Raw genomic sequence first — 57,671 nt, 5'->3', positions numbered from 1 at the left:
GACGGCCGGACGGCTGGACCGCCTGCACTCCCGCATCGACGCCGCCCGCGCCGCCCTGGACGCGCAACTGCTGCGCCGCGCCTCCGTGGCCCAGGAACTGGCCACCGCGGGCGTCCTCGACCCCGCCGCCTCGATGGTGCTGTACGAGGCCGCGCACGGGGCCCGGCAGGCCGAGGAGGAACAGCGGGAGGTTGCCGAGAGCGAGCTGAGCCAGGCACTGCGGGCGGTGTTCGCGGAGTCGGCGCAGGTGGAGGCCGTACGGGCGGCGCCCGGGGGAGAGGCGGCGGCGCGTGAGCTGACGGAGGCGGTGCGCCGGGTCCCGATGGCCCGCCGCTTCCACAACGACGCCGTCGGCGCGGCCCGCCGGCTGCGCCAGCACCGCAAAGTCCGCTGGTTCCGGCTCGCCGGTCACGCGCCGTTCCCGATGTCCTTCGAGATGGACGACGAGCCACCGACGGCCCTGCTGGAACGGGTGGCCTGACCAGGGCGTTCCGGCCCACCGCCCCCGTTCCGCAGGCGAAAACGATCCACCGGCTTCCCATTGGCCCTTGCTGTGGCCCGTCCGGTTCACGTTTCCTCGGTGCAGCAGAAAACCGCTTTTCCCTTCAGTGAGGTCGAAACCCGTGTCCATCACCGAGAACCAGGCTCCCGCCACCGGCACCGCCCGCGTCAAGCGCGGTATGGCCGAGCAGCTCAAGGGCGGCGTCATCATGGACGTCGTCACGCCGGAGCAGGCGAAGATCGCCGAGGACGCGGGCGCCGTCGCCGTCATGGCGCTGGAGCGGGTCCCGGCCGACATCCGCAAGGACGGCGGCGTGGCCCGGATGTCCGACCCGGACATGATCGAGGGCATCATCGACGCGGTCTCCATCCCGGTGATGGCCAAGTCCCGCATCGGCCACTTCGTCGAGGCCCAGGTCCTGCAGTCCCTCGGCGTGGACTACATCGACGAGTCCGAGGTCCTCACCCCGGCCGACGAGGTCAACCACTCCGACAAGTGGGCCTTCACCACCCCCTTCGTCTGCGGTGCCACCAACCTGGGCGAGGCCCTGCGCCGCATCGCCGAGGGCGCCGCGATGATCCGCTCCAAGGGCGAGGCGGGCACCGGCAACGTCGTCGAGGCCGTGCGCCACCTGCGCCAGATCAAGAACGAGATCGCCAAGCTGCGCGGCTTCGACAACAACGAGCTGTACGCCGCCGCCAAGGAGCTGCGCGCCCCGTACGAGCTGGTCGCCGAGGTCGCCGAGCTGGGCAAGCTCCCGGTCGTGCTGTTCTCCGCCGGTGGCGTGGCCACCCCGGCCGACGCCGCGCTGATGCGTCAGCTCGGTGCCGAGGGCGTCTTCGTCGGCTCCGGCATCTTCAAGTCCGGCGACCCGGCCAAGCGCGCCGCCGCCATCGTGAAGGCCACCACCTTCTACGACGACCCGAAGATCATCGCGGACGCGTCCCGCAACCTCGGCGAGGCCATGGTCGGCATCAACTGCGACACCCTCCCCGAGACCGAGCGCTACGCCAACCGCGGCTGGTAACCACATGAGCACTCCTGTCATCGGTGTCCTGGCCCTCCAGGGCGACGTACGGGAGCACCTCATCGCCCTGGCCGCGGCGGACGCCGTGGCCAGGCCGGTGCGGCGGCCCGAGGAGCTCGCCGAGGTCGACGGCCTGGTCATACCCGGCGGCGAGTCCACCACCATCTCCAAGCTGGCCGTCCTCTTCGGAGTGATGGAGCCGCTGCGCGCGCGGGTCCGCGAGGGCCTGCCCGTCTACGGCACCTGCGCGGGCATGATCATGCTCGCCGACAAGATCCTCGACCCGCGTTCGGGCCAGGAGACCGTCGGCGGCATCGACATGATCGTGCGCCGCAACGCCTTCGGGCGGCAGAACGAGTCCTTCGAGGCCGCGGTGGCCGTCGCCGGCGTCCCGGGTGACCCCGTCGAGGGCGTCTTCATCCGCGCGCCCTGGGTCGAGTCCGTCGGCGCGTCGGTAGAGGTGCTCGCCGAGCACGACGGCCACATCGTGGCGGTCCGCCAGGGCAACGCGCTGGCCACCTCGTTCCACCCCGAACTCACCGGCGACCACCGTGTTCACTCGCTGTTCGTCGACATGGTGCGCGCCGACGGGACGGCCGAGTCCTTGTAGGATCTCTGGCGTTCGTTATGTGGATGGTTACGCGAAGGAGACAGGCAGATGTCCGGCCACTCTAAATGGGCTACGACGAAGCACAAGAAGGCCGTGATCGACGCCAAGCGCGGCAAGCTCTTCGCGAAGCTGATCAAGAACATCGAGGTCGCGGCCCGCATGGGCGGCGTCGACATCGAGGGCAACCCGACCCTTTACGACGCCATCCAGAAGGCCAAGAAGCAGTCCGTCCCGAACAAGAACATCGACTCCGCGGTCAAGCGCGGCGGCGGTCTCGAGGCCGGCGGCGCCGACTACGAGACGATCATGTACGAGGGCTACGGCCCGAACGGTGTCGCGGTGCTCATCGAGTGCCTCACCGACAACCGCAACCGTGCCGCCTCCGACGTCCGCGTCGCCATGACCCGCAACGGCGGCAACATGGCCGACCCGGGCTCCGTGTCGTACATGTTCAGCCGCAAGGGCGTCATCATCGTCCCCAAGGGCGAGCTGAGCGAGGACGACGTCCTCGGTGCCGTCCTGGACGCGGGTGCCGAGGAGGTCAACGACCTCGGTGAGACCTTCGAGGTCATCAGCGAGGCCACCGACCTGGTCGGGGTCCGTACCGCCCTCCAGGAGGCCGGGATCGACTACGACTCCGCCGAGTCCAGCTTCGTGCCCTCCGTCCAGGTCGAACTGGACGAGGACGGCGCCCGGAAGATCTTCAAGCTGATCGACGCGCTGGAGGACAGCGACGACGTGCAGAACGTCTTCGCCAACTTCGACGTCAGCGACGAGGTCATGGAGAAGGTCGACGCGTAACCCCGCCGCGGGCCGAGCGGATTCCGGCGGGCCGGTGGGACGCATCCCACCGGCCCGCCGCCGTTGTCAGTGGCACCGACTAGCCTGGCCCCGTCAATGGATCAACGGCGGCGGACCGCAGCCGTGGATCGGGGAACCACGCCGACGGTCAGCCAGGTCCGCGAGAGCGGCGGCGGTTCAGCCGTGGAGGAGGGGTGCAGGGTGCGTGTACTCGGGGTGGACCCCGGACTGACCCGGTGCGGGGTCGGTGTGGTCGAAGGCGTCGCCGGGCGCCCGCTGACCATGGTCGGCGTCGGAGTCGTCCGGACGCCCGCGGACGCCGAGCTCAGCCTCCGCCTCCTGGCCGTCGAGCGGGGTATCGAGGCCTGGCTGGACGAGTACCGGCCCGATTTCGTCGCCGTGGAGCGCGTCTTCAGCCAGCACAACGTCCGTACGGTGATGGGCACCGCCCAGGCCAGCGCGGTCGCCATGCTGTGCGCCGCCCGTCGCGGCATCCCGGTCGCCCTGCACACCCCCAGCGAGGTCAAGGCCGCCGTCACCGGCAGCGGCCGCGCCGACAAGGCACAGGTCGGAGCCATGGTCACCCGGCTCCTGCGGCTGGACGCCCCGCCCAAGCCGGCCGACGCCGCCGACGCCCTCGCGCTCGCCATCTGCCACATCTGGCGCGCCCCCGCCCAGAATCGACTCCAGCAGGCCGTGGCCCTGCACGCAGCCAAAGCACCGAAAGGCCGTACGACATGATCGCCTTCGTCAGCGGCACAGTGGCCGCACTCGCTCCGGACGCCGCGGTCGTCGAGGTCGGCGGAGTCGGGATGGCCGTGCAGTGCACGCCGAACACGCTGTCCACCCTGCGCCTCGGACAGCCCGCCAAGCTGCACACCTCCCTGGTCGTCCGCGAGGACTCGCTCACCCTGTACGGCTTCGGTGACGACGACGAGCGGCAGGTCTTCGTGCTGCTCCAGACCGCGAGCGGCGTCGGACCGCGCCTCGCCCAGGCGATGCTCGCCGTGCACGCGCCCGACGCCCTGCGCAGAGCCGTGGCCACGGGCGACGAGAAGGCCCTCACCGCCGTGCCCGGCATCGGCAAGAAGGGCGCCCAGAAGCTGCTGCTGGAGCTGAAGGACCGCCTCGGCGAGCCGGTCGGCGCCCCCGTGGTCGGCGCCCCGGTCACCCAGGGCTGGCGCGACCAGTTGCACGCCGCCCTGATCGGCCTCGGCTACGCCACCCGGGAGGCCGACGAGGCGGTGACCGCCGTGGCCCCGCAGGCCGAGGCCGCCGGCGGCACCCCGCAGGTCGGCCAGCTGCTGAAGGCCGCGCTCCAGACCCTCAACCGCGCCCGCTGACCCGGCGCGGGCGCCGGCTCTCCCGGCCCGCGCCCGCCCCGCACCCCGGGCCGGCCCGACCGACCCCGCCGACCCGCCCCGCGCCCGCCGACCCACACCCCTTGAGGCACATCGATGAACTGGGACGACACGACCGACACCCCCGCCGAGGAGCGGCTCGTGGGCTCCGTCGCCGACCGCGAGGACCAGGCCGTGGAAGCCGCCCTGCGCCCCAAGGACCTCGGCGAGTTCATCGGCCAGGAGAAGGTCCGCGAGCAGCTCGACCTCGTGCTGCGCGCCGCCCGCGCGCGTGGCGCCACCGCCGACCACGTCCTGCTCTCCGGCGCCCCCGGTCTCGGCAAGACCACTCTGTCGATGATCATCGCGGCCGAGATGGGCGCCCCGATCCGCATCACCTCCGGGCCCGCCATCCAGCACGCCGGTGACCTCGCCGCGATCCTGTCCTCCCTGCAAGAGGGCGAGGTCCTCTTCCTCGACGAGATCCACCGCATGTCCCGGCCCGCCGAGGAGATGCTGTACATGGCGATGGAGGACTTCCGGGTCGACGTCATCGTCGGCAAGGGCCCCGGCGCCACCGCCATCCCCCTGGAGCTGCCGCCCTTCACCCTGGTCGGCGCCACCACCCGGGCCGGTCTGCTGCCGCCCCCGCTGCGCGACCGCTTCGGCTTCACCGCGCACATGGAGTTCTACGAGCCCGCCGAGCTCCAGCGCGTCGTGCACCGCTCCGCGCATCTGCTCGACGTCGAGATCGACACCGCGGGCGCCGCCGAGATCGCGGGCCGCTCCCGCGGCACCCCCCGGATCGCCAACCGCCTGCTGCGCCGGGTGCGCGACTACGCCCAGGTCAAGGCCGACGGCGTGATCACCAAGGAGATCTCCGCGGCGGCCCTCGCCGTCTACGAGGTCGACGCGCGCGGCCTCGACCGGCTCGACCGTGCCGTCCTGGAAGCCCTGCTGAAGCTGTTCGGCGGCGGCCCGGTCGGCCTGTCCACGCTCGCCGTCGCCGTGGGGGAGGAGCGCGAGACCGTCGAGGAGGTCGCCGAACCCTTCCTCGTAAGAGAGGGACTGCTCGCCCGCACCCCCCGCGGCCGGGTCGCGACCCCTGCCGCGTGGGCGCATCTCGGCCTCACTCCGCCCCGCGCCGCGGGCACGGGAAACGGACAACAAGACCTGTTCGGGGCGTGACGGCAGGGGTTCGACGCACGATCGACGCGGAATCGGTGGCGCCTCGCCGACCGATTGGCAGGGGATTGGCCACGTCAGGAACCCAGGTGCCATGCTGAGCGTTGTTCCATGCACGCGGACTCGCTTAGACTCCGCCGATGCCGCTCCAGTCGGACGGCATGCATACCCCCATCCATCAGGCCGCACACCATCGCGGTCGTGCGAAGGAAGTTCCGACCCGTGAGTCTCGTGACCCTCCTCCCGTTCATCGTGCTCATCGGGGCCATGATCCTGATGACCCGGTCGGCCAAGAAGAAGCAGCAGGCCGCCGTCGACATGCGGAACCAGATGCAGCCCGGTTCCGGTGTGCGCACCATCGGGGGCATGTACGCGACGGTCAAGGAGGTCAACGAGGACACCGTCCTCCTCGACGCCGGACCCGGCGTCGACCTCCTGTTCGCGAAGAACGCCATCGGTGCCGTCCTGACGGACGACGAGTACAACCGCATCGTCCACGGCGTCGAGCACGACCTGAAGTCCGACATCGTCCCGGACGACGCCTCCTCCCTCACCGAGACCGACGACGCCGCCGGCTCCGCCGCCGCCTCCGACGAGTCGTCCGTCGACCTCGGCAAGAAGGACGCGGACGAGAAGCCGTCCGACGACGAGGCCGTCGAGGCCAAGGCAGAAGAGCCGAAGAAGACCGACGGCGACTCCGACGCGAAGTAACCCTGTCCCGGGGCGTGCGGGCCATGCCCGGCCGCCCCGGCACACGTGTCTCTCGCAGGGGATCCCGACACCATGTCATGGCCGCCAGCCGACCCGGCGCGAGGCGGCCCGAGAGGGAGTACGAGAAGGTGGCAGCACCTAAAAAGGGCCGTAAGGCGAGCGCCCAGAGCAAGCCGGGGCGCTCGCTGGCCCTGATCCTGATCGCCATCGTGGCGCTGACCGGCGGCATGTTCGCGACCGGTCACACGACCCCGCGACTCGGTATCGATCTCGCCGGTGGCACCAGCATCACGCTCGAGGCGCGGAGCGGCCAAGAGTCCGCGATCAACAAGACCAACATGAACACCGCGGTCGACATCATGAACCGCCGTGTCAACGGTCTGGGTGTGTCCGAGGCGGAGGTGCAGACCCAGGGCGACCGCAACATCATCGTCAACATCCCCAAGGGCACCAACTCCAAGCAGGCCCGGGATCAGGTCGGCACCACGGCCAAGCTCTACTTCCGCCCCGTGCTCCAGAGCGCGCCCTCCGGCGGCGCGCCCGCCCCGAGCCCGAGCCCGAGCGGCAGTGCGTCGCCCAAGCCCAGCGGCAGCGCCAGCGCCTCCCCGAGCGCGTCGGCCTCCCCCAGCGGCGACGCCGACGGCGACGAGGCCACCCCGTCGGCCTCCGCCACCACGCAGGGCCGTGCCGTCGGCGAGGCCCTGAAGGCCGACCCCTCGCCCTCCGCGAGCACCGCGCCCGCCGCCACGCCGAGCGCCTCCGCCCCGGCGGACGCCGCCACCGACGACAGCAAGCTCCAGGCCCAGTTCGCGGCCCTGGACTGCAGCGACGTCAAGCAGCGCGACGCGGCCGGCAAGAACGCCAAGGCCGGCGCGGCGACCGTCGCCTGCGGCCAGGACGGCGAGCAGTGGATGAAGTTCGTGCTCGGCCCGGTCGCCGTGGACGGCACCGACGTCGACAAGGCGCAGGCCCTCCTCGACACCCAGAGCGGTGCCGGCTGGAAGGTCACGATGGACTTCACCGGCGCAGGCGGCAAGAAGTTCGCGCAGATCACCGGTGACCTCGCCACCAAGCAGTCCCCGCAGAACGAGTTCGCCATCGTCCTGGACGACAAGGTCATCTCGCACCCCTACGTCCGCCAGGCCATCAGCGGCGGCAACGCGGAGATCTCCGGCAACTTCACGCAGCAGGAGGCGCAGGACCTCTCCAACATGCTGTCGTACGGTGCGCTCCCCCTGACCTTCAAGGAAGCCAGCGTCACCACCGTCACGGCCGCGCTGGGCACCGAGCAGCTGCACGCCGGTCTGCTGGCCGGCGCCATCGGCCTCGCCCTGGTCGTGATCTACCTGGTCCTGTACTACCGGGGCCTGTCCCTGATCGCCGTCGCCTCCCTGCTGGTGTCCGCCGCGCTCACCTACGTGATCATGTCGCTGCTCGGCCCGGCCATCGGCTTCGCGCTGAACCTGCCCGCGGTCTGTGGTGCCATCGTCGCGATCGGTATCACAGCGGACTCGTTCATCGTGTACTTCGAACGCATCCGGGACGAGATCCGCGAGGGCCGCTCGCTGCGCCCCGCCGTCGAGCGCGCCTGGCCGCGGGCCCGGCGCACCATCCTGGTCTCCGACTTCGTGTCGTTCCTGGCCGCTGCGGTGCTGTTCATCGTCACCGTCGGCAAGGTCCAGGGCTTCGCGTTCACGCTCGGTCTGACGACCGTGCTCGACGTCGTCGTGGTCTTCTTCTTCACCAAGCCGCTGATGACGATCCTCGCCCGCACCAAGTTCTTCGGCGGCGGCCACAAGTGGTCCGGTCTCGACCCGAAGAGCCTGGGCGCCCAGCCGCCGCTGCGCCGCACCCGCCGTCCCGTCGCCCCCGTCGACCCGAAGGAGGCGTGAGATGTCGAAGCTCGGCAACCTCGGCGCCCGACTGCACCGCGGTGAGGTCAGCTACGACTTCATCGGCCACCGCAAGCTGTGGTACGGCATCTCGATCCTGATCACCATCACGGCCATCCTCGGCCTGACGGTGCGCGGCCTGAACATGGGCATCGACTTCCAGGGCGGCGCCGTCTTCACCACTCCGAAGACCAGCGTCTCGGTCGCCGAGGCCGAGGACTTCGCCGAGGAGGCGTCCGGCCACACGGCGGTCGTGCAGAAGCTCGGCAACGGCACCCTGCGCATCCAGATCGCCGGCATGGACACCCAGCAGTCCGACCAGATCAAGGACAAGCTGGCGGAGGACTTCAAGGTCGACAGCGAGAAGATCGCCGCCGACCTCGTCGGCCCGAGCTGGGGCGACCAGATCGCCAACAAGGCCTGGCAGGGCCTGGCGATCTTCATGGTCCTCGTCGTGATCTATCTGGCGATCGCGTTCGAATGGCGTATGGCCATCGCCGCGCTCATCGCCCTGATCCACGACATCACCATCACCGTCGGCATCTACGCCCTGGTGGGCTTCGAGGTCACGCCGGGCACGGTGATCGGTCTGCTCACGATCCTCGGTTACTCGCTCTACGACACGGTCGTCGTCTTCGACAGCCTCAAGGAGCAGACGAAGGACATCACCAAGCAGACCCGCTTCACCTACAGCGACATCGCCAACCAGTCGATCAACGGCACCCTGGTGCGTTCCATCAACACCACGGTGGTCGCGCTGCTGCCGGTCGCGGGCCTGCTGTTCATCGGTGGCGGTGTCCTCGGGGCGGGCACGCTCAACGACATCTCGCTGTCGCTGTTCGTCGGCCTCGCCGCCGGTGCGTACTCCTCGATCTTCATCGCCACGCCGCTCGTCGCCGACCTCAAGGAGCTCGAGCCGCAGATGAAGGCGCTGCGCAAGCGCGTCCTCGCCAAGCGCGCCCAGGGCGAACAGGGCGACCCGTTGCCCGCCACCGCCGAGGGGGCGTACGAGGACGAGGACGAGGCCGCCCCCGCGGTCGTCGGCCCGCGTGCCCAGGCCGCCCGCGGCCGCGGCACCCGGGGCCGTCCCTCCGGGAAGCGCCGATGACCGAGATCCGGGAGCTGCTCCTCAGCCGTATCCGTGAGGTGGCCGACTACCCGGAGCCGGGCGTGATGTTCAAGGACATCACCCCGCTGCTCGCGGACCCGGCGGCCTTCACGGCGCTGACCGACGCGTTCGCGGAGATCGCCCGGCGCACCGGGGCCACCAAGGTCGTCGGCCTGGAGGCCCGCGGCTTCATCCTCGGTGCCCCGGTCGCCGTACGCGCGGGCGTCGGCTTCATCCCCGTGCGCAAGGCGGGCAAGCTCCCCGGAGCGACCCTCAGCCAGGCGTACGACCTGGAGTACGGCTCGGCCGAGATCGAGGTGCACGCCGAGGACCTGTCGGCCGTCGACCGGGTCCTGGTCGTCGACGACGTCCTGGCCACCGGGGGGACGGCGGAGGCGTCGATCCAGCTGATCCAGCGCGCGGGCGCCGAGGTCGCCGGGGTCGCCGTACTGATGGAGCTCGGTTTCCTCGCGGGCCGCACCCGACTGGAGACGGCCCTCGCCGGGGCGCCCCTGGAGGCGCTGCTCACCATCTGAGCGGAACTGCGCAGTATCGGTGCACGGGCGTCCGCGGCTTCGGCCGCGGGCGCCCGTTCCCTTACGAAACAGCAGGTCACACAGGGATACGGCGGGCCCGGAGGAATCCGGAGCCCGCCCTCGCTGTTTGTCGGTGTACAGGCGACCGCCGGGCCTGAAGGCGATCCTGCGGCCCAGCATCGCTACCATGGGGGCTCCGGAGCCTGACCGGGGGACCCGGAAAGCGCACGAGGAGCCCTCTTGCCAGACGAGGCCCAGCACCTGACCGCCGCCAAGCCCGAGCGCGCCTCGGAGCCCGCGGCCCCGCCCGCGTCGCACGCGAAGGACGACAACGGCGGGACGGTCGAGCACGCCCAGTCCGCGCCGGTCGAACGGCCGGCCGAGGCAGCGCGCCCCAAACCGGTTCCCGCCGAGCGCCCCGCGCCCACGCCCCCGATCCGCCCCGCGGCCGCCCAGCCGCAGGCCCGCTCCGGCTCCTCCAACCGGGTCCGCGCCCGCCTCGCCCGGCTCGGCGTCCAGCGCGCCAACCCCTACAACCCGGTCCTGGAACCGCTGCTGCGGATAGTCCGCAGCAACGACCCCAAGATCGAGACGTCGACGCTGCGCCAGATCGAGAAGGCGTATCAGGTCGCCGAGCGCTGGCACCGGGGCCAGAAGCGCAAGAGCGGCGACCCGTACATCACGCACCCGCTCGCCGTGACCACGATCCTCGCCGAGCTGGGCATGGATCCGGCCACCCTCATGGCGGGCCTGCTGCACGACACCGTCGAGGACACCGAGTACGGCCTGGAGGACCTGCGCCGCGACTTCGGCGACGTCGTCACCCTGCTCGTCGACGGCGTCACCAAGCTGGACAAGGTCAAGTTCGGCGAGGCCGCACAGGCCGAGACCGTGCGCAAGATGGTCGTGGCGATGGCCAAGGACCCCCGCGTACTGGTCATCAAGCTCGCCGACCGCCTGCACAACATGCGCACCATGCGCTACCTCAAGCGCGAGAAGCAGGAGAAGAAGGCGCGCGAGACCCTGGAGATCTACGCGCCCCTCGCCCACCGCCTGGGCATGAACACCATCAAATGGGAGCTGGAGGACCTCGCGTTCGCGATCCTCTACCCCAAGATGTACGACGAGATCGTCCGGCTGGTGGCCGAAAGGGCACCCAAGCGTGACGAGTACCTGGCCATAGTGACCGACGAGGTCCAGCAGGACCTGCGCGCGGCCCGCATCAAGGCCACCGTCACCGGCCGGCCCAAGCACTACTACAGCGTCTACCAGAAGATGATCGTCCGCGGCCGTGACTTCGCGGAGATCTACGACCTGGTCGGCATCCGCGTCCTCGTGGACACCGTCCGCGACTGCTACGCGGCCCTCGGCACCGTGCACGCGCGCTGGAACCCGGTCCCCGGCCGGTTCAAGGACTACATCGCGATGCCGAAGTTCAACATGTACCAGTCGCTGCACACGACGGTCATCGGCCCCAACGGCAAGCCCGTCGAGCTCCAGATCCGCACGTTCGACATGCACCGCCGCGCCGAGTACGGCATCGCCGCGCACTGGAAGTACAAGCAGGAGGCCGTCGCGGGCGCCTCCAAGGTCCGCACCGACGCGCCCAAGTCGTCCGGCAAGGACAAGGACGCCATCAACGACATGGCGTGGCTGCGGCAGCTGCTGGACTGGCAGAAGGAGACCGAGGACCCGGGCGAGTTCCTGGAGTCCCTGCGCTTCGACCTCTCCCGCAACGAGGTCTTCGTCTTCACCCCCAAGGGCGACGTCATAGCGCTCCCCGCGGGCGCCACCCCGGTCGACTTCGCCTACGCCGTCCACACCGAGGTCGGCCACCGCACGATAGGAGCACGGGTCAACGGCCGCCTGGTCCCGCTGGAGTCCACCCTGGACAACGGCGACCTGGTGGAGGTCTTCACCTCCAAGGCCGCGGGCGCCGGCCCCTCCCGCGACTGGCTGGGCTTCGTCAAGTCGCCCCGGGCGCGCAACAAGATCCGCGCCTGGTTCTCCAAGGAGCGCCGCGACGAGGCCATCGAGCATGGCAAGGACGCCATCGTCCGCGCGATGCGCAAGCAGAACCTGCCGATCCAGCGCATCCTCACCGGCGACTCCCTCGTCACCCTCGCGCACGAGATGCGCTACTCGGACATCTCCGCGCTGTACGCGGCGATCGGCGAGGGCCACGTCTCCGCGCAGCACATCGTGCAGAAGCTCGTCCAGGCCTTCGGCGGGGAGGAGGCGGCCACCGAGGAGATCGACGAGAGCGTGCCGCCCGCCCGCGGGCGCAGCCGCAAGCGCCGCTCCAGCGCCGACCCAGGCGTGGTCGTCAAGGGCGTCGACGACGTGTGGGTCAAGCTGGCCCGCTGCTGTACGCCCGTGCCCGGCGACCCGATCATCGGCTTCGTCACCCGCGGTAGTGGCGTATCGGTTCACCGCACCGACTGCGTCAACGTGGAGTCACTGTCCCGCGAGCCCGAGCGCATCCTCGAGGTGGAGTGGGCGCCGACGCAGTCCTCGGTGTTCCTGGTCGCCATCCAGGTCGAGGCCCTGGACCGGTCCCGGCTGCTGTCGGACGTCACCCGGGTTCTCTCCGACCAGCACGTCAACATCCTCTCCGCGGCCGTCCAGACGTCCCGCGACCGGGTGGCCACCTCCCGCTTCACCTTCGAGATGGGCGACCCCAAGCACCTCGGCCACGTCCTGAAGGCGGTACGCGGCGTGGAGGGCGTCTACGACGTCTACCGGGTGACCTCGGCCCGCAGCCGGTCGTAACGCCTCCACGGCAACGCCTCCACGGCACGGGAAAGGGGCTCCCCGCGGGGAGCCCCTTCCACGTGGTCCATCCGGAGGGCGGCGTCAGCCGCCGAACTCCTGAAGACCCTTCAGAGCCTGGTCCAGCAGCGCCTGGCGGCCCTCCAGCTCACGCTCCAGCTTGTCGGCCTTGGCGTTGTTGCCCTGGGCACGCGCCTGGTCGATCTGACCGCGCAGCTTGTCCACGGCGGCCTGGAGCTGCCCGGTCAGACCCGCGGCACGCGCGCGTGCCTCCGGGTTCGTCCGGCGCCACTCGGCCTCCTCGGCCTCCTGGATCGCCCGCTCGACCGCGTGCATCCGGCCCTCGACCTTCGGCCGGGCGTCACGCGGGACATGACCGATGGCCTCCCAGCGCTCGTTGACCGACCGGAACGCGGCACGCGCCGCCTTCAGGTCCGTCACGGGGAGGATCTTCTCGGCCTCCTCGGCCAGCTCCTCCTTGAGCTTGAGGTTCTCCGACTGCTCCGCGTCCCGCTCGGCGAACACCGAGCCCCGCGCCGCGAAGAACACGTCCTGGGCGCCGCGGAAGCGGTTCCACAGGTCGTCCTCGTGCTCGCGCTGCGCCCGGCCAGCCGCCTTCCACTCGGTCATCAGATCGCGGTACCGCGCGGCCGTCGGACCCCAGTCCGTGGAGTTCGACAGGGCCTCGGCCTCCGCGACCAGCCGCTCCTTGGTCCGGCGGGCCTCCTCGCGCTGCGCGTCCAGCTGCGCGAAGTGCCCCTTGCGCCGCTTGGAGAACGCGGAGCGCGCGTGCGAGAAGCGGTGCCACAGCTCGTCGTCCGACTTGCGGTCGAGACGCGGCAGCCCCTTCCAGGTGTCCACCAGCGCGCGCAGCCGCTCTCCGGCCGCCCGCCACTGGTCGGACTGCGCCAGCTCCTCGGCCTCGACGACCAGCGCCTCCTTGGCGTGGCGGGCCTCGTCCGTCTGCTTGGCCCGCTGCGCCTTGCGCTCCTCGCGACGCGACTCGACCGTGCCCCCGAGCTTGTCCAGCCGGACCCGCAGCGCGTCCAGATCGCCGACCGCGTGGTGCGCCTCCACCTGCTCGCGCAAATGGTCGATGGCGGTCTGGGCGTCCTTCGCCGACAGGTCGGTGGTCTTCACCCGCTTCTCGAGGAGGCCGATCTCGACAACCAAGCCCTCGTACTTGCGCTCGAAGTAGGCCAGCGCCTCCTCAGGAGTGCCGGCCTGCCAGGAACCGACGACCTGCTCGCCCTCGGCCGTACGCACGTACACGGTCCCCGTCTCGTCGACGCGGCCCCACGGGTCGCTGCTCACAGCGCCTCCTCCACATGATGCCTGCGAGGGGCCTCGAGCCCCCGGGCATCGTCCACAGTTTCGTCACGGCCAACATAGGCGACCGGCGGGGCGCCTGTCCGCATCCCGCGCGACCGAAGTTCCGCAGTTGGCGGTCAGGATCTGGCGACCGTCGCCTTGTCGATCACCACGGTCGCGTTCGGTGCGCCGTCCCCGGCGCCCGTGTTCTCGCCCGCCGCGGCGATCTTCTTCAGCACCGTCATGCCCGACTCGGAAACGGTACCGAACGGGGTGTAGCTGGGCGGCAGCTGGCTGTCCTGGTAGACGAGGAAGAACTGGCTTCCGCCGCTGTGCGCCTGCCCGGTGTTCGCCATCGCAACCGTGCCCGCCGGGTAGACCCCGCCCTTGAGGCTCTTGTCCTTCAGGTTCTCGTCCGGGATGGTGTAGCCCGGACCGCCGCTGCCGCTGCCCGTCGGGTCGCCGCACTGGAGCACGAAGATGCCGTTGGTGGTGAGCCGGTGGCACTTGGTGTGGTCGAAGTAGCCCTTGCCGGCCAGGAAGTCGAACGAGTTCACGGTGTGCGGGGCCGCCGACGCGTTCAGCGCGATGTCTATGTCACCGCACGTCGTGGCGAGCTTCATCGTGTACTTCGCCGACTTGTCGACGGCGACCGCCGGCTCCTTCTTCCACGTCTGCGTCTTGACCGCGCCCTCGGCGGGCTTCTCGCAGGGGTCCTTCGGCGCGCTCGGCGTCGGCTCCGCGCTCGCGCTCGCGTTGGCCTTGTCGTCCTTGTCGTCCTTCAGCACCCCGGTCGTGTACAGCGCGAGGCTGCCCACCAGGACCACGCCGAGCACCGATGCGACGACCGCGTTGCGGACCTTCGCCTTGCGCCGTGCGTCGGTGCGCCGCTGCTGCTGCCGCAAGAACTTCTCCCGGGCGAGCTGGCGCCGCCGCTGTTCCTGGGTGACCACGGGGTTGTCTCCTCGTACGTCCGTCTGTGTTGCCCCGTACCGTATATGGGTTCGCTGAGGAATCGGCAGCGCCGGTAGTCTCTGACCTCAGGCGTAGCCCAATCGCAAGCCACCCGAACCGACACAACGAAGGACGATCGTGCTCATTGCCGGGTTCCCCGCCGGGGCCTGGGGGACGAACTGCTACCTCGTCGCCCCCGCCGCCGGTGAGGAGTGCGTGATCATCGACCCGGGCCATCAGGCGGCCCCCGGAGTCGAGGAAGCACTGAAGAAGCATCGGCTCAAGCCCGTCGCCGTCGTCCTCACCCACGGCCACATCGACCATGTGGCCTCGGTCGTCCCGGTCTGCGGAGCGCACGACGTACCGGCCTGGATCCACCCCGAGGACCGGTACATGATGAGCGACCCGGAGAAGGCGCTCGGCCGCTCCATCGGCATGCCGCTGATGGGCGAGTTGACCGTGGGGGAGCCGGACGACGTCAAGGAGCTCACCGACGGCGCCAGGCTGGAGCTGGCCGGCATGGAGCTGACCGTGGCGCACGCGCCCGGCCATACCAAGGGGTCGGTGACCTTCGGCATGCCCGAGGCGGCGGACATCCCGCCGATCCTGTTCTCGGGCGATCTGCTGTTCGCCGGCTCCATCGGACGCACCGACCTGCCCGGCGGTGACATGGCCGAGATGCTCGACTCGCTGGCCCGCGTGTGCCTGCCGCTCGAGGACTCGACCGTGGTGCTGTCCGGCCACGGCCCCCAGACGACCATCGGCCGGGAGCGCGCCACCAACCCGTATCTGCGGCAGGTGGCGGCCGGCCAGGGAGCGACCGAGGCTCCCCGACGAGGAATGTGACGAGAGACTTTCCGTGAGCACCTTCAAGGCCCCCAAGGGCACGTACGACCTGATCCCGCCGGACAGCGCCAAGTACCTCGCCGTCCGCGAGGCCATCGCCGCCCCCCTGCGCAACTCCGGCTACGGCTACATCGAGACGCCCGGCTTCGAGAACGTCGAGCTGTTCGCGCGCGGTGTCGGCGAGTCCACCGACATCGTCACCAAGGAGATGTACGCCTTCGAGACCAAGGGCGGCGACCGGCTCGCCCTGCGTCCCGAGGGCACCGCGTCCGTGCTGCGCGCCGCCCTGGAGGCCAGCCTGCACAAGGCGGGCAACCTCCCGGTCAAGCTCTGGTACTCCGGCTCGTACTACCGCTACGAGCGCCCCCAGAAGGGCCGTTACCGCCACTTCTCCCAGGTCGGCGCCGAGGCGATCGGAGCCGAGGACCCGGCCCTGGACGCCGAGCTGATCATCCTGGCCGACCAGGCGTACCGCTCGCTGGGCCTCAGCAACTTCCGCATCCTGCTCAACAGCCTCGGCGACAAGGAGTGCCGTCCCGTCTACCGGGCCGCCCTCCAGGACTTCCTGCGCGGTCTCGACCTCGACGAGGACACCCTGCGCCGCGCGGACATCAACCCGCTGCGCGTCCTCGACGACAAGCGCCCGGACGTCCAGAAGCAGCTCACCGACGCGCCCCTGCTGCGCGACTACCTGTGCGACGCCTGCAAGGCCTACCACGAGGAGGTCCGCGAGCTGATCACGGCCGCCGGGGTCGCCTTCGAGGACGACGCCAAGCTGGTGCGCGGCCTGGACTACTACACCCGTACGACCTTCGAGTTCGTCCACGACGGCCTGGGCTCCCAGTCCGCGGTGGGCGGCGGCGGCCGCTACGACGGTCTGTCCGAGATGATCGGCGGCCCCGCGCTGCCCTCCGTCGGCTGGGCCCTCGGCGTCGACCGCACGGTCCTCGCACTGGAGGCCGAGGGCGTCGAGCTCGAACTGCCCGCATCCACCAGCGTGTTCGCCGTCCCGCTCGGCGAGGAGGCCCGCCGGGTGCTGTTCGCCAAGGTCACCGAGCTGCGCAGGGCCGGGATCGCGGCGGACTTCTCCTACGGCGCCAAGGGCCTGAAAGGCGCCATGAAGAACGCCAACCGCTCGGGCGCCCGCTACACGGTCGTGGCCGGTGAGCGCGACCTCGCCGAGGGCGTCGTCCAGCTCAAGGACATGGAGTCCGGCGAGCAGTCGGCGGTCGGCGTGAACGAGATCGTCGCCGAACTCGCGGCGCGGCTCGGCTGAGCACGCGCGCGTGACGTGAGAAGGGCGCCCGGGGCCGGACGGCACCGGGCGCCCTTTCGCATGCCTGTCCGGACACGCACCCGCGAGGTGCGCCGGGTGTCCGGACACCAGTCCAGAGCCGAACGCTCCCGGCTGAACGGACGTACTTCCTTATGCGGAGCGAACGGTGCGCACACAGGCGAGTGCGGCACAATGACCCTGCCCGAAGATGTTCCACCTCTCCAGTGACGGAATCGGCGTGATGAGCAAGACGACACTCCAGGACGTCTCGACGGAGCCCGAGCCCCGGTCCGCCGTCGTGGAGCCACGCACGGCCGGCGGCAGCCGCGCCTTCGCCCTGCTGCTCGTGATCACGGGCGCGCTGGGCCTGCTGGCCGCCTGGGTCATCACGATCGACAAGTTCAAGCTGCTGGAGGCGAAGGCCGAGGGCAAGACCTTCACGCCCGGGTGCAGTCTCAACCCGGTGGTCTCCTGCGGCAGCGTGATGGAGAGCGACCAGGCCTCCGTCTTCGGCTTCCCCAACCCGATGCTCGGCCTCGTCGCCTACGGCATCGTGATCGGCGTCGGCGTCAGCCTGCTGGCCCGCGCCCGTTTCCCGCGCTGGTACTGGCTCACCTTCAACGCCGGAACCCTCTTCGGCGTCGGCTTCTGCGCCTGGCTGATGTTCCAGTCGCTGTACCGGATCAACGCCCTGTGCCTGTGGTGCTGCCTGGCCTGGGTCGCCACGATCCTCATGTTCTGGTACGTGACCTCGTTCAACATCCGCAACGGCTTCCTGCCCGCCCCGAACTGGCTCAAGAGCTTCTTCGGCGAGTTCACCTGGGTCATGCCCGTGCTGCACATCGGCATCATCGGCATGCTGATCCTGACCCGCTGGTGGGACTTCTGGACCAGCTGACAGCCCGGAGGGGATTGTCAGTGCGGTGATTTAGGGTTTCTCCCGTGGAGCCCGATCTGTTCACCGCCGCAGCCGAAGAACGCCAGGAGAAGGACCCGACGAGCAGTCCCCTGGCGGTCCGTATGCGCCCGCGCGGCCTCGACGAGGTCGTGGGCCAGCAGCACCTGCTCAAGCCGGGCTCCCCCTTGCGCAGACTCGTCGGCGAGGGCGCCGGGGGACCGGCAGGACCCTCCTCGGTGATCCTCTGGGGCCCGCCCGGCACCGGCAAGACCACCCTCGCCTACGTCGTCTCCAAGGCCACCGACAAGCGCTTCGTGGAGCTCTCCGCGATCACCGCGGGCGTCAAGGAGGTCCGCGCGGTCATCGACGGCGCCCGCCGCGCCACCGGTGGCTACGGCAAGGAGACCGTCCTCTTCCTCGACGAGATCCACCGCTTCAGCAAGGCCCAGCAGGACTCCCTCCTCCCGGCCGTGGAGAACCGCTGGGTGACCCTGATCGCGGCGACCACCGAGAACCCGTACTTCTCGGTGATCTCGCCCCTGCTGTCCCGCTCCCTGCTGCTCACCCTGGAACCCCTCACCGACGACGACGTCCGGGACCTGCTCAAGCGCGCCCTGACCGACGAGCGCGGTCTCAGGGACACGGTCGGCCTTCCCGACGAGGCCGCCGACCATCTGCTGCGCATCGCCGGGGGCGACGCGCGCCGGGCCCTGACCGCCCTGGAGGCCGCCGCCGGGGCCGCCCTGGACAAGGGCGAGGGGGAAATCTCCCTCACCACCCTGGAGGAGACCGTCGACCGCGCGGCCGTGAAGTACGACCGCGACGGCGACCAGCACTACGACGTGGCCAGCGCCCTGATCAAGTCGATCCGCGGCTCCGACGTCGACGCCGCCCTGCACTATCTGGCCCGGATGATCGAGGCCGGCGAGGACCCCCGCTTCATCGCCCGCCGCCTGATGATCTCCGCCAGCGAGGACATCGGCCTGGCCGACCCGAACGCACTGCCCATAGCCGTGGCGGCCGCCCAGGCCGTCGCGATGATCGGCTTCCCCGAAGCCGCCCTCACCCTCAGCCACGCCACGATCGCACTCGCCCTCGCGCCGAAGTCCAACGCCGCGACGACCGCGATCGGCGCCGCCCTGGACGACGTACGCAAGGGACTGGCCGGTCCCGTGCCGGCGCATCTGCGCGACGGGCACTACAAGGGCGCGGCGAAGCTGGGCCACGCGCAGGGGTATGTGTACCCGCACGACCTGCCCGAGGGCATCGCGGGCCAGCAGTACGCGCCGGACGCCCTGAAGGACCGCGAGTACTACACCCCGACCAGACACGGCGGCGAGGCCCGGTACGCGGACGCGGTGGAGTGGACCCGTCAGCACCTCGGTCGCAGGCGGTCGTGACCAGCCTGTAGACTGCTCCGAAGTGCCGAGTCCCGCGCAGTCAGAGCGGGACGACCGGCCGGAACCCCTCAGGGGTTCCAGGAGCGTCGCGCACCGTCGATCGGTGTCGCGGGCAGCCCACCACCACCCGGAGTCCCGGGAGCGGCCGGTGGGCCACTCGCGTGCTGCACGTATGTGCCCAGACCAGGGGAGCGGCTGCCCACCAGGCCCGGCAACGGACCGGCGGGTTTCCCCGGCTGCGGATGCGACCTCCCACAACTCTGACGAGCCGAACTAGGAAATGAGAAACAGTGGCGAACCAGTCCCGCCCCAAGGTCAAGAAGTCGCGTGCCCTCGGCATCGCGCTGACCCCCAAGGCCGTCAAGTACTTCGAGGCCCGTCCCTACCCGCCGGGTGAGCACGGCCGCGGCCGCAAGCAGAACTCGGACTACAAGGTCCGTCTGCTCGAGAAGCAGCGTCTGCGCGCGCAGTACGACGTGTCCGAGCGTCAGCTCGTCCGCGCCTACGAGCGTGCCTCCAAGGTCCAGGGCAAGACCGGTGAGGCCCTGATCATCGAGCTCGAGCGCCGTCTCGACGCGCTGGTCCTGCGTTCGGGCATCGCCCGCACGATCTACCAGGCCCGCCAGATGGTCGTCCACGGCCACATCGAGGTCAACGGCCAGAAGGTCGACAAGCCGTCCTTCCGCGTCCGTCCCGACGACGTCGTGATGGTCCGCGAGCGCAGCCGTGAGAAGACCCTCTTCTCCATCGCCCGTGAGGGCGGCTTCGCCCCCGAGGGTGAGACCCCGCGCTACCTCCAGGTGAACCTCAAGGCCCTGGCGTTCCGCCTGGACCGTGAGCCGAACCGCAAGGAGATCCCGGTGATCTGCGACGAGCAGCTCGTCGTCGAGTACTACGCCCGCTGATCCCAGCAGGCGCGGTACCACCACTCGCGGTACTCAGCCCGTCGCCTCCCCGCCCCTACGGGTGGGGGAGGCGGCGGGCTTCCGCGTGTCCGCGGCGCCCCGGGTCCGCCGTACCGGCCCGGCGCTCCCCGTCTCCTCAGGTGCCTCGGGCGGGCGGGGACCGGAGCGGCCGAGGGCCCGTGCCACCGCCGCGCGCCGGCCGAGCCGCCCGCCGAGCCGCACGCACTCCTCGTAGCGGGTGTCGCCCAGTTCCTCGCGGGCCGCGGCCTCGCACAGCTCGTGCGGCCGGTTGTAGTGGGCCGAGCCGAACAGCGGCAGCCCGACCGAGGGCCACATCCCCGCCGCCGCGCCCTGGAGCACCGCCGCCTCGGCCGGGTCGCCCTCGGCCACGGTCACCAGCGCCAGCAGTTCCACCACCAGCACCGAGCAGAGCAGGTCGTTGAAGCCGTCCGCGGCGGCCAGGCAGTCCGTGAGCAGCGACCTCGCGCGCCCCGGATCGCCGTCGCCCCAGGCCGCGTACGCCAGCACGAACAGCGCGTAGGAACGGGCCCAGCGCTCCCCGTGGTCCTCGCACACCCTGCGCACGTCCTCGCTCAGCCGCACCGCGCCGGACAGGTCGCCCCGGAAGGCGAGGGTCATGGCCAGCTCCACCTGGCCCATCAGTACGTTGCTGTTGAGCTCGCCGATCTCCTGGTAGCGCTCCAGCGCCGAGCGCAGCAGCGTCTCCGCGCGGGCCGTGTCGTCGGTGACCAGGGCCAGACAGCCGGTGCGGTGCTCGGCGTAGGCCGCCGCCGTCGCGCTGCCGAGCCGTTCGGCCTCCTCCCGGCACTCGTGCAGTGCCGCCAGCGCGGCCACCGCGTCGCCCTGGAGCACGGCGACATAGCCGAGCACCCACAGGGCCTTGAGCCGGGACTGCTCCTGGGCGGGCTCCTCGGGGGAGGGCAGTTGGACGCTGCGCTCCAGCCAGCGCCGGCCCTCTGGCAGCCGGCCGCAGCCGACCCAGCAGAACCAGAGCGCGCCCGCCAGGTACTGGCCCAGATGTGCCTCGTCCGGGTCGGAGAGGCTGTGCTCCAGGGCGAGCCGCAGATTCGGCAGTTCCGCCTCGACGCGGGCGGCGACCTCGTCCTGCCGGGGCGAGAACCAGTCGAGTTCGCACAGGGTGGCGAAGCCCAGGTACCAGTCGCGGTGTCTGCGCCGCAGCCGCTCGGCGTCGCCCGTCGCCTCCAGCCATGCGGTGCCGTAGGCGCGCACGGTGTCGAGCATGCGGTAGCGCGGCCCCGCCGGGGTGTCCTCGCGGGCCACCACGGACTGGGAGAGCAGCGCGCCGAGCACGTCGAGGGCGTCGGCGGCGGGCAGTCCGTCGCCGCTGCACACGTACTCCACGGCCTCCAGGTCGAACTGTCCGGCGAACACCGACAGCCGCGACCACAGCAGCCGCTCCTCGGGGGTGCACAGCTCGTGGCTCCAGCCGATCGCGGTGCGCAGCGTCTGGTGGCGGGGCAGGGCGTCGCGGCCGCCGCCGGTGAGCAGCCGGAACCGGTCGTCGAGCCGGTCCAGCATCTGGGCGGGGGAGAGGGCGCGCAGCCGGCCCGCGGCCAGTTCGACGGCGAGGGGGATGCCGTCCAGGCGCCGGCACAGTTCGCGTACCCGCCGGTCCGTGGCGCTCAGGCCGAGCCCTTGGGCGGCGGCGCGTTCCACCAGCAGTTCCACCGCGTCGTCCGTGCCCAGCGGGGTGAGCGGGAACAGCCGTTCGCCGGCCAGGGCGAGCGGGCGGCGTCCGACGGCCAGCACCCTCAGTCCCGGCAGTCGCCGCAGCAGTTCGCCCACGAGTTCGGCGGAGGACTCCACCAGATGCTCGAACCCGTCGAGGACCAGCAGGAGTTCGCGTCCCGCGAGCTGTTCCAGCAGGGTCTCGCGTGGCTGCCGGGTGGTCTGGTCGGTCAGCCGGAGGGCCTCCATCAGCGTGTACGCGATGAAGTCCGGGTCGCGTAACGCGGCCAGCTCCACCCGCCACACCCCGTGCGGGAGGCGGCGCCGCGCGGCCGCGTGGGCGGCGAGCCGTGACTTGCCGACCCCGCCGCCCCCGGTCACGGTCACCAGACGGGAGGCGTCCAGCGCGGCCGCCAGCCCGCCCAGCTCGGCCGTGCGGCCCACGAACGCGTCCAGCTCCGCGGGCAGATTGCCCCGGCCCGGCTCCCCGGCGCCCTGTTCCCCTCGCATAGGACACGGAGCGTACTGAACCGTAATCACTCCGTACAATCGCGCAGCGGTATTCCGCTTCGGCCCGGGCTCTAATCCGGTACGGTGCGCCATCCATGGCGCGATAGGCTCGGTGCACTGCTTTTTCAGGGTTCCGAAGTTCAGAGCACGTTTCAGGGAGCGGGTGCGCAAGGTGTCCGGTGGAGAGGTGGCCGGGATCCTGGTGGCCGTCTTCTGGGCGATCCTGGTGTCCTTCCTCGCGGTGGCACTCGCGAGGCTGGCCCAGACGCTCAGGGCGACCACCAAGTTGGTCGCGGACGTGACGGACCAGGCCGTACCGCTGCTGGCCGACGCCTCGGCGGCGGTGCGTTCCGCGCAGACCCAGATCGACCGGGTGGACGCGATCGCCTCCGACGTCCAGGAGGTCACGTCGAACGCCTCCGCGCTCTCCACGACCGTCGCCTCCACCTTCGGCGGCCCCCTGGTCAAGATCGCCGCGTTCGGGTACGGCGTGCGCCGGGCCCTGGGCGGCCGGGGTGACGAAGTGCCCGCGCAGGCGCCCCGGCGTACCGTGATCGTGGGCCGTACGGTCGGGGGCACCCGGCGGGAAAAGCGAGAAACCCGCAGGAAGAGGAGCTGACACCGACCGATGTTCCGCCGCAGCTTCTGGTTCACCACGGGCGTCGCCGCCGGTGTGTGGGCCACCACCAAGGTCAACCGCAAGCTCAAGCAGCTGACCCCCGAGCATCTCGCCGTCACCGCCACCAACAAGGCGATCGAGACCGGTCAGCGACTGAAGGACCGTGCGGTGGGCTTCGCCCTGGACGTCCGCGACAACATGGCCCAGCGGGAGGCCGAGCTCGAGGAGGCACTCGGCATCGACGAGCGCCCCGGACTTCCCGCGCCCCGGCGGCACTCCGCCATCGAGAACCGCAGCAACCCGAAGTACATCGAGTCCACGGTGTACCGGAACAGCACGAACAACCGGAATGAGGACCACTGATGGAGTCGGCTGAGATCCGCCGCCGCTGGCTGAGCTTCTTCGAGGAGCGCGGGCACACCGTCGTCCCTTCGGCGTCGCTCATCGCGGACGACCCGACTCTGCTCCTGGTCCCCGCCGGCATGGTGCCCTTCAAGCCCTACTTCCTGGGTGAGGTCAAGCCCCCGTTCGACCGTGCCACCAGCGTGCAGAAGTGCGTGCGCACACCGGACATCGAAGAGGTCGGCAAGACCACCCGGCACGGCACGTTCTTCCAGATGTGCGGCAACTTCTCCTTCGGCGACTACTTCAAGGAAGGCGCCATCAAGTACGCCTGGGAGCTGCTCACCAGCCCCCAGGACAAGGGCGGTTACGGCCTGGAGCCGGAGAAGCTCTGGATCACCGTCTACAAGGACGACGACGAGGCCGAGCGCATCTGGCACGAGGTCGTCGGGGTGCCCAAGGAGCGCATCCAGCGTCTGGGCATGAAGGACAACTACTGGTCCATGGGCGTGCCCGGCCCGTGCGGCCCCTGTTCCGAGATCAACTACGACCGCGGCCCCGAGTTCGGCGTCGAGGGCGGCCCCGCCGTCAACGACGAGCGGTACGTGGAGATCTGGAACCTCGTCTTCATGCAGTACGAGCGCGGCGAGGGCATCGGCAAGGACAACTTCGAGATCCTCGGCGAGCTGCCCAGCAAGAACATCGACACGGGCCTCGGCCTGGAACGCCTCGCCATGATTCTGCAGGGCGTGCAGAACATGTACGAGATCGACACCTCCATGGCCGTCATCGGCAAGGCCACCGAGCTGACCGGTGTCCGCTACGGCGCCGCCCACGCCTCGGACGTGTCCCTGCGCGTGGTCACCGACCACATGCGCACCGCCACGATGCTCATCGGCGACGGCGTCACCCCGGGCAACGAGGGCCGTGGCTACGTGCTGCGCCGCATCATGCGCCGCGCCATCCGCAACATGCGGCTGCTCGGCGCCACCGGTCCGGTCGTCAAGGACCTGATCGACACCGTGATCGGCATGATGGGCCAGCAGTACCCGGAGCTGATCACCGACCGCGAGCGCATCGAGAAGGTCGCCCTCGCGGAGGAGAACGCCTTCCTCAAGACGCTGAAGGCCGGCACCAACATCCTCGACACCGCCGTCACCGAGACCAAGGCCGCCGGCAGCGCGGTCCTCGCCGGTGACAAGGCCTTCCTGCTCCACGACACCTGGGGCTTCCCGATCGACCTCACCCTGGAGATGGCCGCCGAGCAGGGGCTGTCCGTGGACGAGGACGGCTTCCGTCGCCTGATGAAGGAGCAGCGGGAGCGCGCCAAGGCCGACGCCCAGGCCAAGAAGACCGGCCACGCCGGCACCGGTGCGTACCGGGAGATCGCCGACAAGGTCGGCGAGACCGAGTTCATCGGCTACGGCGACACCGAGGGCGAGTCGACGATCGTCGGCATCCTCGTCGACGGGGCCTCCTCCCCGGCCGCCACCGAGGGCGACGAGGTCGAGATCGTCCTGGACCGCACCCCGTTCTACGCCGAGGGCGGCGGCCAGATCGGTGACACCGGCCGGATCAAGGTCGACTCCGGTGCCGTCATCGAGATCCGCGACTGCCAGAAGCCGGTGCCCGGGGTGTACGTCCACAAGGGCGTCGTCCAGTTCGGCGAGGTCACCGTCGGTGCCAAGGCCCACGCCTCCATCGACTCCCGTCGCCGTACGGCCATCGCCCGTGCCCACTCGGCGACCCACCTCACCCACCAGGCCCTGCGCGACGCCCTCGGCCCGACGGCCGCCCAGGCCGGTTCGGAGAACCAGCCCGGCCGTTTCCGCTTCGACTTCGGTTCGCCGTCCGCCGTTCCCACGGCCGTGATGACCGACGTCGAGCAGAAGATCAACGAGGTGCTCGCCCGCGACCTGGACGTGCACGCCGAGGTCATGGGCATCGACGAGGCCAGGAAGCAGGGCGCCATCGCCGAGTTCGGCGAGAAGTACGGCGAGCGCGTCCGCGTGGTCACCATCGGCGACTTCTCCAAGGAGCTGTGCGGCGGCACCCACGTCCACAACACCAGCCAGCTCGGCCTGGTCAAGCTGCTCGGCGAGTCGTCGATCGGCTCCGGTGTCCGCCGTATCGAGGCCCTCGTCGGCGTGGACGCCTACAACTTCCTCGCCCGTGAGCACACGGTCGTCGCCCAGCTCCAGGAGCTGATCAAGGGCCGTCCGGAGGAGCTGCCGGAGAAGGTCTCCGCGATGCTCGGCAAGCTGAAGGACGCCGAGAAGGAGATCGAGAAGTTCCGCGCGGAGAAGGTGCTCCAGGCCGCCGCGGGTCTCGCCGGTTCCGCCAAGGACGTCCACGGCGTCGCCCTGGTCACCGGTCAGGTCCCGGACGGCACCACGCCGGACGACCTGCGCAAGCTGGTCCTGGACGTGCGTGGCCGCATCCAGGGCGGCCGGGCTGTGGTGGTGGCCCTGTTCACCGTCAGCAACGGCAAGCCGCTGACCGTCATCGCCACCAACGAGGCCGCCCGTGAGCGCGGTCTGAAGGCCGGTGAGCTGGTGCGTACCGCCGCCAAGACCCTCGGCGGCGGCGGTGGCGGCAAGCCGGACGTCGCCCAGGGCGGCGGCCAGAACCCGGCCGCCGTCGGCGAGGCCGTGGACGCCGTCGAGCGCCTGGTCGCGGAGACGGCCAAGTAATGCGCAGAGGACGTCGGCTCGCCATCGACGTCGGGGACGCCCGTATCGGGGTCGCCTCGTGCGACCCCGACGGGATCCTCGCCACCCCGGTGGAGACCGTCCCCGGCCGGGACATCCCCGCGGCGCAGCGCCGGCTGAGGCAACTGGCCGAGGAGTACGAGCCGATCGAGGTCGTCGTCGGTCTCCCTCGCTCCCTCAAGGGGGGCGAGGGCCCCGCCGCCCTGAAGGTCCGCGGCTTCGCCCAGGAATTCGCACGCATGATCGCGCCGATTCCGGTGAGGCTCGTGGACGAGCGGATGACAACCGTCACAGCCAGTCAGGGGCTGCGCGCCTCGGGCGTGAAGTCCAAGAAGGGCCGTTCCGTCATCGACCAGGCAGCCGCCGTGATCATCCTCCAGCAGGCGCTGGAATCCGAACGGGTGTCAGGTAAAGCTCCGGGCGAGGGCGTCGAAGTGGTCATCTGATCGCGATACGGTAACGTTCCGCGCGATGTGGCGGCGTTCGAACAGCCACCGCACAAGAAGAGGCGGAACGGAACCGGGCTCCCCACGGCCCATCGGCTCCACCTCGCGGCTCTAGGGGATCGATGACTGAGTATGGCCGGGGCCAAGGCTCCGAACCGTGGCATCCGCAGGACCCGTTGTACGGGGACGGCGGATGGGAAGGACAGCAGGCCCAGCAGGGTCATCAGTCTGCCTACGGCGGCCAGCAGCAGCACCCGCAGCAGCAGTACGACCAGTGGGGCAACCCGGTCGACCCCTACGGCCGGCCCCAGCAGCAGTACCCCCAGCACTACGGTCAGCAGCCCCAGCAGCAGTACGACAACAGCGGCTGGGGCACGGGCAGCCACCCGCAGGCCCCCTATCCGGGTGACCCCGTCGACCCCTACGGGCAGCAGGCCCAGGCCTACGGTGACCAGCGGCCCGACTTCTACCAGACCCCCGACGCGTACCCGCCGCCCGAGCCGCCCTCCCGCCGCCGTCCCGAACCCGAGCCCGAGCCCGAGTGGGATCCGGGCCCCGACCAGGGCGAGAGCGACTTCTTCGCGGGTGGGAACGACGACGAGGACGACTTCGACGACGACCCGGGCGACCGGCGCGGCCGCGGAGACCGCCGGGGCCGCGGTGGCAAAGACGCCAAGGGTGGCAAGGGCGCCAGGAACAAGAAGAGCCGCAGCGGCTGCGCCTGCCTGGTCGTCGCCCTGGTCTTCGCCGGCGGCGTCGCCGGCGTCGGCTACTTCGGCTACCAGTTCTACCAGGATCGTTTCGGCTCGGCCCCGGACTTCGCGGGCGGCGGCAACGGCGAGCAGGTCACCGTCACCATCCCCAAGGGCGCGACGGGCGCCGTCATCGGTCAGGAGCTGAAGCGGGCCGGTGTGGTCAAGAGCGTCGACGCCTTCGTCGCCGCCCAGCAGCAGAACCCCGACGGCAAGAGCATCCAGGACGGCGTCTACACGCTCCAGCAGGAGATGTCGGCCGAAAGCGCTGTCGAACTGATGCTCAGTGACGAGAGCCGCAGCAACCTGATCATCGCCGAGGGCTGGCGCAACGCCAAGGTCTACGAGGTCATCGACACGCGCCTGGAGCTCGACAAGGGCACCACGGCCAAGATCGCCAAGGAGGACTGGGCGAGCCTCGGCCTGCCCGAGTGGGCGCAGAACCACGAGAACGTCAAGGACCCGCTCGAAGGTTTCCTCTACCCCTCCAGCTACGCGGTCGCCAAGGGCCAGAAGCCCAAGGACGTCCTGAAACAGATGGTGGCCCGGGCCACCGAGACGTACGAGGACATGGGCGTCGAGAAGAAGGCCGAGAGCCTCGGACTCGAGGACCCCTGGCAGCTGATCACCGTCGCGAGCCTGGTCCAGGCCGAGGGCACCAGCCACGACGACTTCCGCAAGATGGCCGAGGTCGTCTACAACCGCAGGAAGTCCGGCAACCCGCAGACGTACGGGAAGCTGGAGTTCGACTCCACGTACAACTACATCAAGAACCAGAGCAAGATCGACCTCACGCTCGAAGAGCTGCGGAACTACGACAACCCGTACAACACGTACTACTACCGGGGCCTGCCGCCCGGACCCATCAGCAACCCGGGCGAGGACGCGCTCAAGGGCGCGCTGAAGCCGACGGACGACGGCTGGTACTACTTCATCTCGCTCGACGGCAAGACCAGTAAGTTCACCAAGACGAACGCCGAGCACCAGAGGCTCGTCGAAGAGTTCAACGCCTCCAGGAACAGCTGATGACCGCCGCCGCGCCTCGCAGGGCAGCCGTGCTCGGCTCCCCGATCGACCACTCCCTCTCCCCGGTGCTGCACCGCGCCGCGTACGAGGAACTGGGGCTCACGCACTGGTCGTACGACCGGTTCGAGGTGGACGAGGCGGCGCTGCCCGGCTTCGTCGAGGGGCTCGGCCCGGAGTGGGCCGGGCTGTCGCTGACCATGCCGCTCAAGCGGGCGGTCATGCCGCTGCTGGACTCCGTCAGCGAGACCGCCGCCTCCGTGGACGCCGTGAACACCGTGGTGTTCGGCGCGGACGGCACCCGCCGCGGGGACAACACCGACATCCCCGGCATCGTGGCCGCCCTGCGCGAGCACGGCATCGACAAGGTCGACGCGGCCGCGATCCTCGGCGCGGGCGCCACCGCCTCCTCCGCGCTGGCCGCCCTCGCCCGCGTCTGCACCGGAGAGATCTCGGTCTACGTCCGCAGCGAGGCCCGGGCCGCCGAGATGCGGCAGTGGGCCGAGCGACTGGACGTCGAGGTACGCATCGCCGACTGGGCGGACGCCGAGCAGGCGCTGCGCGCGCCCCTGGTCGTCGCGACCACCCCCGCCGGTGCCACCGACGCCCTCGCCCCCCACCTCCCCGAGCGCCCCGCCGCCCTCTTCGACGTGCTCTACGACCCCTGGCCCACCCAGCTCGCCGCCCGCTGGTCGGCGTACGGCGGCGCCGTCGTGAGCGGCCTGGACCTACTGGTCCACCAGGCCGTCCTCCAGGTCGAGCAGATGACGGGCCGCGCCCCGGCGCCGCTGGACGCCATGCGCAGGGCGGGTGAGCGGGCGCTCACCGAACGGCGCTAAGATCCGGTCGGTCCCGCAGGGGGCGGGGCCGGAAGGGGGACAGCATCTGATGGATTCCGGTGTGCAGCTCGCGTCCGGGAAGAGCGAGATCTTCGAGGCGCTGCTGAAGTTCATGCCCGAGTGGGTGCAGATCACCGTGCTGGCGCTGGTCGTGCTGATCGTCGTCATCGCGTGGGGCGTCTCGCTCAAGGGGAAGATCGACCAGCGCCGGGCCCGGCGCTCCGGGGTGCCTGTCATGGCGCCGTCGCAGGGCAGCGGGGCCGACCATCTGGGCCCGTACGCGCCGCAGGCCGCTCCGGCTCAGCCGAGCGGCGCCGACTTCCTGGGCCCGTACGCGCCGCAGGCGCAGACCCAGGCTCAGGCCCAGGGGACCGGTGCTCCGGCGCAGCCCAGCGGGGCCGACTTCCTCGGGGCCTACGCGCCCGCTCAGCCGCGCCGGGACGGCTCGGTCTGACGAAGTCCTGTCAGGTTCTGTGTCAGGTCCCGTCCGTCTGATGGACCGAAGGCCGGGACCGGGGCACGGACGTGGGAGGATCGGTGATGGCGGGCCCAGGGCCGCGCACCTGGTCTCGCCGTCGCCGTACGCGCCGAGACGCGTACGCAGGCAGTGACCGGGGCGCGAGCATTGAGGAGCACCGTTGAGCAGGTTGCGCTGGCTGACCGCGGGGGAGTCGCACGGCCCCGCACTCGTGGCGACGCTGGAGGGCCTTCCGGCCGGCGTGCCGATCACCACGGAGATGGTGGCGGACCACCTGGCCCGGCGCCGGCTCGGTTACGGACGCGGTGCCCGGATGAAGTTCGAGCAGGACGAGGTCACCTTCCTCGGTGGCGTCCGGCACGGTCTCAGCCTCGGTTCTCCCATCGCGGTCATGGTGGGCAACACCGAGTGGCCCAAGTGGGAGCAGGTCATGTCGGCCGACCCGGTGGACCCGGCCGAGCTCGCCCAGATGGCCCGCAACGCGCCGCTCACCCGTCCCCGCCCCGGCCACGCCGACCTCGCGGGGATGCAGAAGTACGGCTTCGACGAGGCCCGTCCGATCCTGGAGCGCGCCTCCGCCCGTGAGACCGCGGCCCGGGTCGCGCTCGGCGCGGTCGCCCGCTCCTACCTGAAGGAGACGGCCGGCATCGAGATCGTCTCGCACGTCGTGGAGCTGTGCTCCGTGAAGGCCCCGCAGGGCGTGTACCCGACCCCGGCCGACGTCGAGAGGCTGGACGCCGACCCGCTGCGCTGCCTCGACGCCGACGCCTCCAAGGCGATGGTGGCCGAGGTCGACCAGGCCCACAAGGACGGCGACACCCTGGGCGGTGTCGTCGAGGTGCTGGCGTACGGCGTTCCCGTGGGCCTCGGTTCGCATGTGCACTGGGACCGCAAGCTGGACGCCCGGCTGGCGGGCGCCCTGATGGGCATCCAGGCGATCAAGGGCGTCGAGATCGGTGACGGCTTCGAACTGGCGCGGGTGCCCGGCTCCCAGGCCCACGACGAGATCGTGAACACGCCCGAGGGCATCAAGCGGGCCTCCGGCCGGGCCGGCGGCACCGAGGGCGGCCTGTCCACCGGCGAGCTGCTGCGGGTGCGTGCCGCGATGAAGCCCATCGCGACCGTGCCGCGCGCGCTCCAGACGGTGGACGTCAGCACGGGCGAGGCCGCCCAGGCGCACCACCAGCGCTCCGACGTCTCCGCGGTCCCGGCCGCCGGCATCGTCGCGGAGGCGATGGTCGCGCTGGTGCTGGCCGACGCGGTGGCGGAGAAGTTCGGCGGCGACAGCGTCGTGGAGACCCGGCGCAACGTGACGTCGTACCTCGACAACCTGCACATCCGATGAGCGGACCGCTGGTCGTCCTGGTCGGCCCGATGGGCGTGGGCAAGTCCACCGTCGGGCAGCTGCTGGCCGAGCGGCTCGGCGTGGCCTACCGGGACACCGACGCGGACATCGTCGCCGCCGAGGGCCGGGAGATCTCCGACATCTTCGTCGAGGAGGGCGAGCCCGCCTTCCGCGCCCTGGAGAAGCAGGCGGTCGCCGACGCCCTGGCCGAGCACGGGGGCGTCCTCGCGCTGGGCGGCGGCGCCGTGCTCGACGCGGACACCCGCGCGCTGCTGGCCGGCCGCCCCGTCGTCTACCTCTCCATGGACGTCGAGGAGGCGGTCCGGCGCACCGGACTGAACGTGGCCCGGCCGCTGCTCACGGTGAACCCGCGCAAGCAGTGGCGGGAACTGATGGAGGCCCGGCGGCACCTGTACGAGGAGGTCGCCACGGCGGTCGTCGCGACCGACGGCCGTACGCCCGAGGAGGTCACCCGGGCCGCCCTGGACGCACTGGAGTTGAAGGAAGCATGAGCGAGACGGTGACGACGATCCACGTCGGCGGCAACGACCCGTACGACGTGCTGGTGGGCCGTCAGCTCCTGGGCGAGCTGGCCGGTCTGATCGGCCCGAGGGCCAAGCGGGTCGCGGTCATCCACCCCGAGGCGCTGGCCGAGACCGGTGACGCGCTGCGCGCCGATCTGGCCGGGCAGGGCTACGAGGCCGTCGCGATCCAGGTGCCCAACGCCGAGGAGGCCAAGACCGCCGAGGTCGCGGCCTACTGCTGGAAGGCGCTGGGCCAGTCCGGCTTCACCCGCACCGACGTCGTCGTCGGCGTCGGCGGCGGGGCGACCACGGACCTCGCGGGCTTCGTGGCCGCGACCTGGCTGCGGGGCGTGCGCTGGATCGCCGTCCCCACCACGGTCCTGGCCATGGTCGACGCGGCCGTCGGCGGCAAGACCGGCATCAACACGGCCGAGGGCAAGAACCTGGTCGGCGCCTTCCACCCGCCGGCCGGTGTGCTCTGCGACCTGGCCGCGCTGGACTCCCTCCCGGTCAACGACTACGTCTCCGGGCTCGCCGAGATCATCAAGGCCGGCTTCATCGCCGACCCGGTGATCCTGGAGCTCATCGAGTCCGACACCGAGGCGGCCCGTACGCCCGCGGGTCCGCACACCGCGGAGCTGATCGAGCGCTCGATCCGGGTCAAGGCGGAGGTGGTCTCCGCGGACCTGAAGGAGTCGGGCCTGCGGGAGATCCTCAACTACGGTCACACCCTCGGCCACGCCATCGAGAAGAACGAGCGCTACAAGTGGCGCCACGGTGCCGCGGTCGCGGTCGGCATGCACTTCGCCGCCGAACTGGGCCGCGTGGCGGGCCGCCTGGACGACGCCACGGCGGACCGGCACCGCGCCATCCTCGAGGCGGTCGGCCTGCCCCTGCACTACCGGTACGACCAGTGGCCCAAGCTTCTGGAGGCCATGAAGGTCGACAAGAAGTCCCGCGGTGACCTGCTGCGCTTCATCGTCCTGGACGGTCTGGCCAAGCCGACGGTCCTGGAGGGTCCCGATCCGGCCGTACTGCTCGCGGCGTACGGCGAAGTGGGGCAGTAAGTCCGCTCCGCCCGATTCGCCCGCCCTGCCGGGCACTTGTGGCCGCCCCCCGCCGTTCACCAAAGGACGGCCGGGGGCGGTACCGTTCGGTAGGGAGCGGGTCCGCCCCGCCGCCACCGCCCATTGCCTGTACGAGACGGAGTGGCACCGGATGCAGCACGCAGTGGGGTCTCCGCTGCCGCCGCCCCACCAGCCGGGGCACGGACCGGCCGCGAGCTGGCCGTCGGCCGCGCAGCAGCAGGGTCAGCACCACCCGGTCCCGCCACCGCCGCCCGCGCACGGCTTCACCGCGCCGCCGCCGGGGCCGCCCGCCGACTCCACCGGGCATGTCCCGCTGCCGCCCGGCGGGCCGGTCGGGGTGCCGAGCGCGCCCCCGGCCGCGATGGGGCCCGACCCGCAGACCACCACGCTGGCCGTGCTGCTCATAGGGCCCGCGGGGGCCGGCAAGACCAGCGTCGCGAAGCACTGGGCCGGCCGGCGCCGGGTGCCGACGGCCCACATCAGCCTGGACGACGTCCGCGAGTGGGTGCGCTCGGGGTTCGCCGACCCGCAGTCCGGGTGGAACGACCACTCCGAGGCGCAGTACCGGCTCGCCCGCCGGACCTGCGGTTTCGCCGCGCGCAACTTCCTCGCCAACGGGATCTCCTGCATTCTCGACGACGCCGTGTTCCCCGACCGGCCCGTGGTGGGGCTCGGCGGGTGGAAGCGGCATGTGGGGCCCGGGCTGCTTCCGGTCGTGCTGCTGCCGGGGCTGGAGATCGTCCTGGAGCGGAACGCGGAGCGCTCGGGGAACCGGCGGCTGTCCGACGAGGAGGTCGCCCGTATCCACGGCAGGATGGCCGGGTGGTACGGGTCGGGGCTGCCCATCATCGACAACTCCCAGCTGGATGTCCCGGGGACGGCGCGGGTGCTGGACGAGGTGCTGGCCAGGGCGGTGGCGAGTCCGCCGAAGTGGTGACTTCGCCGCTTCGAGGCCTTCCCCCGCCCACGCACCGCCGGTGACTGTTTCCCGGGATGCCCGGCCCTTCCTTCTGCGGCTGGGCGCCGTCGGCGGCTTGCCCTCGCTCCGTGGTCCTGTGGCTGGGCGCCCATGGCGGCGTTCGCGCCACGGATGGCTTTCTCGACCGGCGACATCCGGCCACCCCTCGTACGCTCGGTTCATGTCAGAGGTGCACGCATCCCGCCGAACGCGGCTACGAGAGCGCTGCAACGCGGCCGGCAGCGCGGCGGCGCTGATCTCCCGCCCCGCCAATGTGCGGTACCTCGCGGGCGCGGCCCCGCTGGGCGCCGTACTGCTTCTCGGTAAGCACGAGGACCTCCTCGTGTGCACCGGCCCCCCGGACGACCCGGTCGTCGAGGGCCGGGCCGACGAGGCGCTGCGTCAGCACACGCTGCCCCGCGCTGGCGGTGATCCGGCCGTCGCGGCCGCCGATCTCGCGCAGGCCCAGGGCGCGGACTCCCTCGCGGTCGAGGAGCACCACCTCACGGTGGCCCGGCACCGGGCCCTGGGCGACGTCGCCCCGGCCCTGCGCCTCGGTGACGTGGGCGGCGCCGTCGAGCAGCTCCGGGTGGTCAAGGACGAGGAGGAGATCTCCTGTCTGCGCATCGGCGCCGAGATCGCCGACCAGGCGCTGGGAGAGCTGCTCGAATCCATCCTGGTCGGCCGCACCGAGCGCCACCTCGCGCTGGAGCTGGAGCGGCGGCTCGTCGACCACGGCGCGGACGGCCCGGCCTTCCCCACCTCCGTCGCCACCGGCCCCAACGCCGGACGCCGCGCCCACCGCCCCACCGACCGCCGGGTGGAGGAGGGCGACTTCCTCTCCGTGTGCCTCGGCGCGAACTACCGCGGCTACCGCTGCGAGATCGGGCGTACCTTCGTCATCGGGACCACGCCGGCGGACTGGCAGATCGAGTTGTACGACCTCGTCTTCGCGGCGCAGCGGGCCGGCCGGGAGTCGCTCGTGCCGGGCGCGACGTACCGGGACGTTGACCGCGCCGCACGTCAGGTACTGGACTCCGCGGGCTATGCGGAGGGCCTCGCACCGCTCACCGGTCACGGGGTCGGACTCGAAATCGACGAGGACCCTCAGTTGACCCCCGCGGCAATGGGTAAACTGGACGCTTGCGTGCCGGTCACCGTCGAACCGGGGGTTCACCTCCCGGGCCGGGGTGGTGTCCGGATCGATGACACGCTCGTCGTACGCCCCGAGGCGGACGGCGGACCCGAGCTACTCACCATCACGACCAAGGAGCTGCTCGCCCTCTAGCGAGGCGCGTGCCCCGGGGTCGTACGTCAGTCCAGGAGATTCCGCAACCGTGGCTTCCACGAACGACCTCAAGAACGGCATGGTGCTCAAGCTCGATGGCGGCCAGCTGTGGTCCGTCGTCGAGTTCCAGCACGTCAAGCCCGGCAAGGGCCCGGCCTTCGTGCGCACCAAGCTCAAGAACGTGCTCTCCGGCAAGGTCGTCGACAAGACCTTCAACGCCGGCGTCAAGGTCGAGACGGCCACTGTCGACAAGCGCGACATGCAGTTCTCGTACATGGACGGCGAGTACTTCGTGTTCATGGACATGGACACCTACGACCAGCTGCACATCGACCGGAAGACCGTCGGCGACGCCGCGAACTTCCTGATCGAGGGCTTCACGGCCGTTGTCGCCCAGCACGAGGGCGAGGTGCTCTTCGTCGAGCTGCCGGCCGCCGTCGAGCTGGTCATCGCCGAGACCGAGCCGGGCGTCCAGGGCGACCGCTCCACCGGTGGCACCAAGCCCGCCACCCTGGAGACCGGCCACCAGATCCAGGTTCCGCTCTTCATCACCACCGGTGAGAAGATCAAGGTCGACACCCGTACCAGCGACTACCTCGGCCGGGTGAACAGCTAACCGTGGCTGCTCGCAACACGGCCCGCAAGCGCGCCTTCCAGATCCTCTTCGAGGGCGACCAGCGCGGCGTCGACGTCCTGACGGTCCTCGCGGACTGGATCCGGCTCTCCCGGGCCGACACCCGGCAGCCGCCGGTCAGCGAGTACACGATGCAGCTGGTCGAGGGCTACGCCGAGTACGAGCGGCGGATCGACGAGCTGATCTCGCAGTACTCGGTCGGCTGGACGCTCGACCGGATGCCGGTCGTCGACCGCAACATCCTGCGCCTCGGCGCGTACGAGCTGATCTGGGTCGACGAGACGCCCGACGCGGTCGTGCTGGACGAGATGGTCCAGCTGGCGAAGGAGTTCTCCACGGACGACTCGCCCGCCTTCGTCAACGGCCTGCTGGGGCGTCTGAAGGAGCTCAAGCCGACGCTGCGGCGCGCGTAGCGAGACGGAGCGCCAGGGGCGCGGGGAACAGGGACCGGTGGGCGGCCGCGAGCCGTCCGTGGCCGGTCCCTGTTGCCCGCGCCCCTTCCGTGCGTCTCCGTGCCTCGCGGCCCGCGCGTCGGGCAGCGCTCAGCGGCCACGCAAAACGCCGGGGTGGCGGGAACCGAACGGTTCCCGCCACCCCGGCGTTACGTTTCTGCTCAACCGGCGCAGCGGTCAGTTGTCCTCGTGGGAGACCGCGCGGCGCGCGTCGGCGTCCAGGACGCCCCAGCTGATGAGCTGCTCGGTCAGGACCGAGGGCGACTGGTCGTAGATGACGGCGAGGGTGCGCAGGTCGTCCTGGCGGATCGAGAGCACCTTGCCGTTGTAGTCCCCGCGCTGGGACTGGATGGTGGCCGCGTAACGCTGGAGGGGGCCCGCCTTCTCGGGCGGAACCGTGGCCAGCCGCTCCAGGTCCAGGACCAGCTTCGGCGGGGGCTCGGCGGCGCCGCCCGGGGTGGTGCCCGGCAGCAGTTCCTGCACCGGCACGCCGTAGAAGTCCGCCAACTCGGCGAGACGCTGCACGGTCACGGCGCGGTCACCGCGCTCGTAGGAACCGACCACGACGGCCTTCCAGCGCCCCTGGGACTTCTCCTCGACACCGTGGAGGGAAAGGCCCTGCTGGGTGCGGATGGCCCGGAGCTTGGCCCCGAGCTGTTTGGCGTATTCGCTGGACATATAGCTCCCCGGCACTGGGTCGACGCGGCCGGCTTGGTTTCCGTGCCGCGCGGCTGGTAACTCACTGTGAGGTTACGCAGCGTTACACTCTCACGTCAAGCCGAACGGTCCGCGCCGACTGTTCCCCGACGGCCGGGGCCGGTTGGGCCAAGGGGGTGAGGTGGGGCGCCCGAGGGGTGCCTGTTAGTGTGGATGGCGCAATCCCGACGTCCTTTAAGGTCCGTCCCGTGAGGCGGAGAAGGAGGTCCGTTTCGTATGGACAAGCAGCAGGACGCGCAAGCGTCGGATGCGCGGCCCGTTCTCGAGGGCCCCGACATCGCACGGGTACTGACCCGCATCGCCCACGAGATCGTCGAGCGCGCCAAGGGCGCCGACGACGTGGTGCTCCTGGGCATCCCGACCCGGGGCGTCTTCCTCGCCCAGCGGCTCGCCGTCAAGCTCGAGGAAATCACCGAGCGCAAGGTGCCGTGCGGCTCACTGGACATCACCATGTACCGCGACGATCTCCGGCTGCACCCGCCGCGGGCGCTGGCCCGCACCGAGATCCCCGGTGACGGCATCGACGGCCGGCTCGTCGTCCTCGTCGACGACGTGCTCTTCTCCGGCCGCACCATCCGCGCCGCGCTCGACGCCCTGAACGACATCGGGCGGCCGCGCGCGGTGCAGCTCGCGGTCCTCGTCGACCGCGGACACCGCGAACTGCCGATCCGCGCCGACTACGTCGGCAAGAACCTCCCCACGTCGCTGCGGGAGACGGTCAAGGTCCTGCTCGCCGAGGAGGACGGTCGCGACACCGTGCTGCTCGGTGTTCGGCCGGCCGCCCCGGGCGAGCAGGAGTAGCCCGCGGGGCGTACGCCGCTGTCGTGCGTCCCGCCGCCGCGCCCACGCCTGCCCGCTGGCGCCCTTCGGGCCCCGCCACGAGCGCCTGCCGCCGCGGGCCCCGCCTCACCCGCTGAACTTCCCTACGGAGCCTGACAGATGAAGCGTCACCTCATCTCGGCCGCCGACCTGACCCGCGACGACGCCGTCCTGATCCTCGACACCGCCGAGGAGATGGCCCGGGTCGCGGACCGGCCGATCAAGAAACTCCCGACCCTGCGCGGTCGCACCATCTGCAACCTCTTCTTCGAGGACTCGACCCGGACCCGGATCTCGTTCGAGGCCGCCGAGAAGCGACTGTCCGCCGACGTGATCAACTTCGCGGCGAAGGGATCGAGCGTCTCCAAGGGCGAGTCCCTGAAGGACACCGCCCAGACGCTGGAGGCGATGGGCGTGGACGCCGTCGTCATACGGCACAGCGCCTCCGGCGCCCCCTACCGTCTGGCCACCTCCGGCTGGATCGACGCCCCGGTCATCAACGCCGGCGACGGCACCCACCAGCACCCCACCCAGGCCCTGCTGGACGCCTTCACCATGCGCCGCCGGCTGGTCGGCCGCGACGCCGGGCTCGGCCAGGACCTGACGGGCAGGCGCATCACGCTCGTCGGCGACGTCCTGCACAGCCGGGTCGCCCGCTCCAACGTCGACCTGCTGCACACCCTCGGCGCCGAGGTCACCCTGGTCGCGCCGCCCACCCTGGTGCCGGTCGGCGTCGAGACCTGGCCCTGCGAGGTGTCCTACGACCTGGACTCCACGCTGCCCAAGTCCGACGCGGTGATGATGCTGAGGGTGCAGCGCGAGCGCATGAACGCCGCCTTCTTCCCCACCGAGCGCGAGTACTCCCGCCGCTACGGCCTGGACGGCGAGCGCATGGCGCGGCTGCCCGAGCACGCCATCGTGATGCACCCCGGCCCGATGGTGCGCGGCATGGAGATCACCGCCGAGGTCGCCGACTCCGACCGCTGCACGGTCGTCGAGCAGGTCGCCAACGGCGTGTCGATCCGGATGGCCGTCCTCTACCTGCTGCTCGGTGGCAACGAGCCCGCCGTCACCCACACCCGTACCGAGGAGAAGTAAGAGCATGAGCAAGATCCTGATCCGTGGTGCGAAGGTGCTCGGCGGCGAGCCGCAGGACGTCCTGATCGACGGCGAGACCATCGCCGAGGTCGGGCAGAACCTGTCGGCCGAGGGCGCCGAGGTCGTCGAGGCGGCCGGCAAGGTGCTGCTGCCGGGCCTGGTCGACCTGCACACCCATCTGCGCGAGCCGGGCCGCGAGGACTCCGAGACCGTGCTGACCGGCACCCGCGCGGCCGCCTCCGGCGGCTACACCGCAGTGTTCGCCATGGCCAACACCTTCCCCGTCGCCGACACCGCCGGTGTGGTCGAGCAGGTCTACCGGCTCGGCCAGGAGCACGGCTACTGCGACGTGCAGCCGATCGGCGCCGTCACCGTCGGCCTGGAGGGCAAGAAGCTCGCCGAACTGGGCGCCATGCACGAGTCCGCCGCCGGGGTCACCGTCTTCTCCGACGACGGCAAGTGCGTCGACGACGCCGTGATCATGCGCCGCGCCCTGGAGTACGTGAAGGCCTTCGGCGGTGTCGTCGCCCAGCACGCGCAGGAGCCGCGGCTGACCGAGGGCGCCCAGATGAACGAGGGCGTCGTCTCCGCCGAGCTGGGCCTGGGCGGCTGGCCCGCCGTCGCCGAGGAGTCGATCATCGCCCGTGACGTGCTGCTCGCCGAGCACGTCGGCTCCCGGGTGCACATCTGCCACCTCTCGACCGCCGGCTCCGTCGAGATCGTCCGCTGGGCCAAGTCCCGCGGCATCGACGTCACCGCCGAGGTCACCCCGCACCACCTCCTCCTGACGGACGAGATGGTGCGCACCTACAACCCCGTCTACAAGGTCAACCCGCCGCTGCGCACCGAGCGTGACGTGCTGGCGCTGCGCGAGGCCCTCGCCGACGGCACCATCGACATCGTGGCCACCGACCACGCCCCCCACCCGCACGAGGACAAGGACTGCGAGTGGGCCGCCGCCGCCATGGGCATGGTGGGCCTGGAGACCGCGCTGTCGGTGGTCCACGAGACGATGGTGGCCACGGGTCTGCTGGACTGGGCGGGGGTCGCCGACCGCATGTCCTTCAAGCCCGCCGAGATCGGGCAGGCCAAGGGGCACGGGCGTCCCGTCTCGGCCGGTGAACCCGCCAACCTCACGCTCGTCGACACGGCATACCGTGGGCAGGTGGACCCCGAGGGCTTCGCCTCGCGCAGCCGCAACACCCCGTACGAGGGACGTGAGCTGCCGGGCCGTGTCACGCACACCTGGCTCCGGGGCAAGGCCACCCTCGTCGACGGGAAGCTCACGTGACACCTTTCATCCTGCTGGCCGCCGAGAAGAAATCGGCAGAGGTCACCGACTGGGCCGCCCGGCTGGGCTGGGTTCTCGGACTCGTCCTGTTCGTGGCGCTCGTCTACTGGCTGATGCGCGAGGGCTGGAAGTGGCGCGGCACGCTCCAGGGCGACCTGCCGGAGCTGCCCAGCGCGCCGACCGAGCCCGGCGAGGCCAGACTGACGATGAGCGGCCGTTACCACGGCTCGACCACCGCCGGGCAGTGGCTGGACCGCATCGTGGCGCACGGCCTCGGCACCCGCAGCCGGGCCGAGCTCACCCTGACGGACGCGGGACTGGACGTCGTACGCCCCGGAGCGGCCGACTTCTTCGTCCCGCGCGAGGCGCTGCGTGAGGCCCGGCTCGACAAGGGCATCGCCGGCAAGGTCCTCACCGAGGGCGGGCTGCTCGTGGTGACCTGGGAACACGGCGACAGACTGCTCGACTCCGGCTTCCGCTCCGACCGTGCCGCCGAGCACGGCGAGTGGGTGGCCGCCATCAACTCCATGATCGAAACCAACAGCACGGAAGGCGCCGAACGATGACGACCTCCAACCAGGGAGCCGCCTCGCAGAGGCACAAGGCGGCTCCCGCCGTACTCGTCCTGGAGGACGGCCGTACGTTCCGCGGCCGCGCCTACGGGGCCGTGGGGGTGACCTTCGGCGAGGCCGTGTTCTCCACCGGCATGACCGGCTACCAGGAGACCCTCACCGACCCGTCGTACCACCGCCAGGTCGTCGTGATGACCGCCCCGCACGTCGGCAACACCGGCGTCAACGACGAGGACCCCGAGTCCCGGCGGATCTGGGTCTCCGGCTACGTCGTGCGCGACCCCGCGCGCGTGCCGTCCAACTGGCGCGCCAAGCGCTCGCTGGACGAGGAGCTGCGCCACCAGGGCGTCGTCGGCATCTCCGGCATCGACACCCGCGCCCTCACCCGCCACCTGCGCGAGCGCGGCGCCATGCGCGTCGGCATCTTCTCCGGCAACGCGCTGCCCGACGAGGGCACCATGCTCGCCGAGGTCCGCCAGGCCCCCGAGATGGCGGGCGCGGACCTCGCCGCCGAGGTCGCCACCGAGGAGACGTACGTCGTCCCCGCGATCGGTGAGAAGAAGTACACCGTCGCCGCCGTCGACCTCGGCATCAAGGGCATGACCCCGCACCGCATGGCCGAGCGCGGCATCGAGGTGCACGTGCTGCCCGCCACCGCCACCGCCGAGGACGTCTACGCCGTCAACCCCGACGGGGTGTTCTTCTCCAACGGCCCCGGCGACCCGTCCACCGCCGACCACCCGGTCTCCGTCATGCGGGCGGTCCTGGAGCGCGGCACGCCGCTGTTCGGCATCTGCTTCGGCAACCAGATCCTCGGCCGCGCCCTCGGCTTCGGCACCTACAAGCTGAAGTACGGCCACCGCGGCATCAACCAGCCGGTGCAGGACCGCACGACCGGCAAGGTCGAGGTCACCGCGCACAACCACGGCTTCGCCGTCGACGCCCCGCTCGACAAGGTGTCCGACACCCCCTACGGCCGCGTCGAGGTCTCCCACGTCTGCCTCAACGACAACGTGGTGGAGGGCCTCCAGCTGCTCGACCAGCCGGCCTTCAGCGTCCAGTACCACCCCGAAGCGGCGGCCGGCCCGCACGACGCCGCCTACCTGTTCGACCGCTTCGTCTCCCTGATGGAGGGCCAGCGTGCCTAAGCGCACCGATATCCAGTCCGTCCTGGTCATCGGCTCCGGCCCGATCGTCATCGGCCAGGCCGCCGAGTTCGACTACTCCGGCACCCAGGCGTGCCGGGTGCTGAAGTCCGAGGGCCTGCGGGTCATCCTCGTGAACTCCAACCCGGCGACGATCATGACCGACCCCGAGATCGCCGACGCCACCTACGTCGAGCCGATCACCCCGGGCTTCGTCGAGAAGATCATCGCCAAGGAGCGCCCCGACGCGCTGCTGCCCACCCTGGGCGGCCAGACGGCCCTGAACACCGCCATCGCGCTCTCCGAGAACGGCGTCCTCGACAAGTACGGCGTCGAACTGATCGGCGCCAACGTCGAGGCGATCCACAAGGGCGAGGACCGCGACCAGTTCAAGCTGGTCGTCGAGGCGGTCAACACCAAGATCGGCCACGGCGAGTCCGCCCGCTCGGTCATCTGCCACACCATGGACGACGTCCTCGAGGGCGTCGACACCCTCGGCGGCTACCCCGTCGTCGTCCGCCCGTCCTTCACCATGGGCGGCGCCGGCTCCGGCTTCGCCCACGACGAGGACGAGCTGCGCCGCATCGCCGGCCAGGGCCTCACGCTCTCCCCGACCACCGAGGTGCTCCTGGAGGAGTCCATCCTCGGCTGGAAGGAGTACGAGCTGGAGCTGATGCGCGACAAGAACGACAACGTCGTGGTCGTCTGCTCCATCGAGAACTTCGACCCCATGGGCGTGCACACCGGCGACTCCATCACCGTCGCCCCGGCGATGACGCTGACCGACCGCGAGTACCAGGTGCTGCGCGACGTCGGCATCGCGATCATCCGCGAGGTCGGCGTCGACACCGGCGGCTGCAACATCCAGTTCGCGGTGAACCCCGAGGACGGCCGCGTGATCGTCATCGAGATGAACCCGCGCGTGTCGCGTTCCTCGGCGCTCGCCTCCAAGGCCACCGGCTTCCCGATCGCCAAGATCGCCGCCAAGCTCGCCGTCGGCTACACCCTCGACGAGATCCCGAACGACATCACCCAGGAGACCCCGGCCTCCTTCGAGCCCACGCTCGACTACGTCGTCGTCAAGGCGCCCCGGTTCGCCTTCGAGAAGTTCCCGCAGGCCGACTCCTCGCTGACCACCACCATGAAGTCGGTCGGCGAGGCCATGGCCATCGGCCGCAACTTCACCGAGGCCTTCCAGAAGGCACTGCGCTCCCTGGAGAAGAAGGGCAGCCAGTTCACCTTCGTCGGCGAGCCCGGCGACAAGGCCGCCCTGCTGGCCGAGTCCGTCCGCCCCACCGACGGCCGGATCAACACCGTCATGCAGGCCATCCGCGCGGGCGCCACCCAGGAGGAGGTCTTCGAGTACACGAAGATCGACCCCTGGTTCGTCGACCAGCTCTTCCTGATCAAGGAGATCGCGGACGAGCTCGCCGAGGCCGACAAGCTCACCCCCGAGCTGCTCGCCGAGGCCAAGCGGCACGGCTTCTCCGACCACCAGATCGGCGAGATCCGCGGCCTGCGCGAGGACATCGTCCGCGAGGTCCGGCACGCCCTCGGGGTCCGCCCGGTCTACAAGACGGTCGACACCTGCGCCGCCGAGTTCGCCGCGCGCACGCCGTACTTCTACTCCTCCTACGACGAGGAGAACGAGGTCGCCCCGCGCGAGAAGCCGGCCGTCATCATCCTGGGCTCCGGCCCGAACCGCATCGGCCAGGGCATCGAGTTCGACTACTCCTGCGTCCACGCCTCCTTCGCGCTGTCCGACGCCGGGTTCGAGACCGTCATGGTCAACTGCAACCCGGAGACCGTCTCCACCGACTACGACACCTCCGACCGGCTCTACTTCGAGCCGCTCACCCTGGAGGACGTCCTGGAGATCGTCCACGCCGAGCAGCAGGCCGGGCCGGTCGCGGGCGTCGTCGTGCAGCTCGGCGGACAGACCCCGCTCGGCCTGTCGCAGGCGCTGAAGGACAACGGCGTGCCGATCGTCGGCACCTCCCCGGAGGCCATCCACGCCGCCGAGGACCGCGGCGCGTTCGGCCGGGTCCTCGCCGAGGCCGGACTGCCCGCCCCCAAGCACGGCACCGCCACCACCTTCGCCGGGGCCAAGGCCATCGCCGACGAGATCGGCTACCCGGTCCTCGTCCGTCCGTCGTACGTCCTCGGCGGCCGCGGCATGGAGATCGTCTACGACGAGACCCGGCTGGAGTCGTACATCGCCGAGTCGACCGAGATCAGCCCCACCCGGCCGGTCCTCGTCGACCGCTTCCTCGACGACGCCATCGAGATCGACGTCGACGCCCTCTACGACGGCGAGGAGCTCTACCTCGGCGGCGTCATGGAGCACATCGAGGAGGCCGGCATCCACTCCGGCGACTCCGCGTGCGCCCTGCCCCCGATCACGCTCGGCGGCTTCGACATCAAGCGTCTGCGCGCCTCCACCGAGGCCATCGCCAAGGGCGTCGGCGTGCGCGGCCTGATCAACATCCAGTTCGCGATGGCCGGCGACATCCTCTACGTCCTGGAGGCCAACCCGCGCGCCTCGCGCACGGTGCCCTTCACCTCCAAGGCGACCGCCGTGCCGCTGGCGAAGGCCGCCGCCCGTATCTCGCTGGGCGCCACCATCGCCGAGCTGCGCGCCGAGGGCCTGCTCCCGGCCACCGGCGACGGCGGCGAGCTGCCGCTGGACGCGCCGATCTCCGTCAAGGAGGCCGTCATGCCGTGGTCGCGCTTCCGCGACATCCACGGCCGCGGCGTGGACACCGTCCTCGGCCCGGAGATGCGCTCCACCGGCGAGGTCATGGGCATCGACTCGGTCTTCGGCACGGCGTACGCCAAGTCGCAGGCCGGCGCCTACGGCCCGCTGCCCACCAAGGGCCGCGCGTTCATCTCCGTCGCCAACCGCGACAAGCGCTCGATGATCTTCCCGGCCCGCGAGCTGGTCGCCCACGGCTTCGAGCTGATGGCCACCTCCGGCACCGCCGAGGTCCTCAAGCGCAACGGCATCCACGCCACGGTCGTGCGCAAGCAGTCCGAGGGCACCGGCCCCAACGGCGAGCGGACCATCGTCCAGCTCATCCACGACGGCGAGGTCGACCTCATCGTCAACACCCCGTACGGCACCGGCGGCCGCCTTGACGGCTACGAGATCCGCACGGCGGCCGTGGCCCGCTCGGTGCCGTGCCTGACGACGGTCCAGGCGCTCGCCGCCGCCGTCCAGGGCATCGACGCGCTCAACCACGGGGACGTGGGCGTCCGATCGCTCCAGGAACACGCCGAACACCTGACCGCGGCCCGCGACTAGCAGCCGAAGAGGGGGACACCGGAAACGGTGTCCCCCTCTGTATGAGGACGGAACATGTACAAGCTCTTCTTCCAGCTGGTCTTCAAGAGGTTGGACCCCGAGCAGGCCCACTATCTGGCCTTCCGCTGGATCCGCCTCGCGGCGCGCGTCCCGGTCCTGCGCACCTTCGTCGCCGCCGTGCTCGCGCCCCGCTACAAGGAACTGCGCACCGAGGCCCTCGGGCTGCGCATGCACGGCCCCTTCGGGCTCGCGGCCGGCTTCGACAAGAACGCGGTCGCGATCGACGGAATGTCGATGCTGGGCTTCGACCACGTCGAGATCGGCACGGTCACCGGCGAGCCGCAGCCCGGCAACCCCAGGCAGCGGCTGTTCCGCCTGGTCTCCGACCGGGCCCTGATCAACCGCATGGGCTTCAACAACGAGGGCTCCCTCGCCGTCGCCGCCCGCCTCGCCTCCCGCAACCCCGTCTTCGGGACGGTCGTCGGCGTCAACATCGGCAAGACCAAGGTCGTCCCCGAGGAGGAGGCCGCCGCCGACTACGTGAAGTCCGCCGAGCGCCTCGCCCCGTACGCCGACTACCTGGTCGTCAACGTCTCCTCACCGAACACCCCCGGTCTGCGCAACCTCCAGGCGACCGAGTCGCTGCGCCCGCTGCTGACCGCCGTCCGCGAGGCCGCCGACCGCGCGGTGACCGCGCGCCGGGTGCCGCTGCTGGTGAAGATCGCGCCGGACCTGGCCGACGAGGACATCGACGCCGTCGCCGACCTCGCGGTCGAGCTGGGTCTGGACGGCATCATCGCCACCAACACCACCATCGCCCGCGAGGGCCTCGGCCTGACCTCCACGCCCGCCCTGGTCCAGCAGACCGGCGGACTGTCCGGCGCCCCGCTCAAGGCCCGCTCCCTGGAGGTGCTGCGCCGCCTCTACGCGCGCGTGGGCGACCGCATCACCCTGGTCGGCGTCGGCGGCGTCGAGAACGCCGAGGACGCCTGGCAGCGCATCCTGGCCGGCGCCACGCTGGTCCAGGGCTACAGCGCCTTCATCTACGAGGGGCCCTTCTACAGCCGCGCGATCCACAAGGGCCTCGCCGCCCGGCTGCGCACCAGCCCCTACGCCACCCTCGCCGACGCGGTCGGCGCCGACGTGAGGAAGCCCGTATGAGCCTCGACCCCTTCGGTACCCGTCTGCGCCGGGCCATGGACGAGCGGGGGCCGCTGTGCGTGGGCATCGACCCGCACGCCTCCCTGCTCTCCGAGTGGGGCCTGAACGACGACGTGGCGGGCCTGGAGCGGTTCAGCCGCACGGTCGTGGAGGCCGCGGCCGACCGGATCGCCGTCCTGAAGCCGCAGATGGCGTTCTTCGAGCGCTTCGGCTCGCGCGGCGTCGCCGTGCTGGAGAGCGTCGTGGCGGAGGCCCGCGCGGCCGGCGCCCTGGTCGTGATGGACGCCAAGCGCGGCGACATCGGCTCGACCATGGCCGCCTACGCCGAGTCGTTCCTGCACAAGGACGCCCCGCTGTTCTCCGACGCGCTGACCGTCTCCCCGTACCTCGGCTACGGCTCGCTGAGCCCGGCCGTGGCGCTGGCCCGGGAGAGCGGCACCGGTCTGTTCGTGCTCGCGCTGACCTCCAACCCGGAAGGAGGCGAGGTCCAGCACGCGGTCCGCGCCGACGGGCGCACGGTCGGCGCGACGATGCTGACGCACCTGGCCGCCGAGAACGTGGGGGAGGAGCCCCTGGGTTCCTTCGGCGCGGTCGTCGGCGCCACCCTGCGCGATCTGTCGGAGTACGACCTCGACATCAACGGCCCCCTCCTTGCGCCCGGCATCGGCGCGCAGGGAGCCACCGCGGCGGACCTGCCCCGGGTCTTCGGGCCGGCCGTGCGCAACGTCGTGCCGAACGTCAGCCGGGGTGTGCTGCGGCACGGGCCCGACGTCAGCGCGCTGCGGGCGGCCGCGGACCGGTTCGCGGAGGAGATCCGGGAAGCGATGGCCGCCGCGTGACCGCGCCTGGACGCGCGTTCGAGTGTCCGGAGTGCGGACCGGGAGGGACTTGAGTCTGGATACATCCTCAAATCCGGGGCATTATGTCGTAAATGTCCCGTCCTGACAGAGGCTGACCAGGACTTTTCCTCTGTTCTCGCTGACTCTGGCGGTGTTGACCGCTAGTCTCCGACGAGTGGGGGCACCTCCCACGCCCCGCAAAGGCAGTGGGGGAGGGCAACCGTGTTGCTCGTGCCTCCCTGGTGTGGGGCGACTAGGTTCCTCACCGGTCCGTATCCGACAGTTCGACATCCGAGGTGACGTAGGCGTGGCTCTTCCGCCCCTTACCCCCGAACAGCGCGCAGCCGCGCTCGAAAAGGCCGCCGCGGCTCGCCGGGAGCGGGCCGAGGTCAAGAATCGACTCAAGCACTCCGGCGCCTCCCTGCACGAGGTCATCAAGCAGGGCCAGGAGAACGACGTCATCGGCAAGATGAAGGTCTCCGCCCTCCTTGAGTCCCTGCCCGGCGTCGGCAAGGTCCGCGCCAAGCAGATCATGGAGCGACTCGGCATCTCCGAGAGCCGCCGCGTGCGGGGCCTCGGTTCCAACCAGATCGCCTCCCTGGAGCGCGAGTTCGGCAGCACCGGTTCCTGACGAACGGGACTCCCCGGGACCGTGTCCCGGGCATCCCGCGATTGCTGGAATAATCGCTGCATGGCTGCAACATTCCGGGGGACGACCCCCGAGCCCCCGGACGTACGTCCGCGGCTGACCGTGCTCTCCGGCCCCTCCGGGGTCGGCAAGAGCACGGTCGTCGCCCATATGCGCAAGGAGCACCCCGAGGTCTGGCTGTCGGTCTCGGCGACGACCCGTCGGCCGCGGCCCGGTGAGCAGCACGGTGTCCACTATTTCTTCGTCACCGACGAGGAGATGGACAAGCTGATCGCCAACGGCGAGCTGCTGGAGTGGGCCGAGTTCGCGGGCAACCGCTACGGCACTCCGCGGGCCGCCGTCCTGGAGCGTCTGGAGGCGGGTGAGCCGGTGCTGCTGGAGATCGACCTCCAGGGCGCCCGGCAGGTCCGCGACTCGATGCCCGAGGCCCAGCTGGTGTTCCTGGCCCCTCCCTCCTGGGAGGAGCTGGTGCGCAGGCTGACCGGCCGGGGCACCGAGCCGCCCGAGGTGATCGAGCGCCGGCTGGACGCGGCGAAGGTCGAACTGGCGGCGGAGCCGGAGTTCGACGAGACGCTGGTCAACACCTCCGTCAAGGATGTGGCCCGTGAGCTGCTAGCCTTGATGGATGTTGTGTGATCGCACCGTGATCACAATCAATCTTCTCCCACCCATCGGAAGGTAGAGCGTGTCCTCTTCCATCTCCGCGCCCGAGGGCATCATCAACCCGCCGATCGACGAGCTCCTCGAGGCCACCGACTCGAAGTACAGCCTCGTGATCTACGCGGCGAAGCGCGCCCGTCAGATCAACGCGTACTACTCGCAGCTCGGCGAGGGCCTCCTCGAATACGTCGGTCCGCTCGTCGACACCCACGTGCACGAGAAGCCGCTCTCGATCGCCCTGCGCGAGATCAACGCGGGTCTGCTGACGTCCGAGGCCATCGAGGGTCCGGCGCAGTAACCCGTTCGGGTGAGCGGCCGTACGATCTGCTCACCGCTGGTTTTTCCACAGGCCCGGCAGTACGTCTGCCGGGCCTGTGGTGTGTCATTGGGTTGACGCGGTTGTACGTTTCCGAGAACCCGGGGAGAGACGGTGGACAAGCCGAAGGTCGTGCTGGGGGTCAGCGGCGGCATCGCCGCGTACAAGGCCTGCGAGCTGCTCAGAAGGCTGACGGAGTCCGGTCACGACGTACGGGTCGTGCCCACCGCCTCCGCCCTGCACTTCGTCGGCGAGGCGACCTGGTCGGCCCTGTCCGGCAACCCGGTCTCCACCGAGGTCTGGGACGCCGTGCACGAGGTCCCGCACGTCCGCATCGGCCAGCACGCCGACCTGGTCGTGGTGGCACCCGCCACCGCCGACATGCTCGCCAAGGCGGCCCACGGCCTCGCCGACGACCTGCTGACCAACACCCTGCTCACCGCGCGCTGTCCCGTCGTCTTCGCGCCCGCCATGCACACCGAGATGTGGGAGCACCCGGCCACCCAGGAGAACGTGGCCACGCTGCGCCGCCGCGGGGCCGTCGTGATCGAACCCGCCGTCGGCCGCCTCACCGGCGTCGACACCGGCAAGGGCCGGCTGCCGGACCCCGGCGAGATCTTCGAGGTCTGCCGCCGCGTCCTCGCCCGCGGGGCCGCCGAGCCCGACCTGCGGGGCCGCCATGTCGTGGTGAGCGCCGGCGGCACCCGCGAGCCCCTCGACCCCGTCCGCTTCCTCGGCAACCGCTCCTCCGGCAAGCAGGGCTACGCCCTGGCCCGCACGGCCGCCGCGCGCGGGGCCCGGGTCACCCTGGTCGCCGCGAACACGGTCGGTCTGCCGGACCCGGCGGGCGTCGACGTCGTACCGGTCGGCACGGCCGTCCAGCTGCGGGAGGCCGTTCTGAAGGCGGCCGCCGACGCCGACGCGGTGGTGATGGCCGCCGCCGTGGCCGATTTCCGCCCCGCCGCCTACGCCGCCGGGAAGATCAAGAAGAAGGACGGCCAGGAGCCCGAGCCCGTCGCGCTCGTGCGCAACCCGGACGTCCTCGCCGAGATCTCCGCCGAGCGCGCCCGCCCCGGACAGGTGATCGTCGGCTTCGCCGCCGAGACCGACGACGTCCTCGCCAACGGCCGCGCCAAACTGGAGCGCAAGGGCTGCGACCTGCTCGTCGTCAACGAGGTGGGGGAGCGCAAGACCTTCGGTTCGGAGGAGAACGAGGCCGTGGTGCTGGGCGCCGACGGCTCCGAGACCGCCGTACCCCGCGGGCCCAAGGAAGCCCTCGCCGACACGGTGTGGGATCTGGTCGTGGCCCGACTGGGTGAACGGTCTGGATGAACCGTGTGTTTCGTCTGGAGCCTGGCTCGATTCGGGTGTGGCGCCCCTGGTCAACCGTGTGCGACTTTGGGCAGAATGCCAGTGCCGCAGGTCACAGGGCTCCCGAGAGGCGAGACACCTGAGCCGGTGGCCTAGCGCGACCGATAAGCTGTTCTCGGACGACGCCGGGCGCAGCCCCCGTCCCGTCCGCCCATGATCAGCCAGCAGCCGCTGCAACCCCAGGGAGCGTTGTGTCCCGTCGCCTGTTCACCTCGGAGTCCGTGACCGAGGGTCACCCCGACAAGATCGCTGACCAGATCAGCGACACCATTCTCGACGCGCTGCTGCGCGAGGACCCCACGTCCCGCGTCGCCGTCGAGACCCTCATCACCACCGGCCTGGTCCACGTGGCCGGTGAGGTCACGACCAAGGCCTACGCGCCGATCCCGCAGCTGGTCCGGGACAAGATCCTGGAGATCGGCTACGACTCGTCCAAGAAGGGCTTCGACGGCGCCTCCTGCGGTGTCTCGGTGTCGATCGGCTCGCAGTCGCCGGACATCGCGCAGGGCGTCGACACGGCGTACGAGTCCCGGGTCGAGGGCGACGACGACGAGCTCGACAAGCAGGGCGCCGGCGACCAGGGCCTGATGTTCGGCTACGCGACCGACGAGACGCCCACCCTGATGCCGCTGCCCATCTTCCTCGCGCACCGCCTCTCCAAGCGGCTGTCCGAGGTCCGCAAGAACGGCACCATCCCCTACCTGCGTCCCGACGGCAAGACGCAGGTCACCATCGAGTACGACGGCGACAAGGCCGTCCGTCTCGACACCGTGGTCGTCTCCTCGCAGCACGCCTCGGACATCGACCTGGAGTCGCTGCTCGCTCCCGACATCCGCGAGTTCGTCGTGGAGCCGGAGCTGAAGGCGCTGCTCGACGAGGGCATCAAGCTCGACACCGAGGGCTACCGCCTGCTGGTCAACCCCACCGGCCGCTTCGAGATCGGCGGCCCGATGGGCGACGCAGGCCTCACCGGCCGCAAGATCATCATCGACACCTACGGCGGCTTCGCCCGCCACGGCGGCGGCGCCTTCTCCGGCAAGGACCCGTCCAAGGTCGACCGCTCCGCCGCCTACGCCATGCGCTGGGTCGCGAAGAACATCGTCGCCGCGGGTCTCGCCTCCCGCTGCGAGGTCCAGGTCGCGTACGCGATCGGCAAGGCCGAGCCCGTCGGCCTGTTCGTCGAGACCTTCGGCACCAACAAGGTCGAGACCGAGAAGATCGAGAAGGCCATCGACGAGGTCTTCGACCTGCGTCCGGCCGCGATCATCCGCGACCTCGACCTGCTGCGCCCGATCTACGCCCAGACCGCCGCGTACGGCCACTTCGGCCGTGAGCTGCCCGACTTCACCTGGGAGCGCACGGACCGCGTGGACGCGCTGCGCACGGCGGCCGGCCTGTAAGGCTCGCACGGCTCCGCCGAGGCCCGGCGCCCCCGTTCTCGGGGGTGCCGGGCCTCGGCCTTTCTGCGGCGGCGGGCCCCGGCGCGCAAACGGCCGACAGAGGCCCCGGACGATCTCCGGGCGCGCAAACGGCTGGCACCGGCCTCGGACGATCTCTACGCTGGGAGCCGTCTCCCGGTGCGCAGGCCGCGGTTGCTTCGGTGGAGCACGTCTCGTGCGTGCGGTGAAACTGGTGTCTCTTCTCCTCCGCTGCCATCCCGATCTCGGGGGACGACGCCGACGCGGCCCGGTGCGCGGGCCGCGGATCCTTCCGGGAAGCAATCCCTCGCAGGTTCGAATCCTGCTGCCGGTCCCCGACCGGTATGGCCGAGCGGTCCAAGGCAGACACGCCCCAGGGCGTGCGTGTTTCCGCGGCCGACCCGAACTCGGGCCGCGTCGGTGTCAGTGGCATTTGGTAAGAATGCAAGCGTGAGCGGGGAGAACGAGCCGGTGGAGGGCGGTGCCGAGGGGGCGCCGCCCGAGCAGCTCGCGCTCATTCGCGAGAGCGTCCGCCGCGCCAACGCCCCCCGGGCCAAACCACGGACCTGGCGCGGGGCCGCCCTCGCCAAGGAACTGCCCGTCGCCCGCGTCCTGGTCGACAAGGGCGTGCTGCACCTCGACCGGTACTTCGACTACGCCGTGCCGGAGGAGCTGGACGCCGACGCCCAGCCGGGTGTGCGCGTGCGCGTGCGGTTCGGGGCCGGGCGGCACCGGGTGCGCGAGGGGCGCCGCGAGGGCGGCGGCCTGATCGACGGGTTCCTGGTCGAACGGCGGGCCGAGTCCGACTACTCGGGGCCGCTGGCCGCGCTCGCCCAGGTCGTGTCCCCGGAGCCGGTGCTCGGCGAGGAACTGCTCTCACTCGCCCGGGCCGTCGCCGACCGGTACGCCGGCAGCCTCGCCGACGTGCTCCAGCTCGCCGTGCCGCCGCGCAGCGCGCGGGCCGAGCAGCGACCCTCGCCCGCGCCGCTGCCGCCCCCCGCCCGGCCCGAGCCGGGCCCCTGGACGCGCTACGAGCACGGTCCCGCCTTCCTGGAGTCGCTGGCCTCCGGAGGCTCCCCGCGGGCCGTGTGGAACGCGCTGCCGGGCCCGTACGGGAGCGAGGAGCTCGCCCGGGCGGTCGCCGCGACCCTCGCCTCCGGGCGGGGCGCGCTCGTCGTCGTGCCCGACGGACGGGTCGCCGCGCGGGTCGACGCCGCGCTGACCGCACTGCTGGGCGAGGGCCGGCACGCCCTGCTCACGGCGGACGCCGGGCCGGAGAAGCGGTACCAGGAGTGGCTGGCCGTACGGCGGGGGAGCGTGCGGGCGGTCGTCGGGACCCGGGCCGCCATGTTCGCGCCCGTCCAGGATCTCGGGCTCGTCGCCCTCTGGGACGACGGGGACGACAGCCACAGCGAACAGCACGCGCCGCAGCCCCACGCCCGCGAGGTGCTGCTCCTGCGGGCCGCGCAGGACCGGTGCGGCTTCCTGCTCGGCGGGCTCAGCTGCACCGTGGAGGCCGCACAGCTCGTGGAGAGCGGCTGGGCGCGGCCGCTGGTCGCCGGCCGGGAGCGGGTGCGGGCCCTCACCCCGCTGGTGCGCACGGTCGGGGACCAGGACCTGGCCCGTGACGAGGCCGCCCGCGCCGCCCGGCTGCCGACCCTGGCCTGGCAGGCCGTCCGGGAAGGGCTGCGGCACGGACCGGTGCTGGTGCAGGTGCCCCGGCGGGGGTACGTGCCGCGGATGGCGTGCGCCCAGTGCCGCGTGCCCGCCCGCTGCCGGCACTGCGCCGGACCGCTCCAGGGCAGCGAGGCGGGGGCGACGCGGTGCGAGTGGTGCGGCAAGGAGGAGAGCGCGTGGAACTGCCCCGAGTGCGGGTCCTTCCGGCTGCGCGCGCAGGTCGTCGGGGCCCGGCGCACCGCCGAGGAACTGGGGCGGGCCTTCCCCAAGGTCCCGGTGCGCACCTCCGGGCGCGAACACGTGCTGGACACCGTGCCGGGGACCCCGGCGCTCGTGGTGAGCACGCCCGGGGCCGAACCGGTCGCCGAGGGCGGCTACGCGGCGGCGCTGCTGCTGGACGGCTGGGCGATGCTCGGGCGCCCCGATCTGCGGGCCGGTGAGGACGCGCTCAGGCGCTGGATCGGCGCGGCCGCGCTCGTCCGGGAGCAGTCCGCGGGCGGCACGGTGGTCGTGCTCGCCGACCCCGCGCTGCGCCCGGTGCAGGCGCTCGTGCGCTGGGACCCCGTGGGACACGCGGTGCGCGAGCTCGCCGAGCGGGCCGAACTGGGCTTCCCGCCGGTCTCCCGGATGGCCGCGGTGTCCGGCCCGCCCGAAGTGGTCGCCGACTTCCTCGGCGCGGTCGACCTGCCCGCCGGGGCCGAGGTGCTGGGCCCGGTGCCGCTGCCGGTCACCCCGTCCGGCCGCCCGCGCCGCCCGGGGGCGCCACCGCCCGGCGAGCACTGGGACCGTGCGCTGGTCCGCGTCCCCACGGGGGGCGGGACGGCCCTGGCCGGGGCGCTGAAGGCCGCCCAGGCCGCGCGCATGGCCCGGGGGAGCGCGGAGGGGGTCCGGGTGCGGATCGACCCTCCGGACATCGGCTGAGGGCGGGCGGCGCCGTGACGGTGCCGCACCCCGACACGCCACTGCCCTCCCGGGCCGTCGTGCGGCGGGAGGGCAGTCGGCGGCGGGACGTCAGGCGTTGCGGGGGCCGGGGAGGGTGGTCGGCCGGGGTTCCTCGCGCAGGGACGGGCTGCCCGCGGTCGGCTGGGTGGGCATGGAACGGGCCGCGGGAACGGTCGGCACGGCGGGCAGTCCGGTGGGGACGTTGACCGTGCGGGGGCCCGTCGACTCCGCGGTCTCCTCCTCGGCGGCCGCCTGGGGCGTGACGCGGCGGGAACCGTAACGGCGGTGCACCGCCTGCTTGGTGACGCCGAGTGCGGAGCCCACCGCGTCCCAGGAGAAGCCGAGCGAGCGGTCGAAGTCCACCGCGGCGGTCACCAGGGTCTCGACACTGTCCCGCAGTTCCTGGGCGAGGCGGACCGTGGGGGCGGGGGCGCGTCCGTAGACGACGAAGCCCGTGGAGGGGCCGGTGCGGCGCGGACGGTAGACGTTGCCCAGCTGGGCGGTGAGTGTGCGCAGTGCGTCCACCTGCCGGCGGACCCGCTCGATGTCCCGCACCAGCAAGTGCAGGCTGGCCCGAGCCTGGGCGTCGTGGGTTGCGTGGTCGGCCATGAACAAGCCTCTCGAACCGGCGTTGAGGAGAAGGATTCGGGGCGGAGAACAGCCCCTTGTGGTCAACTCTTTCTTGACCAACGCTCCTGAGCCCCGCTGGTCACGGGGTGGGGGCGTGCGGGCATATGCGTACGCCGCCCTGCCGCCCGCGCACCCCCCGCCGCCGGCTCCTCCCGAGAGGGCGCCGGATCCCCGGCGGCATCGCCGCCTGCCGCGCCCGGGCCCGGGACCCTCTCATAGACTTGTGCGTTGCCCCGTCCGACCCCGCCCGAGAGGCCCCAGCCCACCCATGAAGCTTGTCTTCGCCGGTACCCCCGAGGTCGCCGTTCCCGCCCTGGACGCTCTCATCGCCTCCGGGCGGCACGAGGTGGCCGCCGTCGTCACCCGGCCCGACGCGCCGGCCGGGCGAGGACGCAGGCTCGTCGCGAGCCCCGTCGCCGAGCGGGCGGAGGAGGCCGGCATCGAGGTGCTCAAGCCGGTGAGGCCGCGCGACCCCGACTTCCTGGAGCGGCTGCGGGAGATCGCGCCCGACTGCTGCCCCGTCGTCGCCTACGGCGCCCTGCTGCCGCGCGTCGCCCTCGACATCCCCGCCCAGGGCTGGGTCAACCTGCACTTCTCGCTGCTGCCCGCCTGGCGCGGGGCCGCGCCCGTGCAGCACTCCCTCATGGCGGGCGACGAGATCACCGGCGCCTCCACCTTCCTGATCGAGGAGGGCCTGGACTCCGGCCCCCTCTACGGCACCGTCACCGAGGTGATCCGCCCCACCGACACCAGCGGCGACCTGCTCACCCGGCTCGCGTTCGCGGGCGCCGGGCTGCTCGCCGCGACCATGGACGGCATCGAGGACGGCGCCCTGAAGGCCGTACCGCAGCCCGCCGACGGCATCACGCTCGCGCCGAAGATCACCGTCGAGGACGCCCACATCGACTGGGCCGCGCCCGCCCTGCGGGTGGACCGGGTCGTGCGGGGCTGCACGCCCGCGCCCGGCGCCTGGACCACCTTCCGCGGCGAGCGCCTGAAGCTCATCCACGTCACCCCCGTGCCCGACCGCACCGACCTCGGGCCGGGCCGCCTCGCCGTCGGCAAGAACAGCGTCCACGTCGGCACCGGCTCCTACGCCGTCGAGCTGCTGTGGGTGCAGGCGCAGGGCAAGAAGCCGATGAAGGCCGCGGACTGGGCGCGTGGTGTGCGGATCGCGGAGGGGGAGACGGTCGGCTCCTGAGCCGCCCGGCCCCGGCCCCGCGCGTATCCGCCCCGCGGCCGCCGTGCAGGCCCGGGCGCGGCTCGGTTCCCGCGCTCGTGCATCCGTCCGGCGTCGGCTCGGTTCCCGCGCTCGCGCACCCGCTCGGCGGCCGACGTACGCTGGGCGCAGACCGTATACAGAAATCCGGAGCACCTTTTCGTGAGCGACACCCCCCGCCGGCCCCGTACGACCGGCAAGCCCTACCGGCGGCCCAAGAAGGACCCCGTCCGCATCCTCGCCTTCGACGCGCTGCGCGCGGTGGACGAGCGGGACGCGTACGCCAACCTCGTGCTGCCGCCGCTGCTGCGCAAGGCGCGGGAGAAGGAGGGCCCGGAGAACTTCGACGCGCGGGACGCGGCGCTGGCGACCGAGCTGGTCTACGGGACGCTGCGCCGGCAGGGGACGTACGACGCGATCATCGCGGAGTGCGTGGACCGGCCGCTGCGGGAGGTCGACCCGCCCGTCCTGGACGTGCTGAGCCTCGGGGCGCACCAGCTGCTCGGCACCCGTATCCCCACCCACGCGGCCGTGTCGGCCACCGTGGAGCTCGCACGGGTGGTACTCGGCGACGGCCGGGCGAAGTTCGTCAACGCCGTGCTGCGGAAGATCGCGCAGGACGACCTCGACGGCTGGCTGGCCCGGGTCGCCCCGTCGTACGACGAGGACCCGGAGGACCATCTGGCCGTGGTGCACTCGCACCCCCGCTGGGTCGTCTCGGCGCTGTGGGACTCGCTGGGCGGCGGCCGCGAGGGCATCGAGGAGCTGCTCGCCGCCGACAACGAGCGGCCCGAGGTCACCCTCGTCGCCCGGCCCGGCCGGGCCACGACCGAGGAACTCCTCGGCGAGGAGGCCGCGGTGGCCGGGCGCTGGTCGCCCTACGCCGTGCGGCTCACCGAGGGCGGCGAGCCCGGCGCGATCGAGGCCGTGCGGGAGGGCCGTGCGGGTGTCCAGGACGAGGGCAGCCAGCTCGTCGCGCTCGCCCTGGCCAACGCCCCGATCGACGGCCCCGACGAGAAGTGGCTGGACGGCTGCGCCGGGCCCGGCGGGAAGGCTGCCCTGCTGGGCGCCCTCGCCGCGCGGCGGGGTGCCGCGCTGCTGGCCAGCGAGAAGCAGCCGCACCGGGCCGGGCTGGTCGCCAAGGCCCTCGACGGCAACCCCGGGCCATACCAGGTGATCGCCGCCGACGGCACCCGGCCGCCGTGGCGGCCCGGTTCCTTCGACCGGGTGCTGATGGACGTGCCCTGCACCGGCCTCGGCGCCCTGCGCCGCCGTCCCGAGGCGCGCTGGCGGCGCCGCCCGGAGGATCTGGACGGCTTCGGGCCGCTCCAGCGGGGGCTGCTGCGCACGGCTCTGGAGTCCGTGCGGGTGGGTGGGGTCGTCGGCTATGCCACCTGTTCCCCGCATCTCGCCGAGACGCGGGCGGTGGTCGCCGATGTGCTCAAGCAGTTCCCGGGTGCGGAGCTGATCGATGCGCGGCCGTTGCTGGAGGGGGTGCCGGGGTTGGGGGACGGGCCCGATGTGCAGTTGTGGCCGCATGTGCACGGGACTGACGCGATGTATCTGGCGTTGATCCGGCGGGTCGGGGGGTGATCCGCGGGGCCCTGTGGGGCGGGGCGTAGGGGGACGGTGCTTGTCGGGGTGCGGGTGCGGGCGCGCTGGGTTTTCGCGCAGTTCCCCGCGCCCCTTGGACGGGGTCTCGGGCCGGTGTTGGGGTGCGGGTCCGTTGTGGTTTTCGCGCAGTTCCCCGCGCCTCTTTGGAGGGGGGGTTCGGGCCGCATTTCCGGTGCGGGTTCGGTGTTGTTCTGCGCAGTTCCCCGCCCCCCTTGAGGAGGGGGCGTAATGCCTGGCGCCCTTGAGCAGAGGTTTGCGCAGTTCCCCGCGCCCCCTGGCAAGGGGGTTGCGCAGTTCCTCGGGCCCCTGAGCGGAGCTGTGGCGCCGAGTGCTGCCGCGCTTAGGGACTGTGTGATGTTGTGATCAACCAGTCGTCTTCAGCAGGTCGTTGATCCAGATCATCGAGGCGCGGAGGTGGAGGCCGGCGAGGTAACTC

52 protein-coding genes (1 of these 52 running past the window's edge) are annotated in these 57,671 nt (G+C 71.3%); 47 read left to right on the top strand and 5 right to left on the bottom strand.

Features of this window, described 5'->3' with window-relative positions; all coding sequences use genetic code 11:
• The 12 genes from ACFYR0_RS12680 to ACFYR0_RS12625 all read left to right on the top strand — a co-directional run.
• A protein-coding gene (locus ACFYR0_RS12680; RefSeq protein WP_389325614.1) for a hypothetical protein crosses the window boundary here: on the top strand, nucleotides 1-481 show its 3' portion. The gene continues 62 nt to the left of window position 1, outside the view; 481 of the gene's 543 nt are visible here — the last part of the coding sequence; its start codon lies off the left edge, out of view; it ends in the stop codon at nucleotides 479-481.
• 142 nt (nucleotides 482-623) lie between these two features.
• Nucleotides 624-1,529 (top strand): pyridoxal 5'-phosphate synthase lyase subunit PdxS, encoded by a 906-nt coding sequence (pdxS, locus tag ACFYR0_RS12675; RefSeq protein WP_389325611.1) that lies wholly within the window; start codon nucleotides 624-626, stop codon nucleotides 1,527-1,529.
• A gap of 4 nt (nucleotides 1,530-1,533) precedes the next feature.
• A complete protein-coding gene (pdxT, locus tag ACFYR0_RS12670; protein WP_389325608.1) occupies nucleotides 1,534-2,139 on the top strand; it encodes a pyridoxal 5'-phosphate synthase glutaminase subunit PdxT in 606 nt (201 codons plus the stop codon).
• A 48-nt stretch (nucleotides 2,140-2,187) separates the two neighbouring features.
• The gene (locus tag ACFYR0_RS12665) at nucleotides 2,188-2,940 is read left to right on the top strand and encodes a YebC/PmpR family DNA-binding transcriptional regulator (protein WP_386377209.1); all 753 of its coding nucleotides are present in this window, start codon (nucleotides 2,188-2,190) and stop codon (nucleotides 2,938-2,940) included.
• 201 nt (nucleotides 2,941-3,141) lie between these two features.
• The gene (ruvC, locus tag ACFYR0_RS12660; protein WP_389325605.1) at nucleotides 3,142-3,681 is read left to right on the top strand and encodes a crossover junction endodeoxyribonuclease RuvC; all 540 of its coding nucleotides are present in this window, start codon (nucleotides 3,142-3,144) and stop codon (nucleotides 3,679-3,681) included.
• Nucleotides 3,678-4,283: a Holliday junction branch migration protein RuvA gene (ruvA, locus tag ACFYR0_RS12655; RefSeq protein ID WP_389325602.1), complete on the top strand. Its 606-nt coding sequence runs from the start codon at nucleotides 3,678-3,680 to the stop codon at nucleotides 4,281-4,283. Before ruvC ends, ruvA begins: the two co-directional genes overlap by 4 nt.
• Nucleotides 4,284-4,397: 114 nt before the next feature.
• Nucleotides 4,398-5,468 (top strand): Holliday junction branch migration DNA helicase RuvB, encoded by a 1,071-nt coding sequence (gene ruvB, locus ACFYR0_RS12650; RefSeq protein WP_389325599.1) that lies wholly within the window; start codon nucleotides 4,398-4,400, stop codon nucleotides 5,466-5,468.
• A 219-nt stretch (nucleotides 5,469-5,687) separates the two neighbouring features.
• Complete coding sequence (gene yajC / locus ACFYR0_RS12645; protein WP_389325595.1) at nucleotides 5,688-6,176, top strand: preprotein translocase subunit YajC; 489 nt, start codon at nucleotides 5,688-5,690, stop codon at nucleotides 6,174-6,176.
• A 128-nt stretch (nucleotides 6,177-6,304) separates the two neighbouring features.
• Nucleotides 6,305-8,068, top strand: coding sequence for a protein translocase subunit SecD (gene secD, locus ACFYR0_RS12640; RefSeq protein ID WP_389325592.1), 1,764 nt, complete (start codon nucleotides 6,305-6,307; stop codon nucleotides 8,066-8,068).
• 1 nt (nucleotide 8,069) lies between these two features.
• Nucleotides 8,070-9,176 carry a protein translocase subunit SecF gene (gene secF, locus ACFYR0_RS12635; protein WP_389325589.1) on the top strand — a complete coding sequence of 369 codons (1,107 nt, stop codon included), beginning with the start codon at nucleotides 8,070-8,072 and terminating at the stop codon, nucleotides 9,174-9,176.
• On the top strand, nucleotides 9,173-9,712 hold the full coding sequence (locus ACFYR0_RS12630) for an adenine phosphoribosyltransferase (RefSeq protein ID WP_389325586.1): 540 nt from the start codon (nucleotides 9,173-9,175) through the stop codon (nucleotides 9,710-9,712). Before secF ends, ACFYR0_RS12630 begins: the two co-directional genes overlap by 4 nt.
• 240 nt (nucleotides 9,713-9,952) lie before the next feature.
• Nucleotides 9,953-12,484, top strand: a complete 2,532-nt coding sequence (locus ACFYR0_RS12625; protein ID WP_389325583.1) for a RelA/SpoT family protein — start codon at nucleotides 9,953-9,955, stop codon at nucleotides 12,482-12,484.
• A gap of 84 nt (nucleotides 12,485-12,568) precedes the next feature.
• Here ACFYR0_RS12625 and ACFYR0_RS12620 read toward each other — a convergent pair whose 3' ends face one another.
• Both ACFYR0_RS12620 and ACFYR0_RS12615 read right to left on the bottom strand, forming a co-directional pair.
• Nucleotides 12,569-13,798 carry a DUF349 domain-containing protein gene (locus ACFYR0_RS12620; RefSeq protein ID WP_386377218.1) on the bottom strand — a complete coding sequence of 410 codons (1,230 nt, stop codon included), beginning with the start codon at nucleotides 13,796-13,798 and terminating at the stop codon, nucleotides 12,569-12,571.
• A 134-nt stretch (nucleotides 13,799-13,932) separates the two neighbouring features.
• Nucleotides 13,933-14,748, bottom strand: coding sequence for a peptidylprolyl isomerase (locus ACFYR0_RS12615; RefSeq protein ID WP_389325579.1), 816 nt, complete (start codon nucleotides 14,746-14,748; stop codon nucleotides 13,933-13,935).
• A gap of 139 nt (nucleotides 14,749-14,887) precedes the next feature.
• On the opposite strand from ACFYR0_RS12615, the gene ACFYR0_RS12610 reads away from it, so the two are divergent.
• The 5 genes from ACFYR0_RS12610 (at nucleotide 14,888) to rpsD (ending at nucleotide 20,074) form a co-directional block, all read left to right on the top strand.
• Nucleotides 14,888-15,595 carry an MBL fold metallo-hydrolase gene (locus ACFYR0_RS12610; protein WP_386377220.1) on the top strand — a complete coding sequence of 236 codons (708 nt, stop codon included), beginning with the start codon at nucleotides 14,888-14,890 and terminating at the stop codon, nucleotides 15,593-15,595.
• Between the two features lie 13 nt (nucleotides 15,596-15,608).
• Entirely contained in the window at nucleotides 15,609-16,871 is a 1,263-nt protein-coding gene (gene hisS / locus ACFYR0_RS12605; RefSeq protein ID WP_389325576.1) for a histidine--tRNA ligase, read from the top strand.
• A 241-nt stretch (nucleotides 16,872-17,112) separates the two neighbouring features.
• Nucleotides 17,113-17,769 (top strand): vitamin K epoxide reductase family protein, encoded by a 657-nt coding sequence (locus ACFYR0_RS12600; RefSeq protein WP_389325573.1) that lies wholly within the window; start codon nucleotides 17,113-17,115, stop codon nucleotides 17,767-17,769.
• A 44-nt stretch (nucleotides 17,770-17,813) separates the two neighbouring features.
• The gene (locus tag ACFYR0_RS12595) at nucleotides 17,814-19,169 is read left to right on the top strand and encodes a replication-associated recombination protein A (protein ID WP_389325570.1); all 1,356 of its coding nucleotides are present in this window, start codon (nucleotides 17,814-17,816) and stop codon (nucleotides 19,167-19,169) included.
• 290 nt (nucleotides 19,170-19,459) lie between these two features.
• Nucleotides 19,460-20,074 carry a 30S ribosomal protein S4 gene (rpsD, locus tag ACFYR0_RS12590; RefSeq protein WP_015661793.1) on the top strand — a complete coding sequence of 205 codons (615 nt, stop codon included), beginning with the start codon at nucleotides 19,460-19,462 and terminating at the stop codon, nucleotides 20,072-20,074.
• 33 nt (nucleotides 20,075-20,107) lie between these two features.
• On the opposite strand, the gene ACFYR0_RS12585 is transcribed toward rpsD, so the two are convergent.
• Nucleotides 20,108-22,294 carry an ATP-binding protein gene (locus tag ACFYR0_RS12585; RefSeq protein WP_389325566.1) on the bottom strand — a complete coding sequence of 729 codons (2,187 nt, stop codon included), beginning with the start codon at nucleotides 22,292-22,294 and terminating at the stop codon, nucleotides 20,108-20,110.
• Between the two features lie 163 nt (nucleotides 22,295-22,457).
• Here ACFYR0_RS12585 and ACFYR0_RS12580 point away from each other — a divergent pair, with 163 nt between their 5' ends.
• The 14 genes from ACFYR0_RS12580 to nusB all read left to right on the top strand — a co-directional run bounded on the left by ACFYR0_RS12580 (nucleotide 22,458) and on the right by nusB (nucleotide 35,754).
• Nucleotides 22,458-22,913, top strand: a complete 456-nt coding sequence (locus ACFYR0_RS12580; RefSeq protein ID WP_389325562.1) for a DUF948 domain-containing protein — start codon at nucleotides 22,458-22,460, stop codon at nucleotides 22,911-22,913.
• Between the two features lie 9 nt (nucleotides 22,914-22,922).
• Nucleotides 22,923-23,276 carry a hypothetical protein gene (locus ACFYR0_RS12575; protein WP_389325558.1) on the top strand — a complete coding sequence of 118 codons (354 nt, stop codon included), beginning with the start codon at nucleotides 22,923-22,925 and terminating at the stop codon, nucleotides 23,274-23,276.
• Complete coding sequence (alaS, locus tag ACFYR0_RS12570) at nucleotides 23,276-25,948, top strand: alanine--tRNA ligase (protein WP_389325555.1); 2,673 nt, start codon at nucleotides 23,276-23,278, stop codon at nucleotides 25,946-25,948. The genes ACFYR0_RS12575 and alaS overlap by 1 nt, the downstream gene beginning before the upstream one ends.
• The gene (gene ruvX / locus ACFYR0_RS12565; protein ID WP_389325552.1) at nucleotides 25,948-26,412 is read left to right on the top strand and encodes a Holliday junction resolvase RuvX; all 465 of its coding nucleotides are present in this window, start codon (nucleotides 25,948-25,950) and stop codon (nucleotides 26,410-26,412) included. The genes alaS and ruvX overlap by 1 nt, the downstream gene beginning before the upstream one ends.
• A gap of 122 nt (nucleotides 26,413-26,534) precedes the next feature.
• Entirely contained in the window at nucleotides 26,535-28,190 is a 1,656-nt protein-coding gene (gene mltG / locus ACFYR0_RS12560) for an endolytic transglycosylase MltG (protein WP_389325549.1), read from the top strand.
• A complete protein-coding gene (locus ACFYR0_RS12555) occupies nucleotides 28,190-29,026 on the top strand; it encodes a shikimate dehydrogenase (protein ID WP_389325546.1) in 837 nt (278 codons plus the stop codon). The genes mltG and ACFYR0_RS12555 overlap by 1 nt, the downstream gene beginning before the upstream one ends.
• Nucleotides 29,027-29,075: 49 nt before the next feature.
• Entirely contained in the window at nucleotides 29,076-29,480 is a 405-nt protein-coding gene (locus tag ACFYR0_RS12550) for a hypothetical protein (RefSeq protein ID WP_389325543.1), read from the top strand.
• A 184-nt stretch (nucleotides 29,481-29,664) separates the two neighbouring features.
• Nucleotides 29,665-30,849 (top strand): chorismate synthase, encoded by a 1,185-nt coding sequence (gene aroC / locus ACFYR0_RS12545; RefSeq protein ID WP_389325540.1) that lies wholly within the window; start codon nucleotides 29,665-29,667, stop codon nucleotides 30,847-30,849.
• Nucleotides 30,846-31,361 (top strand): shikimate kinase, encoded by a 516-nt coding sequence (locus tag ACFYR0_RS12540; RefSeq protein ID WP_389325537.1) that lies wholly within the window; start codon nucleotides 30,846-30,848, stop codon nucleotides 31,359-31,361. Before aroC ends, ACFYR0_RS12540 begins: the two co-directional genes overlap by 4 nt.
• Nucleotides 31,358-32,440, top strand: a complete 1,083-nt coding sequence (aroB, locus tag ACFYR0_RS12535) for a 3-dehydroquinate synthase (protein WP_389325534.1) — start codon at nucleotides 31,358-31,360, stop codon at nucleotides 32,438-32,440. Before ACFYR0_RS12540 ends, aroB begins: the two co-directional genes overlap by 4 nt.
• Before the next feature lie 151 nt (nucleotides 32,441-32,591).
• Nucleotides 32,592-33,398: a Pro-rich N-terminal domain-containing protein gene (locus ACFYR0_RS12530; RefSeq protein ID WP_389325531.1), complete on the top strand. Its 807-nt coding sequence runs from the start codon at nucleotides 32,592-32,594 to the stop codon at nucleotides 33,396-33,398.
• 202 nt (nucleotides 33,399-33,600) lie between these two features.
• Entirely contained in the window at nucleotides 33,601-34,707 is a 1,107-nt protein-coding gene (locus ACFYR0_RS12525; RefSeq protein WP_389325528.1) for an aminopeptidase P family protein, read from the top strand.
• 49 nt (nucleotides 34,708-34,756) lie between these two features.
• A complete protein-coding gene (gene efp, locus ACFYR0_RS12520; RefSeq protein ID WP_356400411.1) occupies nucleotides 34,757-35,323 on the top strand; it encodes an elongation factor P in 567 nt (188 codons plus the stop codon).
• Nucleotides 35,324-35,325: 2 nt separating this feature from the next.
• Nucleotides 35,326-35,754 carry a transcription antitermination factor NusB gene (nusB, locus tag ACFYR0_RS12515; RefSeq protein WP_386377243.1) on the top strand — a complete coding sequence of 143 codons (429 nt, stop codon included), beginning with the start codon at nucleotides 35,326-35,328 and terminating at the stop codon, nucleotides 35,752-35,754.
• Between the two features lie 216 nt (nucleotides 35,755-35,970).
• Here nusB and bldD read toward each other — a convergent pair whose 3' ends face one another.
• Nucleotides 35,971-36,471, bottom strand: coding sequence for a transcriptional regulator BldD (bldD, locus tag ACFYR0_RS12510; protein ID WP_386384402.1), 501 nt, complete (start codon nucleotides 36,469-36,471; stop codon nucleotides 35,971-35,973).
• Nucleotides 36,472-36,726: 255 nt separating this feature from the next.
• Here bldD and pyrR point away from each other — a divergent pair, with 255 nt between their 5' ends.
• From pyrR to ACFYR0_RS12440, 14 genes are all read left to right on the top strand, one after another.
• Nucleotides 36,727-37,311 carry a bifunctional pyr operon transcriptional regulator/uracil phosphoribosyltransferase PyrR gene (gene pyrR, locus ACFYR0_RS12505; RefSeq protein WP_389325524.1) on the top strand — a complete coding sequence of 195 codons (585 nt, stop codon included), beginning with the start codon at nucleotides 36,727-36,729 and terminating at the stop codon, nucleotides 37,309-37,311.
• 138 nt (nucleotides 37,312-37,449) lie between these two features.
• Nucleotides 37,450-38,427, top strand: a complete 978-nt coding sequence (locus tag ACFYR0_RS12500; RefSeq protein WP_386384398.1) for an aspartate carbamoyltransferase catalytic subunit — start codon at nucleotides 37,450-37,452, stop codon at nucleotides 38,425-38,427.
• A 4-nt stretch (nucleotides 38,428-38,431) separates the two neighbouring features.
• Nucleotides 38,432-39,718 carry a dihydroorotase gene (locus ACFYR0_RS12495; protein WP_389325521.1) on the top strand — a complete coding sequence of 429 codons (1,287 nt, stop codon included), beginning with the start codon at nucleotides 38,432-38,434 and terminating at the stop codon, nucleotides 39,716-39,718.
• Complete coding sequence (locus ACFYR0_RS12490) at nucleotides 39,715-40,284, top strand: hypothetical protein (RefSeq protein WP_389325519.1); 570 nt, start codon at nucleotides 39,715-39,717, stop codon at nucleotides 40,282-40,284. Before ACFYR0_RS12495 ends, ACFYR0_RS12490 begins: the two co-directional genes overlap by 4 nt.
• On the top strand, nucleotides 40,281-41,438 hold the full coding sequence (gene carA, locus ACFYR0_RS12485) for a glutamine-hydrolyzing carbamoyl-phosphate synthase small subunit (protein ID WP_389325516.1): 1,158 nt from the start codon (nucleotides 40,281-40,283) through the stop codon (nucleotides 41,436-41,438). The genes ACFYR0_RS12490 and carA overlap by 4 nt, the downstream gene beginning before the upstream one ends.
• A complete protein-coding gene (carB, locus tag ACFYR0_RS12480) occupies nucleotides 41,431-44,739 on the top strand; it encodes a carbamoyl-phosphate synthase large subunit (protein ID WP_389325513.1) in 3,309 nt (1,102 codons plus the stop codon). Before carA ends, carB begins: the two co-directional genes overlap by 8 nt.
• Nucleotides 44,740-44,793: 54 nt before the next feature.
• Nucleotides 44,794-45,900, top strand: a complete 1,107-nt coding sequence (locus ACFYR0_RS12475) for a quinone-dependent dihydroorotate dehydrogenase (RefSeq protein ID WP_389325510.1) — start codon at nucleotides 44,794-44,796, stop codon at nucleotides 45,898-45,900.
• Nucleotides 45,897-46,739, top strand: coding sequence for an orotidine-5'-phosphate decarboxylase (gene pyrF / locus ACFYR0_RS12470; protein WP_389325507.1), 843 nt, complete (start codon nucleotides 45,897-45,899; stop codon nucleotides 46,737-46,739). The genes ACFYR0_RS12475 and pyrF overlap by 4 nt, the downstream gene beginning before the upstream one ends.
• A gap of 307 nt (nucleotides 46,740-47,046) precedes the next feature.
• Nucleotides 47,047-47,370 carry an integration host factor gene (locus tag ACFYR0_RS12465; RefSeq protein WP_003977346.1) on the top strand — a complete coding sequence of 108 codons (324 nt, stop codon included), beginning with the start codon at nucleotides 47,047-47,049 and terminating at the stop codon, nucleotides 47,368-47,370.
• 60 nt (nucleotides 47,371-47,430) lie between these two features.
• Nucleotides 47,431-48,024 (top strand): guanylate kinase, encoded by a 594-nt coding sequence (gene gmk / locus ACFYR0_RS12460; RefSeq protein WP_386384388.1) that lies wholly within the window; start codon nucleotides 47,431-47,433, stop codon nucleotides 48,022-48,024.
• Between the two features lie 49 nt (nucleotides 48,025-48,073).
• Entirely contained in the window at nucleotides 48,074-48,346 is a 273-nt protein-coding gene (gene rpoZ, locus ACFYR0_RS12455) for a DNA-directed RNA polymerase subunit omega (protein WP_003977348.1), read from the top strand.
• Nucleotides 48,347-48,478: 132 nt separating this feature from the next.
• A complete protein-coding gene (gene coaBC, locus ACFYR0_RS12450; protein ID WP_389325503.1) occupies nucleotides 48,479-49,696 on the top strand; it encodes a bifunctional phosphopantothenoylcysteine decarboxylase/phosphopantothenate--cysteine ligase CoaBC in 1,218 nt (405 codons plus the stop codon).
• A 230-nt stretch (nucleotides 49,697-49,926) separates the two neighbouring features.
• Nucleotides 49,927-51,135, top strand: a complete 1,209-nt coding sequence (metK, locus tag ACFYR0_RS12445; RefSeq protein WP_389325500.1) for a methionine adenosyltransferase — start codon at nucleotides 49,927-49,929, stop codon at nucleotides 51,133-51,135.
• 468 nt (nucleotides 51,136-51,603) lie between these two features.
• Nucleotides 51,604-53,751, top strand: a complete 2,148-nt coding sequence (locus tag ACFYR0_RS12440) for a primosomal protein N' (RefSeq protein ID WP_389325497.1) — start codon at nucleotides 51,604-51,606, stop codon at nucleotides 53,749-53,751.
• Nucleotides 53,752-53,841: 90 nt separating this feature from the next.
• Here the strand turns inward: ACFYR0_RS12440 and ACFYR0_RS12435 are convergent, their stop codons facing one another.
• Complete coding sequence (locus tag ACFYR0_RS12435) at nucleotides 53,842-54,381, bottom strand: hypothetical protein (RefSeq protein ID WP_389325494.1); 540 nt, start codon at nucleotides 54,379-54,381, stop codon at nucleotides 53,842-53,844.
• A gap of 289 nt (nucleotides 54,382-54,670) precedes the next feature.
• Here ACFYR0_RS12435 and fmt point away from each other — a divergent pair, with 289 nt between their 5' ends.
• Nucleotides 54,671-55,603, top strand: coding sequence for a methionyl-tRNA formyltransferase (gene fmt / locus ACFYR0_RS12430; protein ID WP_389325491.1), 933 nt, complete (start codon nucleotides 54,671-54,673; stop codon nucleotides 55,601-55,603).
• A 180-nt stretch (nucleotides 55,604-55,783) separates the two neighbouring features.
• Nucleotides 55,784-57,214 carry an RsmB/NOP family class I SAM-dependent RNA methyltransferase gene (locus ACFYR0_RS12425; protein ID WP_389325488.1) on the top strand — a complete coding sequence of 477 codons (1,431 nt, stop codon included), beginning with the start codon at nucleotides 55,784-55,786 and terminating at the stop codon, nucleotides 57,212-57,214.
• Nucleotides 57,215-57,671 lie beyond the last annotated feature (457 nt).

This window comes from Streptomyces sp. NPDC005017 (assembly GCF_042873115.1).
Taxonomy (GTDB): Bacteria; Actinomycetota; Actinomycetes; order Streptomycetales; family Streptomycetaceae; genus Streptomyces.
Note: the sequence above shows the minus strand (reverse complement) of the source record. Positions and strands in the feature narration are given on the sequence as shown.

Coding starts and splice junctions, on each gene's coding strand:
- ruvX (WP_389325552.1), top strand. CDS start 25,948: ATGCGCAGAGGACGTCGGCTCGCCATCGACGTCGGGGACGCCCGTATC.
- ruvA (WP_389325602.1), top strand. CDS start 3,678: ATGATCGCCTTCGTCAGCGGCACAGTGGCCGCACTCGCTCCGGACGCC.
- ACFYR0_RS12540 (WP_389325537.1), top strand. CDS start 30,846: ATGAGCGGACCGCTGGTCGTCCTGGTCGGCCCGATGGGCGTGGGCAAG.
- secF (WP_389325589.1), top strand. CDS start 8,070: ATGTCGAAGCTCGGCAACCTCGGCGCCCGACTGCACCGCGGTGAGGTC.
- ACFYR0_RS12550 (WP_389325543.1), top strand. CDS start 29,076: ATGGATTCCGGTGTGCAGCTCGCGTCCGGGAAGAGCGAGATCTTCGAG.
- ruvB (WP_389325599.1), top strand. CDS start 4,398: ATGAACTGGGACGACACGACCGACACCCCCGCCGAGGAGCGGCTCGTG.
- pyrF (WP_389325507.1), top strand. CDS start 45,897: ATGAGCCTCGACCCCTTCGGTACCCGTCTGCGCCGGGCCATGGACGAG.
- ACFYR0_RS12585 (WP_389325566.1), bottom strand. CDS start 22,294: ATGCGAGGGGAACAGGGCGCCGGGGAGCCGGGCCGGGGCAATCTGCCC.
- ACFYR0_RS12530 (WP_389325531.1), top strand. CDS start 32,592: ATGCAGCACGCAGTGGGGTCTCCGCTGCCGCCGCCCCACCAGCCGGGG.
- bldD (WP_386384402.1), bottom strand. CDS start 36,471: ATGTCCAGCGAATACGCCAAACAGCTCGGGGCCAAGCTCCGGGCCATC.
- ACFYR0_RS12600 (WP_389325573.1), top strand. CDS start 17,113: ATGAGCAAGACGACACTCCAGGACGTCTCGACGGAGCCCGAGCCCCGG.
- ACFYR0_RS12665 (WP_386377209.1), top strand. CDS start 2,188: ATGTCCGGCCACTCTAAATGGGCTACGACGAAGCACAAGAAGGCCGTG.
- fmt (WP_389325491.1), top strand. CDS start 54,671: ATGAAGCTTGTCTTCGCCGGTACCCCCGAGGTCGCCGTTCCCGCCCTG.
- ACFYR0_RS12555 (WP_389325546.1), top strand. CDS start 28,190: ATGACCGCCGCCGCGCCTCGCAGGGCAGCCGTGCTCGGCTCCCCGATC.
- ACFYR0_RS12435 (WP_389325494.1), bottom strand. CDS start 54,381: ATGGCCGACCACGCAACCCACGACGCCCAGGCTCGGGCCAGCCTGCAC.
- ACFYR0_RS12575 (WP_389325558.1), top strand. CDS start 22,923: ATGTTCCGCCGCAGCTTCTGGTTCACCACGGGCGTCGCCGCCGGTGTG.
- aroB (WP_389325534.1), top strand. CDS start 31,358: ATGAGCGAGACGGTGACGACGATCCACGTCGGCGGCAACGACCCGTAC.
- ACFYR0_RS12500 (WP_386384398.1), top strand. CDS start 37,450: ATGAAGCGTCACCTCATCTCGGCCGCCGACCTGACCCGCGACGACGCC.
- mltG (WP_389325549.1), top strand. CDS start 26,535: ATGACTGAGTATGGCCGGGGCCAAGGCTCCGAACCGTGGCATCCGCAG.
- pyrR (WP_389325524.1), top strand. CDS start 36,727: ATGGACAAGCAGCAGGACGCGCAAGCGTCGGATGCGCGGCCCGTTCTC.
- pdxT (WP_389325608.1), top strand. CDS start 1,534: ATGAGCACTCCTGTCATCGGTGTCCTGGCCCTCCAGGGCGACGTACGG.
- ACFYR0_RS12525 (WP_389325528.1), top strand. CDS start 33,601: ATGTCAGAGGTGCACGCATCCCGCCGAACGCGGCTACGAGAGCGCTGC.
- alaS (WP_389325555.1), top strand. CDS start 23,276: ATGGAGTCGGCTGAGATCCGCCGCCGCTGGCTGAGCTTCTTCGAGGAG.
- carA (WP_389325516.1), top strand. CDS start 40,281: ATGACGACCTCCAACCAGGGAGCCGCCTCGCAGAGGCACAAGGCGGCT.
- gmk (WP_386384388.1), top strand. CDS start 47,431: ATGGCTGCAACATTCCGGGGGACGACCCCCGAGCCCCCGGACGTACGT.
- ACFYR0_RS12475 (WP_389325510.1), top strand. CDS start 44,794: ATGTACAAGCTCTTCTTCCAGCTGGTCTTCAAGAGGTTGGACCCCGAG.
- ACFYR0_RS12630 (WP_389325586.1), top strand. CDS start 9,173: ATGACCGAGATCCGGGAGCTGCTCCTCAGCCGTATCCGTGAGGTGGCC.
- ACFYR0_RS12495 (WP_389325521.1), top strand. CDS start 38,432: ATGAGCAAGATCCTGATCCGTGGTGCGAAGGTGCTCGGCGGCGAGCCG.